A 54218-nucleotide genomic window follows, 5' to 3' on the forward strand; every position below is an offset into this window, starting at 1 on the left:
TCATTAGACAACTCTAATTTTGAAATTTTACTTTTAGGCTTTAAATTTCTTGCAATTGATTTATCAATAATATTAGAGTATTCATTTGATGTTAACAGTGTAGCGACAAGAAGGGGAACAGAAAAAATTTTATCACCATTCCCACAAAATACACCTTTATTTTTTAAGGTATTATTTATTTCACCTTCAGAAATATGTTTGCTATTGAGAAGAACTCGTAATTCATTTCCAGATGGAATCAAACCTTTTAGATCTAATTTATTTTCCATTGTTTACTCCTGAAGCAAATCTAAAATTGAACTATTGTAAGAAAAAGGAATGATCTCTTCTCTTCTATCTTTAAATAAAGAACGAATCATTTTAGCCATATCTTTATTGATGACCGAATTGTAATCAGGAAATCCAATATAAATTTTTGCAACTAAGCCAGCAGAAAAATTTAAAGCATAGGCCATAAGATTTTTATACGCTATATCGCTGAAACTTTCCCTACTATATAAGTAAAATTGATTTTGACTATCTGCTGAAACAATAACTGGTATAATATCTGAAACAATTAACTCTATAGGTAAAAAATGACCTTTTCTATCTGATTCAACTGAAATAGAAGTTCCGATCTTAGGATAATAAAATTGATACTCTCCTTTATTAGATCGTTTTTCTAAATCATTTATTACTTTTAAAAGAAAGCTTGCTCTAGCGCTATCTATAATATAATAGGGGGTATCGCCCTTTAAATCTGGTCTAGACTTTGCAATAATAGGCAAAATGCTTCGATCAATTTCATTTTTATTACTATGTAACCAAATCAGTATCCCAATATCTTTTCGATTCTTTTTGATGGTAGTCAGCCCAATCAATGAATTGAATTCTTCATCATACTTTGCACATGCAATAATTTCCTCAAGCCCTTTAATATGACTCCTGAATTCGCTAGTAACAGCAGACTCACTAGTTCCATATCCTTCCATTTTATGTTTAACAGAAATATGAGCTATAACCGTCGTATCATCATGAAATGGAGTATCATATAAATATATTATATCCTCTCCATGACTTTTCTTTTGATTTCCTGAACTATTTACATGATTATCATCAGAGCATGCAATCGAAATATTATGAATTTGTTCTTTCCACCCTATTTTCTCTAACAATTTTTCAGCAATCTTCTCACCAATATCACCAGATTTTTTTGAAATTTCACCTGCCATATTATTTTCCTTCTTTAATATCAACGATTGCTTTATAACCAAAATCAGTCTTTTGAACTTCAAATGACATAATTTTTGTATTAGGATTTGAAATCACAATTTCTATGCCATCTAATAACGGAATTTTCTTTGATATTACTTTGATATATTTTGATAGTCTTGATTTATCAACTGAAAAATCCACATCTAAATCAACCCCATGTTTAATACCAAATCCATCTACAATAGAATTAATATCTTCTTCACGAAGAAAATTACTAGATATTTTTTTTAACTGATTAATTGAGAATGAATCTTCATTTGCTAAAGATTCTGAAAATTTCAAAATATTTTCTGGATTCGTAATTTTCTTGGAAATTGCAGCACTAATGCCACCGATTATTTGTGTATATTTTTTAGGAGTATTTTTAGGAGTTGCTTTTATAAATGACTCTAACCAATATTTGGTTTTCTTTCCTAAGCTATCAATAATAAAAGTAATATCTTCAATAGATAAAATTACAGCGCCTTTTTGAATAGAATCGATAGCAATACCATCTCGTTTAATAATCTCAATGATTCCATTGTGATTTTCAATATCTAAATAACTGTTTTTGGTCTCAATTCTAAATAAGCCAATAGCCTGAATATATTGTTCAGCATATTTTATTCCAGTAAATAATATTTCAATAAATTCTCCTCCGCCAATATTTGGGTGAGATGAGCAAATATATAAATGTTTTGCTATAGCCAAAGAAGCATTAAAGAAATTTTCATTATCTTCAAATATCAGCGATGTATAATGCTTAACTAAATTAAGATTGATATTAGATTCATGAGTTAGAGTATATTCATTTTCACTCCTTAAAACAGGAAGAAGAAAATGTTTTAATAAAAGTTCATCTAACGCTGAGTGGCTTTCTAGTTCAGCATCTGATAACTGCATACCTTCATCTCTGAACTGATTCCCTATTTTATGAACAATTACTTTTTCAACTTTTGCTTCACTTAAATCAAATTTCTCAGTCATTATCTTATCTCCACCAATCACTCGTAATTTTCATTACGAGTCAATTATCTTCCTACTTTTAGGAGAATGCAATATTTTTTTTCTAAAGCTGTTAAGTTAATCAAAACACCAAACTCTCTCCCTTCAAAAACGCTGTATCCTCCCAAGAAAGCCCCGCCACATCATCATACAAATCAAGTCCAATCAGCGTATAAAACTGTTTGCCGAAGTTTTTCTCGTTAATCGGTTCGATACGTCCCGCTTTATACAAAGCGGCGAGGGCTTTTTCGGGGATTTGGACGGTGTAGGGTTGCAATTTGCGTAGCAGTCCGCCAATGTGGTCGGCGTGGTGCAGGCTGCTAATGAGGTTTTCGGCATCAACATCGAACGGAATAATCAGCGGCTGCATATGGCTTTCGATCATGCGGAACTTGTCGGCGATGGTTTGGAATGGGAAATCGAGGCTTTGCCCTGCATCGTTGTGCATTTTCAGGATTTTTTTATTGTCCAGTTCGCTGCCTTTTAATTGATAAAGCTCGGCGAAGTAGGCGGCGACGGCTTGGGTAGATAAGAGATCGTCTGAAAAGCTGTCGGCGGTCAGACGCATGACGGCTGCTTGGGCTGCAAGTTCTGGAGGGGCTTTCCATTGTTCTTCGGGCGCGAATATCCAGACAAAACTGTTTTCAGACGGCCTTTTGCCTTCGCGGTTGCAGCGTCCGGCGGCTTGGGCGACGCTGTCCAAGCCTGCCTCAGCGCGCATCACCAGCGGAAAATCCACATCAACGCCGGCTTCGATTAAGGAGGTGGCGATAACGCGGCAGGGTTTGCCGTTTTTCAGACGGCCTCGGATTTCATCGAGCTTTTGGCTACGGTGTTTGGCGCACATTAAGGTAGTCAGGTGGAATGTGCCCTCAAGGTATTTGGCTTGGTCGTAGAGGCTGCGGGCGTGGCGGCGGTTATTGACGATGACGAGCATTTGCGGGTGTTCGCCAAGTTTGGCGAGCAGGTCGGCGTCGGTTTGTGTGCCAATGTGTTGCACGCTGGTGCGGCGCAGTTTGTCGAAAAGTGCGGTCGGTTTTGGGGCTATTTCGCGCACGTTTTCAAAGCCGCGATAGAAGCCGTTTTCGGCTTGCACGGCTGGCTGGGTGGCGGTGCACATGACGACGCTGCAGCGGTAGTTTTGCGCCAATTCTTTGATGGCTTGCATGATAGGCAGCAACAGATTGAGCGGCAGCATTTGCGCTTCGTCGAGGATGATGACGGAGCCTGCGATGTTGTGCAGCTTGCGGCAGCGCGAGGAGCGGTCGGCAAAGAGGGATTCAAAGAATTGCACGGCAGTGGTCACGACAATCGGCGCGTCCCAGTTTTCCGAGGCAAGTCGCAATTTGTCTTTGGTGGCCTCATTTTGCAGTTTGCCATCGTCGAAGGTGCTGTGGTGTTCCAACACGGCTTGTTCGCCCAATTCGCCAAAGGCTTTGCGGAATTCAGCGGCATTTTGTTCGATGATGCTGGTGAACGGGATGACGTAAATCACGCGCCGCATACCGTGCCGTTTGGCGTATTCCAGCGCAAATGCCATGGAAGTGAAAGTTTTGCCGCCGCCGGTCGGCACGGTGAGCGTGAACAGCCCTTGCGGTTGTGCCGCTTGTTCTACGGCATGATCGAGAATTTCGCTGCGCAGGCGGTTTAAGGCGGCATTGCGTTTTTCAGCTTCGGTTTGCTCTGAAGCTTGGGCGACACGTCGTCGGAAAGCGTTGATAAATTGATTGAAATTGTGTTGTAAGGCGTTTAAATCGGGATAACCGCCGCGCTCGACGGCGTTGTTTTCTAGGTTTAAATAAAAGGCTTCGGTATCGAGATAATCGGCATCCACTAAACAGGAATAGAGCATTCGGGTAAAGAAGGCGTAGGAGAAAAAAGGATGATGCGCATCGGCTTTGAGTGGTGGGGCGGACAGGTTTTGAGGGAGCTTGATTTCTTGTTGCCATAGGTTATCGAGGGTGGGAATATCTGCGCCGAACTGCAACGCCAAACGCTGTTTTAACGTGCGGCGGTTATCGCCTTCGCCATTTCCATTTGCCAGCCCGGCATGATGCCCCGCAATGCAAAACGCCATCAGCTTGCCGATAACATTTCCCCAACGCTCGATGGCAACTTTGGCTCCGGCAGTAGCATGATCGACTGATGGGCCACCATGCAATCGGTGATTAAAGGGTTCCGAATATTTCCCTAAGTCATGAAGCTGTCCCGTCTGGTAGGCAATTTCCTGCGCCCCGAATACCCGAGCAAACTCCGCCGCTATTTCCCCAACATTGACCAAATGGCTTTGCAAGGTTTGCCAACGTTCATAAGGTAAGAGATTACCGAGTTTATCTTGCGCGGAATGGGCGTAGTAAATTAAGGGTTTCATATTGAAATTCTAAAAAATTCAAACTGATATCATGCAATGATAATATGATATTAAATTTAATATGTAAATAGAAAAAATGCCGTCTGAAACTTTTTCAGACGGCATTGTCATTTATTACCTTTATAACTTACTTCTAATATCCTCCACTGCTTTCACTAAAGCCTCGGAAAGCGAAGGATCAAAAGAAGAGTGGCCTGCTTGGACGATTCTCAATTCCGCTTCTGGGAAGGCTTGCGAGAGTTCCCACGCGCTTTGCATCGGGGTGCATAGGTCGTAGCGGCCTTGGACGATGATGGTTGGGATATGGCGGATTTTGTCGATGTTTGCCAAGATAGCTTTATCGCCCTGCAACCAACCTTCGTTCACGAAGTAATGGTTTTCCATTCTTGCGATGGCAAGGGAGGCTTGCGGGTCTTCATCTACGTCTTTAGGTTCAAACCGAATAAGGTAGCTTTCCCAATCTGCCCATGATTTAGCTGCTTTGAGGCGCGTAGCTTCATCTTCGCTGAACAGCATTTCATGGTAGGCTTTAATTAGGGCTTGGCGTTTGTTTTCGGCTACGGGGGCAATGAATTTTTGCCATTGAGCCGGATAAATTTGGCTTACGCCACCTGCTTCGTTCAACCATGCCATTTCAGACGGCCTGCACAGGAAAATACCGCGCAAAACTAAGCCGCTGACGCGATCGGGATGGGTTTCGGCATAAGTCAGCGACAAGGTGCTGCCCCATGAGCCGCCGAAAACCAGCCATTTTTGAATGCCGAGCATTTCGCGTACTTTTTCAATATCGGCAACCAAATCCCATGTGGTGTTGTCTTCAATACAGGCATACGGTTTAGAGCGTCCGCAACCGCGTTGATCAATGATGACGATGCGGAAATGCTCTGGGTTGAAAAAGCCGCGACAGGCCGGTGATGCGCCTGCTCCGGGGCCGCCATGCAGGAAAATCACGGGGTGGCCATCAGGATTGCCTGACTCTTCCCAGTAGATTTCGTGAATGTCGGATACGCGCAAAAGGCCGCTATTTCGTGGTTCTTGAATCGGATGCATGAGCTTTCTCCTTTGTCTGATGAATAGGTTGATTGTAACACTTTACCTGCTGATTTTTCAGACGGCCTACATAGGTTTATCGCCACAAATGGCGTAAAATAGCACTTTTTTGACAGGATTATTTATGACTGACAACAAACAAACACATGCGGCACCCGAAGGACAACTTTTATTGCGTACGGTAGCCATGCCGCGCGATACCAACCCTAATCAGGATATCTTCGGCGGCTGGATTATGTCGCAAATGGATCTAGGCGGCGGTATTTTGGCGGCAGAAATCGCACAGGGACGAATTGTAACCGTAGCCGTTCAAGAAATGAATTTCATCAGACCGGTAAAGGTCGGCAACGTCGTGTGCTGCTACGGTCATTGTGTCCGCGTAGGCAATACTTCTTTGCAACTGAAAATCGAGGTATGGGTTAAGACTTTGATGAACGATATGGTAACGGAAGACCGCCAACTGGTCACCGAAGCCGTGTTCACTTACGTCGCTATCGATGCACAAGGCAATCCGCGCCCTATTCCTCGCGAAGGCAATGCAAAGCTGGCACATTTGTAAGTTTAAAAATCAAAACAAGGCCGTCTGAAACCTCAATGTTCAGACGGCCTTTTTTCATACAGAAGCAAAATGTAACCAGCAATATGATGATCATGTCTTTAGGCAGATTGGCCGGACGGATTTCCTCCAAAATGCTGCTGCGCAACTGGGTTATCGTCTGCATGGGCAATTTGGTGGGCACACTGGCAATGGCTTTTTTCCTTGGGTACTATGTCGGTATGATTGAAGGCAGCATGGCAGAAAAAACCATTGCTGTGGCGGAGGCAAAAGTCCATATGGATTTCGGCCGCGCTTTTGTATCGGCAGTAGCATGTAACTGGATGGTCTGCATGGGCGCGTGGCTGCATTTTGCCGCTAAAAACACAACCGGACGAATGCTGGCCATTTGGTTCCCCGTCATGATTTTCGTATTAAACGGCTTCCAACACCTTGTCGCCAATATGTTCGTTATCCCAGCGGGTATTCTGGCAGGCGCAAACATCACATGGGGGCAATTTTTCTTTAACATGATTCCCGTATTCTTGGGCAATGTCGTCGGTGGTGCATCCTTTGTCGGCGCGTCTTATCTTTATACTTATAAAGACACGCTGAAAGATAGTGCCGAATAGCCCTGCTTTAGAAACAACAAAACCTGCTTTGAGAAAGCAGGTTTTGTTTCAGACGGCATTGGTATTAAGTTTTAAAATCCATTCGGACACATTATTCAGATAAATCATCCAAACGAAAAAAGAGCCGTTTTTAAAACGACTCTTTCCAATTTTTTGGTCGGAGTGAAAGGATTCGAACCTTCGACCCCTTGCACCCCATGCAAGTGCGCTACCAGACTGCGCCACACTCCGACTCGATAAGCTCTGAATTCTAGTTTCAAACGCTGATTTTGACAAGTGCTTTTTAGAAAGGGAAATTTACTCGTTTGAAAACATTTAAATTATTTGTAAACAAAAAAAGGCCGTCTAAAATCATTCAGACGGCCTTTGATTATCCAGGCAAATATCAAGCTTCAACCGGAATAATACCGATTTTGGCCTGCCATTGTTTTGGCGCAATGGCGTGAACCGATTCACCGTTGCTATCCACCGCAACGGTCACAGGCATGTCTTTGACTTCAAATTCGTAAATCGCTTCCATACCCAATTCTGGGAACGCCAAGACTTTAGATGCTTTAATGGCTTTGGCAACCAGATATGCCGCGCCGCCGACAGCCATCAGGTAAACGGCTTTATTATCGGCAATGGCTTGGCAAGTTGCTGCACCGCGTTCGGATTTACCGATCATACCCAGGAGGCCGGTTTGTTCCAGCATTTGGCGGGTAAACTTATCCATACGGGTGGAAGTAGTCGGACCGGCCGGGCCAACAACTTCGTCACGGACTGGATCAACCGGGCCAACGTAGTAAATCAGTTTGTTGGTGAAATCTACCGGCAATTCTTCGCCTTTGTTGAGCATATCAACCAAACGTTTGTGCGCGGCATCGCGTCCGGTCAGGATTTTACCGTTCAGCAACAACACGTCGCCGGTTTTCCATGTTGCCACTTCTTCTTTGGTCAGATTGTTGACATCGACACGTTTGCCGTTGTCCGGGCTGTAAGTCAAATCCGGCCAGTCTTCCAAAGATGGGGCTTCCAGTTTGGCCGGGCCTGAGCCGTCCAATTCAAATTCGATGTGGCGGGTAGCCGCGCAGTTTGGAATCATGGCAATCGGTTTGGAAGCCGCGTGGGTTGGGTAGTCAAGGATTTTGACATCCAGCACGGTGCTCAAACCGCCCAAACCTTGTGCGCCGATGCCCAAGGCATTTACTTTTTTGTAGAGTTCCAAGCGTAGGGCTTCGGTTGTAGACAATTCTGCACCGGAATCGGCTTTTTCTTTGAGTTCCTGAATATCGATATGGCTCATCAGGCTTTCTTTGGCCATCAACACTGCTTTTTCAGGCGTACCGCCGATGCCGATACCCAAAATGCCCGGAGGACACCAGCCGGCACCCATTTGAGGAACGGTTTTCAATACCCAATCAACGATATTGTCTGAAGGGTTGAGCATGGCAACTTTGGTTTTGTTTTCAGAACCGCCGCCTTTGGCTGCGCAAGTGACTTCGACTTTGTCGCCCTTTACGATTTCCATATGTACAACGGCAGGGGTGTTGTCTTTGGTATTTTGACGTTTACCAGCCGGATCGGCCAATACAGAGGCGCGCAGTTTGTTGTCAGGATAGGTGTATGCACGGCGTACGCCTTCGTTAACCATTTCCTGTACGCTCATCTCGGCATCCCACTGTACATCCATGCCCACTTTCAAGAATACGGTCGCAATACCGGTATCCTGACAAATCGGACGATGGCCTTCAGCACACATACGGCTATTGACCAAAATCTGCGCCATCGCATCTTTGGCGGCAGGGTTTTCTTCTTTTTGATAAGCCTTATACAAAGCCTGAATGTAGTCTTTAGGATGGTAGTAGCTGATGAATTGGAAAGCATCGAAAATACTTTGGATAAAGTCTTCTTGCTTGATGACGGTCATGATTGTGTTCCTTTTCGGGAGTCATGGTAGGAAGGGTTTGTTTATTTTTTAAGAGACCGATTTTTTCAGACGGCCTTCAATAGTGTAATAGTGCTTTCAAATGAATAATTCAGACAATATCATTTTCATACCTTATTGATTTAAATAGAATTTAATATCGTATTAAATCACTTGGTTATTGATAATATATATCCACTGACCATTCACTTACACAGAAATAAAATTACATTATTTTTAAATGATATTCTAATTACAAGTCCGTCTGAAAATGTTTGCTTTAAGTATCTGAGAAAGAAATTTAGTAGCTTGTATTTAAAAGGAAACTACCTAAATTTCAGACGGCCTTTCTTATTTTCCAATACGATACACAATTGTAAAATCTGTGTCATTTTCTCCCTCAATCTTCTTGACTGATATCAAACTCATTTAATTTTCTGAAATTTTATAACAATCTTTTCACTTACTTACCTATAAGAATATTATTCAATATATACAACAATCTATGTAAAATTGTCTAACATATAATAATGATTTTTACTAGTAAATATACGAATATTTTAAAATTTATAATAAAAAAGTAATTTTATTTTACTTTTAAAATCAAGTTGTTGTAATAAATTTGTCTAAATAATAGGCATATTTTGTTTGCAATCCTCCTTCTATAAAACCTTAGGTTACCCCTATCATCAAAACCACTAAATTCTGATACACTTCGACTCATAAAGATAAACATTGATTTTAAAAGAATTTCCGAGTAAATCACTTGGATATTTTCCTCATACGCAATAAATGTAATAAAAATACAATTAATCAAATTACCCACTATTCCAACTTCCAATTTCACAGGAACAAACCATGAGTGAAAATTTGTTAACCCTGACCATAGACGGCCATGAAGTCAAAGCTTCCGCCGACTCGTCAATCATCCAAGCCTATGCCCGTTCAGGCAATGCGATTACTGCCAATGTCGGCTGTATGGGTCAAGGCGTATGCGGTTCCTGCCGCTGCATGATTCGTAAAGAAGGCGAGCGCGAAGTAACCACCGCACTGGCATGCGAGACTAAAGTTGAAGAAGGCATGCATATCAGCTTCTTGGACTACTTTATTCCCGAGCATATCCAATATTACGACGTCGGGGAAATTGGTGACGGCTGGAACTGGTTGGACGATACCGCCAAAGCCTTCCCAGAAGCGCAAAACTGCCGTCATTGCGGCGGCTGCAATCGCGCCTGTCCTAAAGGTTTGCAAGTAGAAAACGGCGTAGCGCAGGTAGTTTCCGGCGATTTCGGCGCAGCTGCGCTGACCTTTGACCAATGCGTGATGTGCAACCTCTGCACCCTCTCCTGCCCAGAACACATCCGTCCGAACCACTTGGGCCTGTTCGCCCGCCGTATGAAAGCGGCGCGTACGTTGCGCCCTGTGGATTTGATGCGCCGCCTACGCGAAATCGACAGCGGCAAAATGAAAGTCGAATTTGAAGAGGAGTCAGTGTAATGGTTAACAAAATCCAAGGCATAGACTACGAAACCGCCCTTGCCAACCTGCGTGCGTCCTCATTGGAGCTGCGTGGCGATTTACCTGAAAAGAACGAATTACTGAGCCAATTTCACCCTGACTATCAGGCAAATGCGCGTGTGAAACTACCTATCGGTCCAAACCAAGGCGATTACTGCCATCCTGATTTGGCGAAACTGCTGATCAGTCATCCACTGATTGACGACTATGATTTGTCGGGCGCGGAACATTTGAACACTGACGTGCTGGTTATTGGCGGCGGCGGTGCGGGCGCGGCAGCGGCATTGTCTGCGACTGAAGCCGGCGCACGCGTCATCATGGCGAACAAACTGCGTATCGGCGACAGCAATACCGTGATGGCCGAAGGCGGCATTCAAGCAGCGGTCGGCGCAGAAGACAGCCTGCAACAACACTTTGACGACACCATCAAAGGCGGCCACAACGTCGGCAAAAAAGAATTGGTGGCACAAATGGTTACCGATGCGCCGTCCGCCATCCGCTGGCTGATTGGCTTGGGCATGACCTTCGACCTTGCCAAAGGCGCGGACAGCAACGGCATGTTGAGCCGCAAACGCGCAGGCGGTACGACCGTACCGCGCATCCTGAGCTACCGCGACTTTACCGGCCTCGAAATGATGCGCGTACTGCGCGAGGCTGTCGAACTCGACGAAAACATCACCCAGCTCAACCGCCACCCCGCCATCGAATTATTGTCGGACGAACACGGCCGCTGCGTCGGCGCGATTTTGTACGATTTGGAAAAACGCTCTTTGGTGTTGGTTCACGCCAAAGCCGTGGTATTGGCAACCGGCGGCAGCGGACGCCTGCATTTGCAGGGTTTTGCCACTTCCAACCACTATGGCGCGACTGCAGACGGCCTGGTAATGGCTTACCGTATCGGTGCCAAACTGCGCGATGTCGATTCTTTCCAATACCACCCGACCGGTGTTGCCCACCCTCCGCACTTGGCAGGCGCGCTGATTTCCGAAGCCGTGCGCTCCGCAGGCACCAAGCTGGTCAACGGTTTGGGCGAACGTTTCGTTGACGAATTGCAACCGCGCGACGTTGTTGCCGCTGCGATTCTGCGCGAATGCCGCGAAGGCCGCGGCGTGGTACGCGATGGTCAAGTCGGCGTGTTCCTCGACACCCCGCGCCTGATTGCTAACGACCCTGACGTATTGAACCGTCTAGTAACACTCGGCCATGTTGCCCACAAATGCGGCATCGACCCTGCTGTTGAGCCGGTCATGATTCATCCGACCCTGCACTATCAAAACGGCGGTATCGAAATCAACGGCAACGGCGCGACCTGCGTCGAAGGCCTCTATTGCGCCGGCGAAGTAACCGGCGGCATTCACGGCCGCAACCGTCTGATGGGCAATGCACTTTTGGACATCATCAGCTTCGGTCGCCGTGCCGGTAAAGCCGCGGCAAATTGCGGCCTGCCGCTGAAAAAAGTACGCGGCGGTGTCGGACACGTCCACGACCTGCAACGCGAAATGACCCGGGCCGGCCTGACCAGCGACATCAAAGCCCCCGTTTTATATCCCGACTACGGCAAATTCGATTTGCGCGAACACGCCGGTTTGCAGGAGCAACAATCATGAATCAAGCCAATCAAAACTTACTGCATCCTTCCCGCCAAGTCGGCGCAGATTTAGCCGCGTGGCGCAAAGTCGGCGGCGGCGAAGGCCTGCTGGCTGCGCTTGCCGATCCTCAAAGCATTGTTTCCAAACTGCAAGATGCCAATCTTTGCGGTATGGGCGGTGCAGGTTTCCCGACTTGGCGCAAATGGGAGGCCGCCGTTGCCGCCCAAAGCAAAAATGGCGACAAATACGTCGTCTGTAATGCCAACGAAGACGAACCGGGTACATTTAAAGACCGCGTACTGCTGGCAAATACGCCGCACCAAGTCATCGAAGGCGTCCTGATTGCCGCCGTTGCCTGCCGTGCCAATAAAGCAATTTTGTACGTCAACCCTCATCAAACCGAATCCATCGCTTCCATCACACCGGCCATCGAGCAATGGAAAAACAGCGATTTGTTTATCCGCATCGAAAACTACTTGGGTAAACCTTTGGACTTGCAACTGGTTGAAACTTCAGGCCGTTATATCGGCGGCGAAGAAACTGCCGTAATTTCATGGCTGGAGGGCGGTTTCCCCTTCCCCCGCCGCAAGCCGCCTTTCCCCGCCGAAAGCGGTGTCAACGGTGAGCCGACCCTTATCAACAATACCGAAACCTTCGCCAATATTCCGCAAATCCTTGCCAAAGGCGCGGAATGGTACAAATCTTTGGGTTTGGGCGATGCGGCCGGTACAAAACTCTACTCTCTCTCCGGCGACGTATTGAATCCGGGCCTGTACGAACTGCCAATGGGCACGACCTTGCAATCGCTGATTTACGATCACGGCGGCGGTATGCTCGAAGGCCGTACGTTTAAAGCCGTATTTACCGGCGGCCCGTCAAACACGCTTTTGACCGTAAAAGATTTGGATGTGCCTTTGGACTTCGTGTCCGTACGCGAACGCAAATCCAGCCTCGGTACCGGCGCGATGATTGTGATTTCCGAAGGCACCAGCGTGGTGCGCAAAGTGGCCGAGTATGTGGAATTTTTCGCTTCCAACTCATGCGGTCAATGCCCGCCTTGCAAAGGCGGCACATTCCAGCTTTCCCGCCTGCTCAACCGCGTGGACACCGGTATCGGCACTTCCGACGACCTGCGCGCCCTGCAAAGCCTGTGCCAACTGTTGCCACGAAGCGGCCGTTGCGGTTTGATTGACGGCGCAGTTACCGTGTTGCAAAGCTCGCTGCGTACCTTCCCCGAAGAGTACGGCCTGCCGCAAGAACAGGAGTAAAACGGCGTTGTTTTCAGACGGCCTGTTACTATAAAGGCCGTCTGAAAAACGATACCCGACTCCCATTCTCTTCTTTCCAAGATGGAAGAGAAACCCAATAAGAAAAATACCTTCCGAACCTACCAAAATACGTTCAGACAGGCTTAAGCGACACTCAGGCCGTCTGAAAACAGATTTCCCAATACTTTAATCCTCAAATTAGGAGATTCAAAATGGGCTTCAAGCCAATTCCTGCTGCGGTCGCACTTGTGCTGACGCTGCTTATCTGGTTCGTTATCCCCGTTCCTCAAGGCGTATCGCCTGACGCATGGCATCTTTTGGCATTGTTTGTCGGCATCATTGCCGGCATCATCGGCAAAGCCATGCCTATTGGCGCCATGGCGATTTTGGGCATTACCTTGGTTGCACTGACCGGCGTGACCAATGAAAAAGCCGCCGACGCAACCAAAGACGCTTTGAGCAGCCTCAACAACTCACTCATCTGGATGATCGGTATCGCCATCATCATCTCGCGTGGCCTGTTGAAAACCGGCTTGGGTATGCGTATCGGCTACCTCTTGATTTCCCTCTTCGGCAAACGCACGCTGGGCGTAGGTTACAGCTTAGCGCTTGCCGACTTGGTCATCGGTCCGGTAACGCCGAGTAATACCGCGCGCGGCGGTGCCATCGTACATCCGATTATGAAATCCATTGCCTTGAGCTTCGACTCCGACCCTGAAAAGGGTACGGAAGGCAAAATCGGTAAATACCTTTCACTGGTCAACTTCCACTCCAATGTAATTACCTGACTGATTTTTATCACCGCCACCGCACCTAATCCACTGGTGGTCGAATTGGTTGCCAAAGCCACCAATTCACAAATCCAACTCTCTTGGGGTACTTGGTTCTTGGCAATGATCGTACCCGGCCTGCTTGCTATGCTACTGATGCCGCTGGTGCTGTATTTCCTGTATCCGCCTGAAATCAAACAAACCCCTAACGCCACTGCATTGGCAAAAGAGCATTTGACCCAAATGGGACCGATGAAGCGTGAAGAAAAAATCATGCTCGGTATTTTCCTGGTTCTGCTGCTGTTGTGGGCGGGTATTCCTGAGATGCTGTTTGGCGTGAAAGTGGACGCTACTGCCACCACCTTCCTCGGCTTGAGCCTGTGCCTGTTGACCGGCGTACTGACTTGGGACGACGCGCTGAAAGAAAAAAGCGCGTGGGATACCATTGTTTGGTTTGCTGCCTTGGTGATGATGGCAAACTTCCTCAACAAACTGGGCCTCATCAGTTGGTTGTCCGACTCCATGCAAGGCGGTATCGCCCACATGGGTTTGGGTTGGGAAGCCGGTTGTGCCCTGTTGATGCTGGCCTACCTCTACGCCCACTACGTTTTCGCCAGCGGTACGGCACACGTTACCGCCATGTTCGGCGCATTCTACGGCGCAGGCTTGGCCTTGGGCGCACCACCGATGCTGTTTGCCCTGATTATGGCAGCCGCTACCGGCATCATGATGTCGCTGACCCACTACGCTACCGGTTCTGCACCTGTCATTTACTGCTCCAACTATGTAACCATGACCGAATGGTGGAAAGCCGGCTTCATCATGAGCGTGCTCGAAATCCTGATTTTCGGCACTGTCGGTATCTTGTGGTGGAAAGTTTTGGGCTACTGGTAACCTTCTGGCTTATTTAAAACTCAGGCCGTCTGAAAACTCCAATTTCAGACGGCCTTTTGTTACAATTTCATTTTTACCGAACACACTCAATTACCGTGAAAATACTCATCCTCGGCAGCGGCCAAGTCGGCTCGACCGTCGCCCAAAACCTTGCCTCCGTTCCCAGCAACGACGTTACCATCATCGACATCGACGAAAAAGCGCTCAACCGCATCAGCAGCCGCCTCGATGTCCAAACCATCGTCGGCAACGGCGCATCGCCCTTTACCCTCGAACAGGCAGGTGCGGCGGACTCCGACCTCCTGCTTGCCCTGACCCGCAGCGACGAAACCAACATCGTTGCCTCCAAAATCGCCGCCGACCTGTTCAACATCCCCGGCCGTATTGCACGCGTACGCTCAAGCGAATACCTCGAATATCCGGTTGCCGGCAGCGACAAACCCGAAGAAGGCAGCCTCAACATCTTCGGCATTACCGAAACCATCAGCCCAGAACAACTGGTTACAGAACAACTTGTCGGCCTGCTCAGCTACACCAGCGCATTACAGGTACTCAGCTTTGCCAACGACCAAGTCCGCATGGTGATTGTTCAAGCTCGCAAAGGCGGTTTGCTGATCAGCCGTGAAATTGCCGACATCAACCAACATCTCCCCGAAGGCGCGGACTGCCAAATCTGCGCCATCTACCGCAACAACCGCCTTATCGTCCCCACGCCGCAAACCGTCATCATCGAAGGTGACGAGGTACTTTTTACCGCCGACATCAGCAGCGTCAACATCATCATGCGCGAACTGCGCCCCAAAGAAGCGCGTACCCGCCGCATCATGATTGCCGGCGGCGGTAACATCGGCTACCGCCTCGCCAAACAGCTCGAATCCAAATACGACATCAAAATCATCGAATACAAACCCCACCGCGCCGAATGGCTAGCCGAGAATCTGGACAACACCCTCGTCCTGCAAGGTTCCGCCACCGATGAAACCCTGCTGGACGAAGAATACATCGACGAAATCGACGTCTTCTGCGCGCTGACCAACGACGACGAAAACAACATCATGTCCAGCCTGCTGGCGAAAAACCTTGGTGCCAAACGCGTAATCACCATCGTCAACCGCTCAAGTTACGTCGATTTGCTCGAAGGCAACAAAATCGATATCGTCGTTTCCCCCCACCTGATTACCATCGGCTCCATCCTCGCCCACATCCGCCGTGGCGACGTCGTTGCCGTCCATCCTTTGCGCCGCGGTACAGCCGAAGCCATTGAAGTGGTGGTACACGGCGACAAAAACACTTCCGCCATCGTCGGCCGCCGTATCAGCGGCATCAAATGGCCAAGCGACTGCTACATCTCCGCCATCGTCCGCGGCGCAACCGGCGAGGTCATCATGGGACACCACACCGAAACCATCCTCCAAGACGGCGACCACATTATCTTCTTCGTCTCACGCCGCCGCGTTCTGCCGGAACTGGAGAAACTCATTCAAGTTAAAATGGGCTTTTTCGGTTAAACCCAAAATCCGTTTGCTTGAAGCCATAAAAAGGCCGTCTGAAAACCTTTTCAGACGGCCTTTATTTCTTGTTTTATTTATGCTTTGGCAACGCTGTTTTTACGGCCAAACCAAACAAAACCAATCGCACCCAATACAATCATCGGCACGCTCAACCATTGACCCATAGACAAACCCAAGGTCAGCAGGCCGAGATAATCGTCAGGCTGACGGGCAAATTCGGCAATAAAGCGGAACAAACCGTAACCGCCCAAGAACAATGCTGCCGTTTGTCCGGCCGGACGTGGTTTTTTCGAGAAAATCCAAACAATGACAAACAGGCAAATGCCTTCAAGGGCAAACTGGTAAAGCTGAGACGGATGGCGCGGCAGCATGCCGTATTGTTGCAGCCATTCGGCCCACAAAGGATTGTGCGCCGCAGCTTCCGCATCTTCGTAACGCGCTTGGGGGAAACCCATCGCCCAGAAAGCATTGAGTTCGGTAACTCGTCCCCAAAGTTCGCCGTTGATAAAGTTGCCGATACGGCCGGAAGCCAAGCCCAGCGGCACGAGCGGCGCAACGGTATCCATCAGCTTCAAGATACTGATGTTGTGCTTACGGCCAAACAGCCACATGGCAACGACCACGCCCAAAAAGCCGCCGTGAAACGACATGCCGCCTTCCCACACTTTGAAAATATCCAACGGGTTGGCCAAATAGTCGGAAAATTTATAAAACAAAACGTAGCCGATACGGCCGCCCAAGATGACGCCCAAGATACCCCAAGTCAGGAAATCGTCGAGTGTTTCTTTGGTAAACACAGAATTGCCCTGCGCGATACGGCGGCGGCCCAAAATCGTAAACAGGATAAAGCCGACAATATAGCTCAAGGCATACCAGCGGATGGCAAGCGGGCCGATGCTGATCAGCACCGGATCAAACTGGGGATGTATCATCATAATGTGTGTTCCTTATCTCAAAGGCCGTCTGAAAGCCTGAACTTTCAGACGGCCTGTATGCAGTGTCGGACGGTTTAACGCAAATCGCCAACCACATTCAAAATAGCAGACAACATAGCCTCACCCAAGCGCAGCGAGCGTTGGCCGTTCCAGCCGAAATCGTCGTCCGGCAGGTTGGCATTGTCTTTAAACGGCATTTCCAAAGTATAGGCAAGGCAGTTGAAATGATTGCCGACCCAGTTGGTCGCCAAAGTCATGTTTGCCTGACCCGGCGCATCTTTGTCATAGCCGTAATCGTCTTGGAAATCGGGGCTGGCATTGAGCAGCGCGAGTTTGAATTGGTCTTCCAAGGCTTCGATGCGCTCGTTGTAGTTCGGCACGCCTTCGGTACCGGCCACAAAGACAAACGGCAGACCTTCATCGCCGTGAATATCCAAGAACAAATCCACGCCGGTTTCCATCATTTTTTCGCGGACGGTAAAGACTTCGGGGCTTCGCTCCAAAGTCGGGTTTTCCCATTCGCGGTTGAGGTTGGCGCCGGCGGCATTGGTGCGCAGGTTGCCCAATACCGAACCGTCCGGATTCATATTCGGCACAATGTAGAAAGTCGCACGGTCAAGCAACATGCGCGCGGTCGGATCTTGCGGATCAAGCAGACGGCCCAGCAAACCTTCGACAAACCATTCCGCCATGGTTTCACCCGGATGCTGACGGGCGATAATCCAGACTTTCATGTCGCTTTCGACTTGGTTGCCGATGGTCAAAAGATTGATGTCACGGCCTTGAACGGTACTGCCCAAGTCGTCGATACGGCACAAACCGCTACCCTGCGCATCGCCCAAAAGGTTCAAATGCTGCTCGTTGGAATAAGGCTCGAAATAGGCGTAGTAAACGCTGTTGGACAAAGGCGTATGGTTGATGGTCAACACGCCGTTTTCATAGCTGGTCGGCACGCGGAACCAATTTTGGCGGTCGTAAGAAGCGCAAGCCTGATAGTCCTCCCAGCCCAAAGGATACGCAGCGTCCGCCGCATTTTCAAAATGCATCACACAGTTTTGATAGGCCGCACCCTGCAAACGGAAGTAAAACCATTGGGCAAACTCCGAAGCATTGTCGGGACGCAGGGCGAGACGGATATCGGCAGGGTTGCTCAAATCTTTGACAACGACCGAACCGGCATCGAATTGGGTGCTGATTTTCATCATGGGTATCCTTAGTAATCGGCAAAGAGGCCGAAGCAAACCGTCATTTTACCGTTTGCATGAGGCTGGTTTCAACCATTTAACTGATTTAACAGGATTTCAAGCGCTTGGAAATATTGTTTCAGACGGCCTTTGGGATTAAGATAAAGGCCGAAATCATGAAACAAGGTTGAAACCATGACTCAGCAACAATCTGTCTCCTCTGCGATCAAAGCGCGCGTCCTTGCCGAATCTTTACCTTATATCCGCCGTTTTTCCGGCTCCATCATCGTCATCAAATACGGCGGCAACGCCATGACCGAGTCGGCCTTAAAAGAGGGCTTCGCACGCGATGTCGTCCTGCTCAAACTGATCGGCCTGCATCCCGTCATCGTTCACGGCGGCGGCCCGCAAATCAATGAAATGCTGGAAAAAGTCGGCAAAAAAGGGGAATTTGTTCAAGGCATGCGCGTCACCGACAGCGAAACCATGGACATCGTAGAAATGGTTTTGGGCGGACACGTCAATAAAGAAATCGTTTCCATGATTACCTCCTTCGGCGGTCGCGCCGTCGGCATTACCGGCCGGGACAACCACTTCATCAAAGCGGAAAAACTCCTGATCGACACGCCCGAACAAAAAGGCGTGGACATCGGCCAAGTCGGTACCGTGGCCGACATCGATACCCGTTTGGTAGAAGGCTTGGTCGAACGCGGCTGCATTCCGGTCATCGCACCCATCGGCGTAGGCCAAAACGGCGAAGCGTTCAACATCAATGCCGACTTGGTTGCCGGCAAACTGGCGGAAAAACTTCAAGCCGAAAAACTGCTGATGATGACCAACATCCCCGGCGTACTGGATAAAGAAGGCAAATTATTGACCACCCTGACGCCAAGCCGCATTGACGAACTGATTGAAGACGGCACGCTGTACGGCGGCATGCTGCCTAAAATTGCCTCCGCCGTCGAAGCCGCCAAAAGCGGCGTCAAAGCCACGCACATCATAGACGGCCGCGTTCCCAACGCCCTGCTCTTGGAAGTGCTGACCGATGACGGCGTAGGCTCGATGATTTTAGGCGAAGGCTAATCTGATTTTCAGACGGCCTTATGCCTGATTTAATCAGCTTTTCACCCTAAAAAGGGTAAAAAATGTTACACTATACAGCTTATGTTTGTTTGACCGATATTGACGTGAAACAAACTTACAGTCGGTTTCATACCGACGCCGATGCCATGCCCGGCAAAGACGGTATAATGTCTGCATTCATCAGACTTTGGCAATCATCCTCAAGGCCGTCTGAAGCGTAACAAAGCTACTTTTCTTTTACCATCCTATTTGGAGATATTCATGAGCGCAATCGTTGATATTTTTGCACGCGAAATTTTGGACTCTCGCGGCAACCCTACTGTAGAGTGTGACGTATTGTTGGAATCCGGCGTCATGGGCCGTGCAGCCGTACCAAGCGGCGCATCAACCGGTCAAAAAGAAGCTTTGGAACTGCGTGACGGCGACAAATCCCGTTACTTGGGCAAAGGCGTATTGAAAGCCGTTGACCACGTTAACAACCAAATCGCGCAAGCCCTCATCGGCATCGATGCCAGCGAACAATCTTATATCGACCAAATCATGATCGAATTGGACGGTACTGAAAACAAAGGCAACTTGGGCGCCAACGCCACTTTGGCCGTTTCCATGGCCGTAGCACGCGCGGCCGCTGAAGATGCAGGCTTGCCGCTGTACCGTTACTTGGGCGGCGCAGGCCCAATGGCTCTGCCTGTTCCGATGATGAACGTAATCAACGGCGGCGAACATGCCAACAACAGCCTGAACATCCAAGAATTCATGATCATGCCTGTCGGCGCAAAATCTTTCCGCGAAGCTCTGCGTTGCGGCGCCGAAATTTTCCACGCACTGAAAAAACTGTGTGATGCCAAAGGCTTCCCAACTACCGTGGGCGACGAAGGCGGTTTCGCACCTAACCTGAACAGCCACAAAGAAGCCCTGCAACTGATCGTAGAAGCAACCGAAGCCGCAGGCTACAAAGCAGGCGAAGACGTATTGTTCGCCCTGGACTGCGCATCCAGCGAGTTCTACAAAGACGGCAAATACCACTTGGAAGCCGAAGGCCGCTCTTACACCAGCGCAGAATTTGCCGAATACTTGGAAGGCCTGGTTAACGAATTCCCAATTGTTTCCATCGAAGACGGTATGGACGAAAACGACTGGGAAGGCTGGAAACTGCTGACCGAAAAATTGGGCGGCAAAGTTCAATTGGTCGGCGACGACTTGTTCGTAACCAATCCAAAAATCTTGGCTGAAGGCATCGAAAAAGGCGTGGCAAACGCATTGCTGGTCAAAGTCAACCAAATCGGTACATTGAGCGAAACCCTGAAAGCCGTTGACTTGGCCAAACGCAACCGCTACACCAGCGTAATGAGCCACCGTTCCGGTGAAACCGAAGACAGCACCATTGCCGACTTGGCAGTTGCTACCAACTGTATGCAAATCAAAACCGGCTCCCTGTCCCGTTCTGACCGCATGGCGAAATATAACCAATTGTTGCGCATCGAAGAAGAATTGGCCGAAGCCGCTTACTACCCTGGCAAAGCCGCATTCTACCAATTGGGCAAATAAGCAGAATATAGGATATTGATTGTATGAAGTGGGTGACTTTTGTTTTAACCTTCGCACTTTTGTGCTGTCAGTACAGCCTTTGGTTTGGTAAAGGCAGCGTCGGGCATACGGAAGAATTGCAGGAGCAGCTCGTCCGTCAGGAGGAAAAAAACCAAACGCTCACTTTACGCAACAATTTCCTCAATGCGGAAGTTGAAGACTTAGCACACGGACAAGAGGCCATTGCCGAAATTGCCCGTGTCGAATTGGGCTATGTCCAAGAAGGCGAAGTGTATTACCGAATCATCGACCGCCGCTAAACCCTGCAAAACAAAGGCCGTCTGAGATTCAATTTTCAGACGGCCTTTTTTATCGCAATCGCTATATAATCACATATCCCAAAATCAAATCACACCCATCATGTATGACGTAAACACCCACGATGTCCGCCGATTCTTTGCCCACGTCTGGCAACACAGGCTCGCGCCGCTCCAATTAGACGGCCTGCAACAAAAAGCTTTGCGCATCATCGAAGCCCATCCCGAATACGGACACTATCTCGAAGACATCGAACAATATTTAGATAAAGAATGGCTGCCTGAAGACGGTGAAAGCAACCCATTCCTGCATATGTCGCTACACCTTTCCCTGCAAGAGCAAAGCGCCATCGACCAGCCCCCGGGCATCCGTGCCATCCACCAACAACTTTGCGCCCGTTACAACGGCGACTGGGTCAAAGCCGAACACGATATGATGGAAGCCTTAGCAGAAACCATCTGGGAAGCACAACGCTACGGACGGGGCCTTGACGTCAATGCCTACATGACCCGCTTGCGGAAATTGGTCGGCTTAGGCCAAGAAGAAAAAGCCCGCCTCAATCCCCATGAAGTCGGCTTGATGGATACAAAGTAACTTCTTTTCAGACGGCCTCAACCCATACAAATCCTTACGCTTGCCAAAGCCAACATTTCCATCTTTCATGCTAAATTACTTTTTTGAAATCCGCATTACAAGGAAAACAAAATGCTCCGCCCAACCCTTACCACCCTACTGCTAGCCGCCTCCCTGCCCGTTGCAGCAGAAAGCCTCAACTACAACATCGTTGAATTTTCCGAATCCGCCAACATGGAAGTGCCACGGGATACCATGACCGCGCATTTCAGCATCAACGCAGAAGGCAAAGACCGTCAAGCCGTCAACCAAGCCTTCATGAAGAAATTCAACCAGTTCAACAAAATCTCCCAAAACAACAAATTTAAAGCCGAGCTGATGGAGCGCAACGCGTCCCCACGCTATCAATACACCAACGGCAAACGCACCCAAACCGGCTGGGAAGAACACGCCTACTTCAAAGTAGAAAGCAAAGACTTTGAAGCACTCAACCGCCTGATTGCCGACAGCATCAATATCGCCGTTTTGGAAAGCTCCTCGTTTTCCGTATCCAAAGAAAAACGCGAAGAAACCGTCGACCAACTGAGCAAAGCAGTCATCCTGCGCTTCAAAGACCGCGCCCAAAACCTCGCCCAAACACTCGGCTTCTCCAGCTACAAAATCGTTAAACTCAACTTGGGCCATATCGGCAACCGCCAAGTCGGCGGCGATTTCGCCCGCGCCAAAATGTTACGGGCAGCCCCCGTCGCAGAGATGGCTGCAGGAATAGAAGATGGCATACCTGCCTCCCCTGGTTCGGAAGAAATCAGCCTGACCGTCAGCGGCTCAGTGCAAATGTAGGATTTTCTTTTCAATCATTTTAAATTAAAGGCCGTCTGAAAGTATATTTTTCAGACGGCCTTTTGTATTGCTCAATGATTAAAATGGAATATCGTCGTCGATATCATCAACCGGAGCGGTCGGTTGTGCCGGAGCAGGACGACGGGCTGGGGCGGCTGGGGGTTCTTGAGCTGGGGCAGATTGGTATTGCTGTTGTGGCGCTTGTTGGTGACTGCCTTGGCTTGAATGGCCGCCTTGGTTGTAGCCGTCATCGTATGGTGCGCCGCCGCTGTTGTCGTTGCGGCCGCCAAGCATTTTCATTTCGTTGGCGATAATATCGTAAGCGGTGCGCTCGATGCCGTCTTTGCCTTGGTATTTACGACTTTGGATACGGCCTTCCAGGTACACTTGGCTGCCTTTACGCAGGTATTGACCGGCGATTTCGGCGAGTTTGCGGTACATGGTGATGTTGTGCCATTCGGTACGTTCTACGCGTTGGCCGTTGCGGTCGTTCCACGTTTCGCTGGTGGCAACGCTGAAGTTACAGACGGCCTCGCCGTTGGGCATATAGCGGACTTCCGGGTCGCGGCCAAGGCGGCCGATGAGGATAACTTTATTCAATGACATTTTACACTCCTGTGATAATTTTTTCGGCGGCCTCTTGGTCGAATCCTTTTTGCAAGGCCTTGATATAAATGGTTTGTTTGTCTGCGCTAAAGCTAATGCTTTCAACGCCTTCAATTTCGGTCAATTTTTGGTAGAGCAAATCCGGATTTTGTTGCCATTCAGCGTTAAGCGGATAGCTGAGGTTTTTGACAGGTTTCGGTGCCGGCGAAATGACTGCCAATACCAGCCACAGCAACATCAATACGCTACAAAAGGCAAATACGCCTACAAAACCGTATTTTTGGAACAATAAACCACCGGTTGCGCCGCCGACAAACAAGCCGACCGACTGCATGGTGTTATACACGCCCATCGCCGTGCCTTTCAAATCAGACGGAGCAATTTTTGACACCATAGACGGCAAGCTGGCTTCCAATACATTGAAACCAATAAAGTAAACAATCAGATAAGCGGTAATCAACCAGACCGAGTGCATTCCAAACAGCAAACCGATTTGCGCTGCGGCAATGCAGATGATACCAAGGATAAACACTTGTTTCAGTTTGTTGCGCGTTTCGCCGACGATAATCAGCGGTACCATAATAATCAGGCCGGTAATGGTTGACGGCAGATAGACTTGCCAGTGATGGATTTTTTCCAAACCCAACTGCGTCATGGCAAACGGCAATGCGGTAAATAAAGCCATTTGCGCCGCATGCAAAGCAAAAATACCGAAGTCGAGATTGAGCAGTTGGCGGTTTTTCAATACCTCGCCCATACGCGAAGGCTGCGCCTGCGTGTCTTCGTGCATTTTTGACACTTCCGGATCAGGAGTCATCCACGCAACCACACCGATACTGATTACAGTCAGAATACCGGTCAGCGCAAACAGGCCGGATACGCCGATAAAGCTGGCAATCATCGGTGCCAGCACTAGGCTGACGGAGAAGGTCAAGCCGATACTCAGGCCGATCATCGCCATCGCACGCGTCCGCACTTCATTACGGGTCAAATCCGCCAGCAAAGCCGTTACCGCCGCACTGACGGCACCCGCGCCTTGAATGGCACGCGCGGCAACCAACATCTGCAGGCTGTCGGCAACTGCAGCCAAAAAACTACCCGCCGCAAACACAATCAGGCCGGCATAAATCACTTTTTTACGGCCGAACTTATCGGAAGCCATGCCCAAAGGCAGCTGCAGCAAAGCCTGTGTCAGACCGTAAATGCCCATCGCCATACCGACCAGCGCTTTATTGTTTTCTGCGCCGGGCAACGAAGCGGCATACATCGCCAAAACAGGCAATACCAAAAACATCCCCAACATACGCAGTGCGTAAACGCCGGAAAGTGTGGTACTGGCACGCCACTCGTGCGGAAACATTTGAATGCGGTTATCTCTTGCCATAAATAATGTTTCAGACGGCCTTAAGTTTGCGAAAGGCCGTCTGAAAGTGTGAATTAACAGATTTTCTGATTATACAGGATTCAAAGGAATTGCATGGGGTCAAATCGCAAGCCGTTTATCGCAAACCTGCTTCACCGGTATAAAACGGTTTCAACAGAAACCAACATCACGCAACATCTGCCCTATCCCATTTATCCCGAATCAACCCCACTGCCATCTATTCCGCCACGCGCCCAATACAGCATTCGGATATTTGTTGCTGCCCAAGCTGCCGTTAAACCTTGCCAACGCGCGGACAATATTGCCTTTTTCGATATTGTTGTAATGGCGCAGAATGGTGCAGCCGTAGCGCAGATTGGTGCGGATGTCGAAAAGGTTGTGTGACGGATTGCCGATATAGTTTTTCCAAAACGGCATCACCTGCATCAAACCGCGCGCACCCACGCCGCTGATGGCATATTGGCGAAACGCGCTTTCCACTTCAATCAAACCCAAAATCACTTGAGTATTGAGTCCGGCGCGGCTGCTTTCGTATTGGATATTGATCAGCAGGCGGCGGCGCTCGCCTTCATCGGGAATAAAGCGTGCCAATCGGGAAGACATCGCCGCCAACCAACGCTCCCCTTCCCTTGCATCGGTAAACACCAGCCGCGCAGGACTGGCGCTATTGATCGAACTGCGCATCACGGACGCCACATCATCGGCCAGCGTTTCTTCACGTTGCGCCCCCGCCCAAGCGGCCGCAGGCGTCAAAAGCATGGCTCCGCCGACTTGCAACAGGCGGCGGCGCGATAAAAATAAGGAATCTTGGTTTTCCGATTTCATGTGTTTCTCTTTTTAGGCCGTCTGAAAAGTTCAGACGGCCTTTGATATATTTGCTTAAAATCAGCATTATAAAATACATCTATGAGCAGAATCAAAGAGCTGTATTCCTTTTATTGTCAAGTGATACCGCCTCAAGTAACATTTAGGTTTTTCTAATCAAGCGGTATTTTTTATGACCACCACTCCCGCCAACGTTTTAGCCTCCGTCGATTTGGGTTCCAACAGTTTCCGCCTGCAAATTTGTGAAAACAACAACGGCCAGCTGAAAGTCATCGACTCCTTCAAACAAATGGTACGCTTTGCCGCCGGCTTGAACGAACAAAAAAACCTGAGCGAAGCCTCTCAAGAACAAGCCTTGGAATGTTTGGCAAAATTCGGCGAACGCCTGCGCGGATTCCAACCTGAAAACGTGCGCGTGGTGGCCACCAATACTTTCCGCGTCGCCAAAAACATCGCCCAATTCCTGCCTCGTGCCGAAGCGGCGCTGGGTTTCCCCATCGAAGTCATTGCCGGCCGCGAAGAAGCGCGTCTGATTTACACCGGCGTAGTGCATACCCTGCCGCCCAAAGGCGACAAAATGCTGGTTATCGACATCGGCGGCGGTTCGACCGAATTTGTCATCGGCTCGGATTTGCAACCGCTGACCACAGAAAGCCTGCCTTTAGGCTGCGTAACGTACAGCATGCGCTTTTTCCAAAACAAAATTACCGCCAAAGATTTCCAAGCCGCCGTTTCCGCCGCGCGTATCGAAATCCAACGCATCAGCAAACTGATGAAACGCACCGGTTGGGATTTCTCCATCGGCACGTCTGGTTCGGCCAAATCCATACGCGACGTTTTGGTGGCCGAATTGCCGCAGGAAGCCGACATTACCGCCCAAGGCATGCGTTATCTTGCCGATAGGATTATCGAAGCCGGTTCGGTTAAAAAAGCCAAATTTGAAAACCTCAAACCCGAACGCGTCGAAGTTTTTGCGGGCGGATTGGCCGTGATGATGGCCGCTTTCGACGAACTCTCGCTGACTAAAATGACCGTTACCGAAGCCGCCCTCCGCGACGGCGTGTTCTACGACTTAATCGGCCGCAGCCTCAATGTTGATATGCGCGAGCAAACAACGGCAGAGTTCCAAAAACGCTACCACGTCAGTCTCAACCAAGCCAAACGTGTTGCCGATACCGCGCAAGCCTTCATGAACAGCCTGTGCCACGCCAAAAACGTAACCGTTCAAGAGCTTGCCCTGTGGAACCAATACCTCAGCCGCGCAGGCCGTCTGCATGAAATCGGTTTGGATATCGCCCATACCGGCTATCACAAACACTCTGCCTACATTCTCGAAAACGCCGATATGCCGGGCTTCTCACGCAAAGAGCAAACCATTTTGGCGCAACTGGTTATCGGCCATCGCGGCGACCTCAAGAAAATGGCGGATATTATCGGCGACAACGAAATCATGTGGTGTGCCGTATTGTCCCTGCGTTTGGCCGCCCTCTTCTGCCGCTCGCGCCTGCCGCTCGATTTGCCGCCGCAAACCCAGCTTCGCATAGATGAAAGCAACCACAGCTTCATCTTGCGCATCAACGCCCAATGGCTGGAGCAACACCCCCTCATCGCCGATGCGCTGGACTACGAAAGCGCGCAATGGCAAAAAATCGATATGCCTTTCTCGGTTCAAGCACAATAAACCGCGCTCCGTTATAATAGGCAGCTATTCAAAATCCAAACCGCAGGCCGTCTGAAAACGACAGCCTGCCATACATCAAGGAAAACCATGAGAAAACCCCAACGCGGCTACGCCCGCCAAGACCGTGTCAAAGAACAAATCATGCGCGAACTGGCCGAACTCGTCCGCACCGGCCTGAAAGACCCGCGCGCAGGCTTCATCACCATCAACGAAGTCGAAGTTACCCGCGATTACAGCCACGCAACCGTGTTCTACACCGTCCTCGACGACAGCACACGCGACATCACCGAAGAAGCTTTGGAACACGCCAAAGGCCATTTGCGCAGCGAATTGGCCAAACGCATCAAACTCTTCAAAACGCCCGAGCTGCACTTCAAATACGACGAATCACTCGAACGCGGCATGAGCATTTCCAGCTTGATCGACCAAGTGGCGGCGGAAAAACCGGTTGAAGACTGATTGATTAAAACACACAGGCCGTCTGAATGCTTTCAGACGGCCTGAACATTACCCCCTACCCGATATGACAACCAAACCCACCAAACGCCCGGTCAACGGCGTTCTTCTCCTCGACAAACCTGAAGGCCTTTCCAGCAACACCGCGCTGCAAAAAGCGCGGCGTTTGTTCCGTGCCGAAAAAGCCGGGCATACCGGCGTACTCGATCCTTTGGCCACAGGGCTTTTGCCTGTTTGTTTCGGCGAGGCGACCAAGTTCGCCCAATACCTGATTGATGCCGACAAAGCCTATACCGCCACGCTGAAACTGGGCGAAGCCAGCAGCACGGGCGATGCAGAAGGCGAAATCATCGCCACCGCACGCGCCGATATTTCATTGTCCGAATTTCAGACGGCCTGCCAAGCCTTAACGGGCGATATCCGCCAAGTTCCGCCCATGTTTTCCGCCCTCAAGCACGAAGGCAAACCGCTATACGAATACGCACGCAAAGGCATCGTTATCGAACGCAAAGCGCGCGATATCACCATCTACTCCATTGATATCACTGAATTTGATGCACCCAAAGCCGTGATAGACGTACGCTGCAGCAAGGGCACTTATATCCGCACCCTCAGCGAAGACATCGCCAAACACATCGGCACATTCGCCCACCTGACCGCCCTACGCCGTACCGAAACCGCCGGCTTTACCATTAACCAAAGCCACACGCTCGAAGCCTTGGCAGAATTGGACGAAGCCGAACGCGATACCCTGCTGCTGCCTTGCGATGTCTTGGTGCAACATTTCCCCAAACTTGAGCTAAACGACTACGCCGTTACCATGCTCAAACACGGCCAGCGCCCCCAGTTCAGCGAAGACATTTCCGCCGAGCAGCCCATCCGTGTGTACAACCGAGACGGCACATTTATCGGGCTGGTGGAATATCAAAAAGAAATAGGCCGTCTGAAAGCCTTGCGCCTGATGAATACCGCCGACCAATAACTTCCTGCAAAGAGAGCCGATCATGAAAGTCTATACCGCCACCCAAATGCGCGAACGCGAACAAGCAGCCGTCGATAAAGGCACGAGCTTCGACCAACTAATGGAAAACGCCGGTAGCTCTGCCGCCCAAGACCTCATGCAGCGTCATCCTCAAGCCGGACGCGCCCTGATTGTTTGCGGCAAAGGCAACAACGGCGGCGACGGCTTAGTCATGGCAAGATATATGCAGGCGCAAGGTTGGCACATCGATATTCTGTTTTCACTCGGAGAAAACCTCTCCCCTTTAGCTCAAACCAATCGCGAACGCCTCAACGGTTTGCCCCATATTGAATTGATATCCGTACAAGAACTGGAAGGCCGTCTAAAAAACGGTTACGACATCATTATCGAAGGCATATTCGGCACAGGCTTCAGCGGCGCACTTCCAACCGAAATCGCCGCCCTCTGCCGCCAACTCAATCATTCAGACGGCCTGAAAGTCGCCCTCGATATTCCCACCGGCCTCAACTGCGACACCGCCGAAGCCGATCCCGACACATTCCGCGCAGACCTGACCTACACCTTTGCCGCCTACAAACCGGCGCATTTAAGCGAATTCGGCAAAACCTATTGTCAAGAAACCGTCTGTTTGCCTATTGGCATTGATTAAAAAAGCAAATAAGACGTCATATTTAAATCGCTTTATTTTTAGAAACAACACATTCTAAAAGAAACACGCCAATTAATTTACGACTAAATTATCAACGACACGGAAACAGACAATGAACGAACAAGAATACCGCCAAACTTTTAAAGAAGATCAGGCTGTCGGCTGGGAAGCTATCGATACTGCGCTTAAAGCACTTTATGGTGATATCAAACCTCGTCATTACGGCTCTATTATCAAATACATTCTAGGTGGTGATGACCCATTAGACGGCAGTAGTATTTATGATTGCGAAGAGCAAACCTTCCATCGCCACATTGTTTCCTACGGCATGAGCGAACTTTACTTTAATCCAGAACTTGCCGGTGCAGATTACAGTAAATGGGGATTTGAATTTACCTTCCGTACTCCCCCTTACGATCAGGATCCGGATTCTGGCTACAACACCAAACACGAGCCTTACTGGGCAATTAATCTAATGAATAATCTTGGCCGTTACGTTTTTGAAAGTGGTAACTGGTTTGAAGCCTATCACTTTACTTCAACTAACGACCCTATCCGAATGGATACAGAAACCGCCATCGTCGGCGTAGCCTTCGCACCAGACCCCAAGCTGCCCGCTATCAAAACACCAAACGGTGAAGTTCAATTTCTGCAGATAGTCGGCCTTACCCAGCCCGAGCTTGACTGGCTCTGGCAAGATCCAACAACAAAACGTTGCCAAGAGCTGATCGATATGATGCGCAAAGACAATCCACTGTTGATTACCGATTTAGCGCGTACAAAAAGCTATGTACAACCCTAATTGATAAAGCCAAAGGCCGTCTGAAAACAGATTTTCAGACGGCCTTCGGTTTATATTTCAAATAAAAAATAGCAACTTACTTCCAAATCTGCGCCAATTTAATCCCCAGCACCGTCAAACCAAACGAACCGAAAACATGCAGACAGGTCGCCATCAAAGCCATGCCCCAACGTTGCACCTGCATTAAACCAACCATTTCCACAGAAAAACCTGAAAATGTGGTTAAGCTGCCGAGAAAGCCGGTAATCCAAAGCAAACGCCATTGCGGATCGGTTAAGAGTTCTGCCAATACGCCGATCAGCAACGCGCCCAGCCAGTTTACCGCCAATGTACCGATAGAAAAAGGCGCCGAAGACACCAGCACCAAGCCAAACAGCCACCGCAATACAGCTCCGACAGCGGCACCGCAAACAATGGGAAAAATATAAGCAAACATAACAAGTTAAAAATTCAATTCAAAAAACAGGCCATCCGGTCATTAGGCCGTCTGAAAACCAGGCAAGGATGCCCTCATATCTCATTGCCAAATCTTAGGCGCGGATTTCAAATACCTGTCGTCATCGAAAGTACAAATCCATTGCGGCTTGAGCGCGATAAAAATAGCTGTTGAAATACCGCTCAAAAATGCCTCCGCCCAAGCGATTAAGAAGAAAACAGGAAAAGCAGTTTTCCATAATACCGTCGTATCAAATACATCCGCCCAGTCCAACAAACCGACCAAAATTACGCCGGTAAACACCATTCCGACCGCCGCAGCCCAAAAACCATTCAGAAAAATAAAGATAAAGATATTGGCAGGCAAACGCGACACCCAATGGAGGAAACCTAAGTTCACTAACAAAGGCGGAAGCAATACGGACAAGGCGTTGATGGGGAACATATGCCAATCGCCCCAAAGCCACAAATACGGAAAAAACAGCAATACGCCAAGGCAGAATGCGGCAGAGGTGCCCAGCATTAAAGCCATCAAGTTTAAGGCAAGCAAATGATAGCTCATTCCGGCCAGTTGTCCGCTTTCAGGAGAGGCATTCAAACTCCAAGCCAGCGGCAACATCACGGCAGCCACCAAAAAAGCGGAACGATGCTGCGATACCGACACCCATGCCTGCTTTGCACACAAAGCAAAAATCACCAGCAACACAGGCCATGCCGCCATCACAACACCAACGGGAAACCATCCGTTTTGAAAAATCATCATTTCATCCGCAAAATGTTCAGACGGCCTATTATACGCGTCTCAAGCCATAGCTTTGACAATCCTGTCTGCCTTTGCCGTTAAAGCTTGTTTCGGCTGGTTTTGTTTACCCGAAAAAAGCGTTAGAATAACGGACTTTGCCGTTTAATTAAGGGGATGGACGCATGCTTTGGACAATATTGGCTTTAATTCTGCTGGCTGTCATAGCCGGCTTGTTCTGGTGGCGCCAGAAACAAGAGCAAAAATGGCGCCAAGAATTGGCCCGACTCAGTGGCGATGAAGAAATAAACGAAGAAGACAGCCCGGTCGGTTTTTCCGACCAACTGGACAGCCTGAAACGTTTATTCAGCATGAACAAACGCACTGCCGACAACCATAAAATCGCCCGCATCCGCCTGCTTTCCGCGCTCGAACACAATAAAACGCAACGCGCCGAAACAGAAGAACACGCAGCAGATCCAGTTGCCGAAGAGCCAGAACACATCGCAGCTACCGAAGAAGAAATCAAAGCTGCGCCTAAAACCCGTAAATCTGCCAAACCGGAACGTATTCCTAAAATCACGCCGTTTGCACAAATGGAAACGCCCGAATACAGCCCGTCTTTGGTGCAAAACAGCAATTTTGAAGAAATCACATTAGAAGAAGCCACACGTTCCCTGCATGAAGCAGCGGTTGAGGAATGGAACGAGCATTTGGCCGAAAAAAATACGCCGATTTACAAAGACGAAGTTGAAACTCCATTGTTGCGCGCTTCATCCCTGCCGATGACCGGCATGGAAATCATCGACTATAACGACCCTATCTTGCGCCGCACACGCGAGCGTGCCTTGGCGCGTGCCAATAATGTCCGCGTGGCAGAAGCCAATGCGCCGCATATCGAAACCGTTCAGACGGCCTTAAGAACTGCCGAAAAAGAAGCCATCCTCCCCTATACTTCCATGCAGGCATTCCCTTCTGAAATCCAAGCGGAAGATATTCACGACAACCTTGCCCGCCGCACCGCCGCCCGCCACAAACTAGCTGCGGCCGTCGCCCCATTGCGCGACTACTCTCCGCGCACCATCGAAAATGACGAAATTCTGGCCAATTTGGGACAAATCAGCCGTCCTGCCAGCCTGCGCCGTCAAGTTCGCCATACCGAAGCGGCCGCCGAAAGATGGGCGCGCAAACAAGCTGCCACGGAAGCTGTTGCACCACAACCTGCCGTATCGGCAACGCCGTCCCGTCCAAAACCGGCTGCGCCTGTTAAAAAATCCCCTTATATCTCCCGACCTGCCGCGCCAAACGCAACCGTAGTCGAGCCGCCTGCCGTACCGGTTGTCCCGATGGCGAAAACCGATATTCCCGAGCCGCCCGTTTTCCAAACCTCGATTGCACCGATTGATATCCCCGAGCCGCCTGCTTTCGAACATAAAATCCAAGTGCCGATTTTTGATTCGCAAGTCAATGCGCATGTTAGCAATCAGCCTGAACGCAGTATCCGCGATTATTTAATCAGCGAATCTGCGGAAGAAGAAACAGAATTCGATGGTGAGCCGGAAGCGCCTGTACAAGCGGAAACAGAAGCGATTCAAGCGGTTGAAACGATTGAACCTGTTGAACCTGTTGAAACAATCGCAAGGCCGTCTGAATATACACAGACAGTCATTGAAACGCCTGTTCGAAGCGTAGAACCAAGCGTTCAAGAAGATACACCAAGCATAGCTATTCCAACTTCGGCAACCCTGACCGAGGCACACCTGCCGACCACTGCCCTGCTCCTGCCGCCGCAGTTTGACCCAAGCGCCTCGCAAACTGAAGAACAGTTGCTGGAAAACAGCATTACCATCGAAGAAAAACTGGCCGAGTTCAAAGTTAAAGTCAAAGTGATGGACTCCTATTCCGGCCCGGTCATTACGCGTTATGAGATTGAGCCTGATGTCGGTGTACGCGGCAGTGCCGTTTTGAACCTTGAAAAAGACTTGGCGCGCTCGCTTGGCGTGGCTTCCATCCGCGTGGTGGAAACTATCCCAGGCAAAACCTGCATGGGCTTGGAATTGCCTAATCCGAAACGCCAAATGATCCGCCTGAGCGAAATCTTCAATTCGCCTGCATTTACCGAGTCCAAATCCAAACTGACCCTCGCACTCGGCCAAGACATCACCGGCCAGCCTGTCGTCACCGACTTGGCCAAAGCGCCGCATCTGCTGGTTGCCGGTACGACCGGTTCGGGTAAATCCGTGGGTGTGAATGCCATGATTCTGTCCATGCTCTTCAAAGCAACGCCTGAAGACGTGCGCATGATTATGATTGACCCGAAAATGCTGGAATTAAGCATTTACGAAGGCATTCCTCACCTGCTCGCCCCTGTCGTAACCGATATGAAGCTGGCCGCAAACGCGCTGAACTGGTGCGTCAACGAAATGGAAAAACGCTACCGCCTGATGAGCTTTATGGGCGTGCGCAACCTTGCCGGCTTCAACCAAAAAATTGCCGAAGCCGCCGCTCGTGGCGAAAAAATCGGCAGCCCGTTCAGCCTCACGCCTGAAAATCCTGAACCATTGGAGAAACTGCCGTTTATCGTGGTCGTGGTAGATGAGTTTGCCGATCTGATGATGACTGCAGGCAAGAAAATCGAAGAGCTGATTGCCCGTCTTGCCCAAAAAGCACGCGCAGCCGGCATCCATTTGATTCTTGCCACCCAACGCCCAAGCGTGGATGTCATTACCGGACTTATTAAAGCCAATATTCCGACACGCATTGCCTTCCAAGTGTCCAGCAAAATCGACAGCCGCACGATTCTTGACCAAATGGGTGCGGAAAACTTGCTCGGTCAAGGCGATATGCTGTTCCTGCCACCCGGTACCGGCTATCCGCAACGTGTACACGGCGCATTCGCATCAGACAACGAAGTACACCGCGTAGTGGAATACTTGAAACAATTCAGCACGCCTGACTATATCGACGATATTTTAAGCAGCGGTTCGACCGAGGACTTTACCAGCACCAGCCGCAGCAACGACAGCGACCTCGACCCCATGTATGACGAAGCCGTTTCCGTTGTCTTGAAATCGCGTAAGGCCAGCATTTCCAATATCCAACGCCAACTGCGCATCGGCTACAACCGCGCTGCCCGCCTGATTGATCAAATGGAAGCCGACGGTATTGTTTCCCCGGCGGAAAACAATGGCAACCGCACCATCTTGGCGCAAAGCAGTGAGCATTTAGATTAACTTATCTCCATCAATAAAAGGCCGTCTGAAAAGTTTTCAGACGGCCTTTTTTAATCAGATAATGGGTTCAGAGATTCCAATTAAATAAACAAGCAAATAAGTAATCTGTAAACGGCATTTCTTACAAAAACAAATGCTTTTGCATTAACGGCATTTGCTTCGCTATCAAATAAATCCAGTCCCAATAATCAAAATTCGACCTGCCAAATATATGTCCCTATCCATTTGTCGCCATTTTCAGACTGCCTTTTGTCAAGACCGGAAAAAACAGGTAAATCCGTTTTTCGATTAGAAGCAATATTATTATGATTCATGCCTTCGGCAACACCCCCACCCTTTACGAGGAAAAACAAATGAAAAAATATTTTGCAGAATTTTTCGGCACTTTCTGGCTGGTATTCGGCGGCTGCGGCAGCGCAGTTTTGGCAGCAGCCTACCCTGAACTTGGCATTGGTTTTGCCGGTGTCGCCTTGGCATTCGGCTTGACCGTACTGACCATGGCTTACGCCGTCGGCCACATTTCCGGCGGCCACTTCAATCCTGCCGTTTCCGTCGGCCTTTTCATCGGCGGCCGTTTCAACGGTAAAGACCTGTTGCCTTACATCGTATCCCAAGTTATCGGTGCGATTGCCGCCGCGGGCGTTCTGTATCTGATTGCTTCCGGTAAAACCGGTTTTGATGCTGTTGCTTCCGGCTTTGCCAGCAACGGTTTCGGCGAGCACTCTCCTAACGGTTACGACATGATGGCTGCTTTGCTGATCGAATTCGTACTGACCGCATTCTTCCTGATTATCATCATGGGTTCTACCGACAAATTGGCTCCGGCCGGCTTTGCCCCTATCGCCATCGGCCTGGGTCTGACCCTGATTCACTTGATCAGCATTCCTGTGACCAATACTTCCGTTAACCCTGCACGTTCTACCGGCGTTGCCTTGTTCCAAGGTGGCTGGGCTGTTGAACAACTGTGGTTGTTCTGGTTGGCTCCTATTGCCGGCGCAGCAGTTGGCGCGGCTATTTACCGCTTCGTTTTGGCTAACAACGACAAATAATCTTGACGGAATGACATTCCCGGTGCGGCTGACACTTCTAAACTGACCGCACCCAAGTTGCCGAGACACAAACGCACCGCCTGCCTCAGACGGTGCGTTTGTTTTTGCCGTGTTACAATATTTTCTTTTCCCACATTCTCAAACCATCATGCAAACCTTACCTTTTCAAACCGATATCGCTGCCAGAATGCTTGTCAATACCGAAAAGGAAACCATTCATCCCGATGCCGTATTCGTACAAACGCAAAACGGCTATTGGATTGCCTGGCACGACCAGCAAGCCGCCCTGCTTGCCCCCGACACACCACCCGATATTCCCTGCTTTTGGGTAGAAGGCGCAGAAAGCCTGGAAGAGCTGGTAAGCATGGTAGAAAACGGCGAATTTGACGAAGTTGAAGAATTTGACGGCGATGATGATGCTTGGCAAGAAGCACTCGGATGCGGCCATCATCATGAAGGACACTGCGGATGCAGTCATTGAGATGCACAAAACGCCTGCTTCCGGCACTTGCCCTTTGTCTGACGCTTAACGGCTGCGTTATAGGCGCGGCTGTCGATTTGGCTGCCACAACCGTCCTGACTGCCGGAAAATTGGTCGTCAAAGGAACGGGGGCAGTGATTGATGCCGCCATTCCCGACAGTAAAAAAGACAAGGATAAAGAAAAAGAGAAGGAAAAGAGCAAAGAAAAGCCAAAATCGGAAGAAATCGTCTATAAGGAAGATTCATCCGACGAAGTAGCGCAATAATCCTTTAGACGGCCTCAGTAAGGTAACCAATCCTACTGAGGCCGTCTGAACATTCATCCTTACATATAGCCCTGTTCGCGCAAAGAGCAGGTTTCTTTTGCCGTCACGATAAAATGGTCCAACAGCGTAATATCGACCAAACTTAAAGCCTGTTTCAAACGCTCTGTAAACTGCACATCAGATTCAGACGGCCTTCCCGAACCACCCGGATGATTGTGTGCCAAAATCAAACTGTCGGCGTATTCATCCAATGCCAATTTGACGATTTCACGGATATAAACCGTGTTTTCCGCCACCGTACCACGCGACAATTCCCGTACCGCAATCAATTGATTTTGACGGTTGAGAAGCAAAGCAACGCTGACCTCGATTTTTTCATGCCCAAGATGCAGGCGCAGATAATCCGCAACCGATTTCGGGTTTGACAGAACCATCTGCTCCTGCAAATCCTCACCCAAAATCCGCCGCCCGATTTCTTTGACCACTGCAAATTGAGTATAGCTCGCCAAGCCCATGCCCTTATAAGCAGCGAGTGTTTTGGCATCCGCACTCATCAGCTTCCCCAAACTGCCAAACTCGCTCAACAAATAACGAGCCAAATCGACCGCGCTCATACCGCGCGTTCCGACACGCAACAAAATCGCCAGCAACTCCGCATCACTCAACGCCGCCGCACCATGCGCCAAGAGCTTCTCGCGCGGCCGTTCCCCTTCAGGCCATTCTTTGATACTCATGTTTTCCCTTTTATTTATATAGCGGATTTAGTTTCAATTTTGAGCAAACCCGCCTCTCCCGATATAAAACGTGATCCATTATGGTTTTAGCAAATAAATGCAATTTGCGTATTTTATTCTATTTTGAATAATTATTTAAGACATATAAATAACAATTAAGCCACTTTGTGCAGAAAAACAACGTTACCCATTTTCGCTATCCTGTTCCCCTGCCTGCCTTTCCTTTCATATTTGTTTCAAATCAGCCGATACAAGCAATTTCATATTGCCCCTATGAGGCTTAGGCTAATATAATATCGAGTTTGCCGAGAGCAAAAGCTTAGGCTTAAACTGCTTTCTATCCACGCTGCCCGTGCGCTTTACAAGAGTTTCAGACGGCCTCCGTCCGGCTCCCGCCAGCAATCAAACAGCTTTTTATCACCCATTCGAAAATCCGTTTTGCCGGTACTCGTCTTTCTTTTTGGAGTATTGCCATTATGACCGCAACCACTGCGTCTTCAGCCAAACCTTATCTGCAAATCCAAGGCTTGGTGAAAAAGTTTGGTGACAATTACGCTGTCGATAACATCGACTTGGACATTTACCAACATGAAATCTTTGCCCTTTTGGGCAGCTCAGGCAGTGGCAAATCTACGCTGCTGCGCATGTTGGCAGGCATGGAAAGCCCAAATCAGGGCAAAATCATTCTCGACGGCCAAGACATTACCAAGCTTGCTCCGTACGAGCGCCCAATCAACATGATGTTCCAAAGCTATGCCCTGTTCCCGCACATGAGCGTTGAGCAAAATATCGCTTTCGGTCTGAAACAAGACAAAATGCCTAAAGGCGAAATCGATGCCCGCGTGGAAGAAATGCTGCGCCTGGTGCAAATGACCAAATACGCCAAACGCAAGCCGCACCAACTTTCCGGCGGCCAACAACAACGTATCGCTTTGGCACGCAGCCTGGCGAAACGTCCTAAAATCCTGCTGCTTGACGAACCTTTGGGCGCACTCGATAAAAAACTGCGCCAACAAACCCAACTGGAATTGGTCAACACGCTGGAACAAGTCGGCGTAACCTGTATCATGGTTACCCACGACCAAGAAGAAGCGATGACGATGGCTACCCGTATCGCCATTATGTCCGACGGCCAACTGCGCCAAGTCGGTACGCCTAGCGACGTGTACGATTACCCTAACAGTCGCTTTACCGCTGAATTTATCGGCGAAACCAATATTTTTGACGGCGTCGTTATTGACGACCGCGCCGATTTCTCTATCGTCAAATGTGACGGCTTGGAAAACCACGTCCGCATCGACCACGGTCTGGGCGTTCCGAACGAGCATGAAATCTGGATCAGCATCCGCCCTGAAGACATTGATTTGCATAAAGAAAAACCGGAACACTTGGGCGCGCACAACTGGGCCCAAGGTACGGTTAAAGAAATTGCCTACTTGGGCAGCTTCGCAATTTACCACATCAAACTCGCCAACGGCCGTGTCGTCAAAAGCCAAGTTCCCGCACCTTATTGGTATGTGCGCAACATTACGCCGCCGACTTGGGACGAGACCGTCTATATCAGCTGGCCTGAAAACCAACCGACACCTCTGTACAGTTAATTTGAGGGAAATGCAATGGACCTTAAAAAACTGAAAAAGAAACTGTTTCGCCGCCCCGGCCAGCGTGCAGTTATTGCCGTACCGTATATTTGGCTCTTGGTGCTGTTTCTGATTCCGTTCGCCATCGTCTTGAAAATCAGCTTTGCCGAACAAGAAATCGCCATTCCGCCATTTACGCCTTTGACGACGATTGATGAAGACTTAGGCCGTCTGAACATTGCCATCAGCTATCAGAACTACGCCGACATCTTCCAAAACTTTTGGAATACGCTCAATCCGTTTGGCGACAGTGAAAACAGCAATATCTATCTGATGACCTACTGGTCTTCGATTAAGACCGCGCTGACGACGACCATCATCTGCCTGTTGATTGGTTATCCGACCGCTTATGCCATTTCACGCGCCAATCCGGCTGCGCGCAACGGCCTGCTGTTGGCAATCATGCTACCTTTCTGGACCTCTTTCCTGTTGCGTGTTTACGCATGGATGGGCTTATTGGGTCACAACGGCATCATCAATAATTTCTTAATCAAATATGGAATCATCAGCGAGCCTTTAGACTTGTTCTACAATGCGTTCTCGCTGAATTTGGTGATGGTTTACGCCTATCTGCCGTTTATGATTTTGCCGCTGTACACACAATTGGTAAAACTGGACAACCGCCTGCTCGAAGCCGCTTCCGACTTGGGCGCAGGTCCGATCAAATCGTTCTTTACCATTACCCTGCCTTTATCCAAAACAGGCATCATCGCAGGCTCTATGCTGGTCTTCGTTCCGGCCGTCGGTGAATTTGTGATTCCTGAATTGGTGGGCGGTTCTGAAAACCTGATGATTGGTAAAGTATTGTGGCAGGCATTCTTCGACCAAAACAACTGGCCGCTGGCTTCTGCTGTCGCCGTCGTCATGGTTGCCCTGCTGGTTGTACCGATTGCCCTGTTCCAGCACTATGAAAACCGCGAATTGGAAGAAGGAGGCAAATAATGCAGAAAACCAAATTATCCTGGTTCTTGAAACTGATGCTCCTGCTCTCGCTGGCATTCCTCTATATTCCGCTGGTAGTTTTAGTCATCTATTCTTTCAATGAATCCAAACTGGTTACCGTTTGGGGCGGTTTCTCAACCAAATGGTACGGCGCATTGATGGAAAACGACACCATCTTGGAAGCAGCTTGGCTGTCATTGCGTATCGCCATTGTTTCCTCACTTGCCGCCGTAGCACTCGGCACATTAGCTGGTTACGCTATGGCGCGTATCAAGCGCTTCCGCGGCAGCACCCTGTTTGCCGGTATGATTTCCGCGCCTATGGTGATGCCTGATGTGATTACCGGTTTGTCCATGCTGCTGTTGATTATTCAGGTGCAAATGTTCCTGCAAGGCAGCGAATTGCTGCAATCGCTATACTTCGATCGCGGTTTCTTCACCATCTTCCTCGGTCACACCACACTTTGCATGGCGTACATTACCGTCGTTATCCGCTCGCGCCTGGTGGAATTGGATCAATCCTTGGAAGAGGCTGCAATGGACTTGGGTGCCCGTCCGCTGAAGATTTTCTTCGTGATTACCCTGCCGCTGATTGCCCCTGCGATTGCTTCAGGCTTCCTCTTGGGCATTACCCTGTCTTTGGACGACTTGGTGATTACCTCCTTCCTATCAGGCCCGGGTTCATCGACATTGCCGCAAGTGATTTTCTCCAAAATCAAACTCGGCCTTGACCCTCAGATGAACGTTTTGGCAACCATCCTGATCGGTATCATCGGTACGCTGGTTATTGTTGTTAACTACTGGATGATGCGTCAGGCAACCAAACGGGAACGCGAGGCTGCCGAAGCCTACCGCCAAGAAAAATTGGCAGCCGAGAAAGCCGCCTAATATGCAGACAGGCTGTCCGATAAAGTGTCGGAACAGCCTGTTTTATTAACTGCATCTTATCCTTTCAGACGGCCTGAACCTAAACCCACATTTAAGGCCGTCTGAAAACCAATTTCAATGAAGTAAAAACCAACCTAAAGCTCAAATCATGATCAATCCCAGCTTCAAGGAATACCTTCCTTCCTACTATGTCAGCACGGCCAATCCCCATCCATCTTATCCGACGCTTGAAGGCCGTCTGAAAACTGAAACCTGCGTTATCGGCGGTGGCCTATCCGGCTTATGCACCGCCCTACCGCTTGCCGAAAACGGCCATGAAGTCATCGTACTTGAAGCCGCTCGTATCGGTTTCGGCGCATCAGGTCGCAGCGGCGGACAAGTCATCAGTGACTTTGCCTGCGGCATGGAAGAAATCGAAAAACAAGTCGGCTTGGAACAGGCACAATGGTTCTGGCAGCAATCCCTGCAAGCCGTCGAACTGGTTGACTCGCGCATTCAAAAACACAATATCCAATGCGATTGGCAACGCGGCTACGCTACCGTCGCCGTCCGTCCTCAGCATTGGGAAGAATTGCAGCAATGGCACGAACACGCTCAAAAACATTATGGTGCAAGCCATTACCAGCTTTGGGATAAAGCCACGCTGAAGCAACAACTTGCCAGCGATATGTATCAAGGCGCGCAATTTGATCCTTTATCCGGTCACTTGCACCCGCTTAATTACACCCTAGGCATTGCCAAAGCGGCAGCCGATGCAGGCGCACAACTTTTTGAGCAATCCCCGATGACGCGTATCGAGCCATGCAATAACGGCTGGCTGGTTCATACACCTAATGGCAGCGTCGAGTGCAAAAACCTCGTTTATGCCGTCAATACTTATGCCGGTTTACACCCGAAATTCAAAGTATTGGAACAAAAAGCCATTGCAGTCAGCACCTTTATCATTGCCACCGAGCCTCTGGGTGAGCGTGCCAAAGACCTGATCCGTAACAATATGGCCATCTGCGACAACCGCCACGTCCTCGATTACTACCGCCTCAGCGCCGACGGCCGCCTGCTCTTCGGCGGCAAAGACAACGAGTTTATCGACGATCCAGACCGCATGACCGAACTCGTCCGCCAAGACATGTTGAAAGTTTTCCCGCAACTTGCCGATGTCAGAATCGAGCATTCTTGGGGAGGCGAATGCGACATTACGCGCAACCTCGTCCCACATTTCGGCCGCCTCGCCCCTACCGTTTTCTACGCCCAAGGCTATTCCGGACACGGCATGGCGATTACCGGCATTGCCGGCTTGGCAATTGCCGAGGCCATCATGGGAGATGAGGGCCGTCTGAAACCTTTTGAGCAACTGCGCCACAGCAACATCATTACCCAGCCTTTCCTGCGCAAACTCGGCTCTTTCCTCGGCTCAAAATACTATCAATGGAAAGACAGCCACTAAATCCAAGCAACAAACATATTTCAGACGGCGGCAGATTCAAGTAAAATTCAGGCCATCTGAAAGCTTAGATACGACAAAATTCAATCATTTATCAGCAAGGAAACCATCATGAGCAACCATCATAAACTCATCATCCTCGGCTCCGGCCCTGCCGGCTATACTGCCGCCGTGTATGCTGCCCGTGCCAACCTCAACCCTGTAATCATTACCGGCGTTGAGCAAGGCGGACAACTGATGACCACCACCGAAGTGGACAACTGGCCTGCCGATGCCGAAGGCGTACAAGGTCCGGAACTGATGGCTCGTTTCCAAGCTCATGCCGAACGCTTCGGTACTGAAATGATTTTTGACCAAATCCACACCGTTGATTTGCAAAACCGTCCGTTTACCCTCAAAGGCGATATGGGCGAATACACTTGCGATGCACTCATCGTTGCCACCGGCGCATCCGCCAAATATTTAGGTTTGCCAAGCGAAGAAACCTTTGCCGGAAAAGGCGTTTCCGCCTGTGCGACTTGCGATGGTTTCTTCTACAAAAAACAAGATGTTGCCGTAGTCGGCGGTGGCAATACCGCTGTGGGAGAAGCACTCTACCTTGCCAATATCGCCAACACCGTTACCCTGATTCACCGCCGCGATAGCTTCCGTGCCGAAAAAATCATGGTGGACAAACTGATGCAACGCGTCGAAGAAGGCAAAATCATCCTCAAGCTCAACAGCTCGGTTGATGAAATCTTGGGCGACGAAAGCGGCGTTACCGGTGCACGCCTGAAACACAATGACGGCAGTACTGAAGAAATCGCTGTAAAAGGCGTTTTCATCGCCATCGGCCACAAACCCAACACCGATATCTTCAAAGGTCAACTCGATATGGATGAAACCGGCTACCTGAAAACCAAAGGCGGTACCGGTGACAATGTCGGCGCAACCAATATCGAAGGCGTATGGGCGGCAGGCGACGTCAAAGACCATACCTACCGTCAAGCCATCACCAGCGCCGCTTCCGGCTGCCAAGCCGCGCTTGATGCCGAACGTTGGCTCGACCGCCACGGTGTATAAACCTCTAAGCTACGCCCTATTCTTTAAAACATAATCAAAAGGCCGTCTGAAATTTCAGACGGCCTATAATCTATCTGCCACACTAAATATTCATTTTAAAAGCAAATTTATATCAAATAAGTACTTTTGCTTTATAATAACGACAAATACCCAACAAACAGGGAACGAACATGAAAAAAACACTAATGACACTTATCCTTTGCGCACTGACTCCTGCCGCCCTGGCTGCCGATACTTACGGCTACCTGGCCATGTGGCAAAACCCAGCCAACAGCGATGAAGCGCTGCAAATCAAAACCACCAAAGAAAATGCCACCCAACTGGATGCGACAGCCGAACTCGAAACATTCTGCAAAGGCCAAGATGCCTTAGCCGGCATCGGTGCAGGCCAAGCAACAGGCTGCAAAACGGTTGTCCCTCTGCACAACACCTGTATCGCTGTTGCCTATCCTAAAGCCATGGGCAAATTGACTGCTCAAAACGTGGTAGCCATTACCTCCCCACGTTTCAAAACCGTGCATCAAATTGCCTTGAACCAATGTATCAAAAAATACGGCTCACAAGGACAATGTGCTTTAGAAACAGTCTATTGCACTTCCGAAACCTACTATCAAGGTACAGTCAAAACCCTTTGGGAAAAAATCAAATCCATTTAAGGCCGTCTGAAAATAAAACCGGCTTGCCCGATATTCTCCATATCACGGCAAGCCGGTTTTTTATTCTGGCTTTTATTTGCTGTTTTTTTCCAACAATTTGGCCACAACGCCTTCAGCCTGTTTCACCAAATCAGGGTTGGTTCGGAAGTGGTTTTCATCATTTAAAGAGTAGCTGACAGTAGAAACCGCATACTTCGTGCTTCGCAACACAAATACGCCTTTACGCAAGATTTCGTCATTGCCTTTGGTTTTGTAACGCAGATTATACGGGCAAGAAGAATCATACAGTTTGCCACGGTTGTCTGCGGTTACAATCGTGCTGCCAATGCCGCGTTTTGCCAAAGCTTTGGACAAAGCCTTGTCCAAATCATGCGGACGCACTTTTGCATTCTGAATGATGCAGACATGTTTGATGCTGGTCAGCTCTTCAGGTTTCAATACTCTTTGTTCCGTAGTAGAACACGCGCCCAGCAACAATACGGCTGAAGCCGCTGCTAAAATCATGGTTTTCATCTGTTTTCCTTTTTAAAATTTTCAAACAATAAATATTCAGACGGCCTTTACAAAAAGGCCGTCTGAAAAAATCAACGTACGTTTTTCATCAAACGTTGTTTCTCACGCTTCCAATCCGCTTCTTTCAGGCTTTGGCGTTTGTCATGCTGTTTCTTACCCTTGGCCAAACCGATTTCCACTTTGATTCTACCACGTGTGTAATGCAGGTTTAAGGGCACAATCGTATAACCGGCACGTTCGGTTTTACCGATTAACTTGTTGATTTCCGATTGTTTCAACAACAACTTACGCGGACGGACAGGGTCGGGTTTGACGTGTGTCGAGGCAGTGGGCAATGCGGTAATGTGGCAGCCCACCAAATAGAATGCGTCTTTTTTCCAGTAGATATAGCTTTCTTTTAATTGCACGCGTGCAGCGCGGATGGCTTTGACTTCCCATCCCTCCAATACTATACCGGCTTCGATTTGGTCTTCGATAAAGAAATCGTGAAAGGCTTTTTTATTATTGGCAATACTCATTGTGCTGATTCTTTACAAACTTTTCAGACGGCCTATTTTATCAGGCATGCTTAAAAAATAAAACGGCAAACGGTTTTGAAACGTTTATTCGCTTAAAACATGGCGGCGGTAAAAACGGTCGATATCAGCAATCGCTTTTTCATCTTCAGGGCGCAAATCCAGTTTCAAATCGGCAAGGCGGATTAAGATTTGGTCTTCACGCTCGGCAACGGCGCAGCTGACCTCGCCTTCGCTACGAAAATGACGGATAAGCTCGTCTAACTGGTTTAAAGCATTTTGATAAGATGAATTTTGATTCATAATTTTTAACTCGAACGCCCATAAAAAATGGCGGGAAACCCCGCCATGATTTTACGGCTTACGCCGCGCATTTGATTAAGCAGCTTGAATGTTAGCAGCTTGTTTGCCTTTAGGGCCGGTGGTTACGTCGAAAGATACGCGTTGACCTTCTTTCAGGGTTTTGAAACCATCCATGTTGATCGCTGAGAAGTGAGCGAACAAATCTTCGCCACCTTCATCAGGAGTGATGAAACCAAAACCTTTAGCGTCGTTAAACCATTTTACGATACCGGTTGCCATTAGAAACTTCCTATACTTAAAAATTAACAAAATCAGCAAAACAAGGCATACAGCAAACTAAAACGTTCAGCGTTTCTCCCACGTATCACATACGCGGTCGAGTGCCAACTTCTGCTTAACCGTCTTTTTACATTTGTTAAGACAAAACGTCAAGCTATGTTTTCAAAAAAGTGGGAAAATAGAAAAAAATTGCCGAAATACAACAGAAAACTGTTTACACTCTAAAACAGGCCGTCTGAAAACTGAAACCTAAGCTTATGAACCATCCGAATACCGACCACCAATCCGATACCCTGCTCAGCGATATCAACACACAGCCGCCGAAACGTTACGGCGTATTTTTATTGAACGACGATTACACCACCATGGAATTTGTCGTCGAAATCCTGACCGAAGTCTTTATGCTTACACAGGAACAGGCAGTGGCCGTCATGTTGCTGGTGCACCACGAAGGCAAAGGCCTGTGCGGCACCTACACGCGCGATATTGCGCAGACCAAGCAACATCAGGTCATGGAACGTGCCAAAGCTGAAGGGCATCCGCTCAAATGTATAGTCGAAGAGGTTTAAATCATGCTTTCACCCGAATTGGAACACATCCTGCAACTGCTCTACCGTGAAGCACGCAACGCCCGTTATGAGTTTATCAGCTTGGAACACCTGCTTTTGGTGTTGATAGAAGAAGATGCGGCTGTGCCGAACGTCTTGAAACTGTGTGGTGCGGATTTGAAAGTCCTGTCCGAGCAGCTTGCGGCCAGCGTTGCAGAAAATACACCGCAAATTCCCGATCATCTTCTGGATACGGTCGAAACCCAGCCGACATTGGGCTTCCAACGCGTCATCCAACGGGCAATGGTGCATACCCAGTCTGCCGGCAAAGCCGCAGTAGAGCCTTTGGATATTTTGGTTGCCATGATGAGCGAATCTGAAAGCCATGCCGTTTATTTCCTCAAATTGCAATCCATTACACGCTTTGAAGTCTTGCGTTGCATTGCCCATGGCTCGCCTGATGACGAAGACTGCAATGATTCAGACGGCCTGGGACGCGAGGGCGAAGAAGCGGAACAGAAAACCGGCTCTCTTTCCGACTACACCGTCAACCTCAACGCCGAAGTCAAAGCCGGCCGTATCGACCCTTTGATTGGTCGCAAACACGAAATGGAAAGGCTGGTACAAATCCTGTGCCGCCGCCGCAAAAACAATCCGCTTTTGGTCGGCGAGGCTGGTGTGGGCAAAACCGCGCTGGCGGAAGGCTTAGCACACCAAATCGTCAACGGCGATATTCCCGACGTGCTGAAAGAAGCCGAAGTATACGCACTGGATATGGGTTCGCTTTTGGCGGGCACGAAATACCGCGGCGACTTTGAAGCACGGGTCAAATCCGTCTTGAAACAGCTCGAAAAAATCCCGCACGCCATTTTATTCATCGACGAAATCCACACCATCATCGGCGCGGGCAGCACCAGCGGTGGCACAATGGATGCGTCTAACCTGCTCAAACCTGCGCTGGCAAAAGGCTCGCTGCGCTGCATCGGTGCGACCACTTATGACGAATACCGTACCATTTTCGACAAAGACCACGCCTTAAGCCGCCGTTTCCAAAAAATTGACGTGGTCGAGCCTACCATTTCCGAAACCGTACAAATCCTGCGCGGCTTGAAACCGATGTTTGAAGATTTCCACCAAGTCCGCTATACGCAAGGCGCACTTGAAGCCGCAGCCGAACTTTCCGCCCGCTACATCAACGAACGTTTCCTGCCCGACAAAGCCATCGACGTAATGGATGAAGCAGGCGCGGCGCAACGGATTTTGCCCAAATCCAAACAGAAAAAAGTCATCGGCAAAGCGCAAATCGAAACCGTCATCGCCAAAGTTGCGCGGATTCCCGAAAAAACCGTGTCGCACGACGACAAACAAGTGTTGCAATTCCTCGGCCGTGATTTGAAAAACATGGTTTACGGTCAGGAAAACGCCATTGACGCGCTGGTTGCCGCCGTCAAAATGTCGCGCTCTGGCCTCGCCCTGCCCGACAAACCGATAGGCAGTTTCCTCTTCTCCGGCCCAACCGGCGTCGGCAAAACCGAAGTCGCCAAACAGCTTGCCTACTCGATGGGCGTACCGCTGCAACGCTTTGATATGTCCGAATACATGGAACGCCACGCCGTATCGCGCCTCATCGGCGCACCACCAGGCTACGTCGGCTTTGAACAAGGCGGCCTTTTGACCGAAGCCGTCAACAAGCAGCCGCATTGCGTGTTGCTCTTGGACGAAATCGAAAAAGCCCACCCCGACATTTTCAACGTCCTCCTGCAAGTCATGGACGCAGGCAAACTGACCGACAACAACGGCAAGAGTGCCGACTTCCGCAACGTCATCCTGATTATGACCACCAACGCAGGCGCGGAAAGCCTCAGCCGACCCAACCTCGGCTTTACCGCCAAACGCGAGCGCGGCGACGAAATGCAGGCAATCAACAAACTCTTCACGCCCGAGTTCCGCAACCGCTTGGACGCGATTATCCCATTTGCGCCCTTGTCCGAACCCATTATCGTCAAAGTCGTGGACAAATTCCTGCTCCAGCTCGAACACCAGCTCCTCGACAAAAAAGTCGAAGCCGAATTCACACCGGCATTGCGCAAATATCTGGCGGAAAAAGGTTTCGACCCGCAAATGGGCGCACGCCCGATGAACCGCCTGATCCAGGAAAAAATCCGCAAACCGCTCGCCGACGAACTTCTGTTCGGCAAACTCACCGAAGGTGGCTTTGTGCTGATAGACTGGGATGCAGCAAAAGAAAAAGCCGTGTTGAAGTTTAAGAAAAGCAAGGTCAAACCTGAAACAGAAACTGTTTAACCGACTGAAAAATAAAAGGCCGTCTGAAATTTCAGACGGCCTTTTTATCCCAATCAAAAATCTGATTTACAAAACAGATTTAACAGTGGCAACCACATTGTCTACGGTAAAGCCGAATTCTTTGAACAGCAAATCAGCAGGTGCAGACTCGCCGAAGCGGTTGATACCGACCACGGCGCCGTTCAAACCGACGTATTTATACCAACCGTCGGCATGTCCGGCTTCTATGGCTACGCGTGGCAAACCTTCCGGCAGAACAGCGGCTTTATAGGCGGCATCTTGACGGTCGAATACATTGGTAGAAGGCATGGAAACAACGCGTACGGCAATACCTTGTTCTGCCAATACTTTTTGCGCTTCCAGAGCCAATTCAACTTCAGAACCGGTAGCAATTACAACAGCTTGTGCATTGCCTTGAGCTTCACTGATGACGTAGCCACCGCGTTTGATGTCGTTCAGCTGTTGTTCATCACGCGCTTGGAATTTCAGGTTTTGACGGCTGAAAATCAAGCTGGACGGATGATCGGCAGCTTTAACGGCTTCAGCCCACGCCACCAAAGATTCAACGGTATCGCATGGACGCCATACATCCATATTTGGAATTAGGCGCAGAGTGGCAGTTTGCTCGATAGGTTGGTGGGTAGGACCATCTTCGCCCAAACCAATGGAATCGTGAGTGAACACAAATACAGGGTTGATTTTCATCAGCGACGCCATACGCAAAGCATTACGCTCGTATTCGCTGAACATCAGGAAAGTCGCGCCGAATGGTTTAACACCGCCATGCAGGGTAAGGCCGTTCATGATTGCGCCCATGCCGAACTCGCGAACGCCGTAGTGAATATAGTTGCCGCCGTGTTCGCGGGTAACGGAAACGCTGTTTGACCAGTCAGTCAGGTTGGACGGGGTCAAGTCTGCAGAACCGCCCACCAATTCAGGCAGCTCTTTTGCCAAGATTTCGATGCTGTTTTGGCTGGCTTTACGGGTGGCGATGGTTTCTGCTTTGGCGCACACTTCTTTCAATGCGGCTTGAACGTAAGCATCGAAGTTTTCAGGCAGTTTTTTATCCATGCGACGCACAAATTCTGCGGCTTCGGCAGGATATTTGGCTTGATATTGAGCGAAGAGTTCGTTCCATTCGGCCTCAAGTTTCGCGCCTTTTTCTTTTGCATCCCATGCAGCATAGATCTCTTGAGGGATTTCAAACGCAGGATAAGCCCAACCCAAATGTTTGCGCGTGGCTTCGATCTCGTCCGCACCCAAAGGCGCACCGTGGGTTTTGTGGCTGCCTTCTTTGTTAGCACTGCCTTTACCGATTAAGGTTTTGCAGCAAATCAGGGAAGGTTTGCCGGTTTCGGCGCGGGCGGCTTCAATGGCCGTCTGAATGGCATCGGTATCATGACCGTTTACATTTGGAATCACCTGCCAGCCGTAGCTTTCAAAACGTTGCGGGATGTTTTCGGTAAACCAACCGTCCACTTTACCGTCAATGGAAATATTGTTGTCATCATATAAAACAATCAGTTTGCCCAAACCTAAAGTGCCGGCAAGCGAGCAGGCTTCGTGCGATACGCCTTCCATCATACAACCGTCGCCCATGAAGACGTAGGTGTGGTGGTCAACGATGTTCAAACCGTCTTTATTAAATTCGGCAGCCAAGATTTTTTCGGCTAAAGCCATGCCCACTGCGTTGGCAATACCTTGTCCCAATGGACCGGTCGTGGTTTCCACGCCGTCGGTGTAGCCATATTCAGGATGGCCGGGGGTTTTACTGTGCAGTTGGCGGAAATTTTTCAGATCATCAATAGAAACGTTGTAGCCGGTCAGGTGCAACAGGCTGTAAAGAATCATGGAAGCATGACCATTGGAGAGGACAAAACGGTCGCGGTTGTAGAATTTCGGGTTGGCCGGATTATGATTGAGGAACTTCGTCCACAACACTTCTGCCATTTCCGCCATACCCATAGGCGCACCCGGGTGGCCTGAGTTGGCTTTTTGTACGGCATCGACTGAGAGGAAACGGATTGCGTTTGCCAGTTGAGACATGGTTTGACCTTCCTTGGACAAGATTGGAAATATGAAAAAAGGTGTACCGATTATCGCCTGAATCAGCCGTGCTTTCAAGGATAGCTTTTGATATTCGCTTTGTCAGACGGCCTGTTTCCACTCGGTTACCCGAAACGGACGGGACAGATGATATTAACTGTTATTTCGTTTTGAAACAGTGCTTTATATATTTTTATCGTGTAAATAGCAAATCACTATAAGTTTGCACACATGCCGAACCATAAACCTTTGAATACTGCCCTTTTCAGACGGCCCTACATCAAACGGCCGCAAGGAATCCATCGTTAATACGAAGTCCCTCTTTTGCTTTGAATAGAGTCAAATGTTATGATTTGTATGCACGCGAAAGGCCGTCTGAAAATATCCACATCAAACTACTACCATGACAACAGGCTTGTGTGCACTTCATCAAGGAACACTGAAATGTCACCAGAAAACCAAGCTGAAAATACCACACCCTCAACAGAAAAAACAGCAAAAGCCACTCCGCCCAAACCTTCCAAACCTAAATCCAGCGTGATTCAAATCCATCCTGAAGGCGAACGCATCCATCCTAAAAAGGCGGAAGGACGCTTTGCCAAACTGCGTATCGCCGCAGTATTGGCGACCCAGTTTGTATTTTACGTTATTCCATGGTTCAACTGGAGCGGCCGTCAGGCGGTTTTATTCAATATCCCTGACCGTCATTTCTTCATTTTCGGACTGTCGCTGGGTATGGGCGATTTGATTTACCTTGCCTTACTGCTGATGATTTGCGCATTCGGATTGTTTTGGTGGACAACCATTGCCGGTCGTTTGTGGTGCGGCTATTCATGCCCGCAAACGGTTTACACCGAAATTATGCTGTGGATTGACAACTTGGTCGAAGGCGATAGAAACAAACGCCTAAAACTGGAAAAATCGCCTTGGAACTTTACTAAAATTCGCATTAAGGCCACCAAATACCTGCTGATTTTCCTTGTCTGCGCATGGACAGGTATCACTTTTGCAGGCTGGTTTATCCCGATCCGCCAATTTGTTCCCGATTTATTCACCGGAGCAGCAGGCGGCGGCGCAATGTTTGCCGCAGCATTTTACGGATTCATGACTTTCTTCTTCGCCCACATCATGCGCGAAAAAGTGTGTCTGCATATGTGTCCGTATGCACGTTTCCAAAGTGCAATGTTTGACAAAGACACGCTGATTATTTCTTACGATACCGAACGCGGCGAACCGCGCGGCGCACGCAAGAAAACCGCCAACAAAGAAGACAGCGGCTTGGGCGACTGCATCAACTGCACCATGTGCGTGCAAGTCTGCCCCGTCGGTATCGACATCCGCGACGGTTTGCAATACCAATGTATCGGCTGCGCGGCGTGTATCGATGCCTGCGACGAAATCATGGACAAAATGGGCTACGAGCGCGGCTTGATCCGTTATACAACCGAAGGCGCGTTGGAACACGAATACCCTGAAAGCGACATCAAAAAACGCTTGAAACGTCCGCGCGTAGCTGGTTATGGCGCAGTACTCCTGGTGGTCATCATCGCCTTCCTGGTCGGCATTTCCACCCGAAAAATGGTCGAAGTCGATATCCTGAAAGACCGTGGTGTCATGGTTCGCGAAAACAGCCAAGGCTGGTTGGAAAATGCCTATAACCTGCGTATTATCAACAATAGTGAAAACGAACAACTGATGACCGCAACCGTCAAAGGCTTTGACGAAATCGCGCTGACCGGCCTGCCTGAAAACGGTATTAAAATTGCGCCGCGGGAAACCGTTACCATCCCAGTACAGGTATCTACCATTCCCGAATACGCCGACAAAGGCAGCCATCCGATTGAATTTACCTTTATCTATCGCGAGACCGGCTCTGCCGACTCCAAACCGACTACTTTAGAAGAAAAAGCAACCTTTATCGGAGAATAAACGGTGTCCCCACAACCCAAAATCAAACCTTGGTACAAACATATTTGGCCCTGGGTGCTGATGGCAGGCCCCATCTTCGTCGTTATCGCCAGCGTTTCCATGTTCTTCGTCGCAAAAGAACACACGACAGACTTGGTGTCTGACGATTACTACAAAGACGGCAAACACATCGAAATCCAACTTCACCGTGATGAAGAAGCCGTTAAACGGCAAATTCAAGTGCAGGTCTTAATCAGTCCGGATATGAATGCCGCCAAAGTATTCGTCAGCGGACAATTCGATACCAAACAGCCATTAAACCTATTGTTGATGCACCCGACGCGCAAAGCCGATGACCAAACCGTCAAGCTGCGCGCCGTAACAGCCGAACCACAAAACGGCCGCATGGAATACGAAGCCGTCTTTAAACCTTTACGCCCAACCAATCATTGGTACTTACGCGTTGAAGATGCCTCAGGCGTATGGCGTGTTGAAAACAAATGGATAGTCAGCCAAGGCAATGCAGTCAATCTGACGCCTATGGACAAATTGTTCGACAACGGCAAACAAGCCGCTTCAACAGAACAATAAATCCCGACCCAGGCCGTCTGAAACCTTTCAGACGGCCTGAAATCTTCATACCCTCTTATATTCCCTTCCAAATATGATTTTTTCCGATTGGCGCAGACTGACCGAAAATGAAGTCCGTATGGCAAAACAAGTTTTTGCGGACAGCATAGACTTCCACCACATCAAAATATATCGCGGCATTCCACTTATACCCAACGCCAATACCGCCATTGCGCCCAATGGAAACATATACTTTCCTCGTAAACACTGCCCTGATGATTTCACTCAAGCCGGCATCGCCTACAAAATCTGGCTGATTCATGAGCTGACACATGTCTGGCAACACCAGCGCGGTCACAAAGTTTGGCTTTCCGGCCTATTCATCATGCTCAAAGGCGGATACAGAAAACGCAAAGCTTACGCCTACCCTATCCCCTTACCCCACATCAACCAATTAAATATCGAACAGCAGGCAGACCTTATTGCTCACTATTTCGCAGCTACTTTTCTACCCAAAAACATTTACACCCCGCAACAGCCTATTTTTCAGACGGCCTTAGCAGATTTTCTTCACAACCCACACGACAAAAATCTATGCCCAAGATACTTGTCGGCAAAAAAACAACACTTCAAAAAGCAGAGTGAACAAATAAGCTATAATGAACAACCCGACACATCATCCAAAAGATCCCAAACCATGCCTTGGAACATACCTATTTTACTTACCTGGATGCGCGTCCTATTAATCCCCGTGTTCACCATCCTATTCTATTTACCGAACACATGGATTCAACCACAAACCGTCAACTGGACAGCCGCTATCATCTTTGCACTTGCAGCTATTACAGACTGGTTCGACGGCTTTTTAGCACGCCGCTGGAAACAAACCTCCGACTTCGGTGCATTCCTCGACCCCGTTGCCGACAAGCTCATGGTTGCCGTTGCCCTGCTCCTGCTCGTCAGCCTTGGCAGAACATATGCCATCTTCGCCATGATTATTATCGGCCGGGAAATCACCATTTCCGCCTTGCGCGAATGGATGGCACAAATGGGCAAACGCGGCAGCGTTGCAGTGGCCACTATCGGCAAATTCAAAACCACCGCCCAAATGATCGCCATCTTCCTTTTGCTTATCGGCACAGACAAATATAACGATCCTTTCTATCTCATTGGTAACATATTGATGTTTATAGCATCTGTATTGACCATCTGGTCCATGTGCTACTACCTGAAAATGGCATGGAAAGAATTCAAATAAATTTTTAAAAAAAATAAAAACAAAATACTTGACGCACGCGATTAAATCCATAATAATTGCGTCTTCTTCGATATACGAAGCAACAAACTATCAGAGCGGGAATAGCTCAGTTGGTAGAGCGCAACCTTGCCAAGGTTGAGGTCGCGAGTTCGAGACTCGTTTCCCGCTCCATTCTGATTACTTGTTGATTGTTCTTTTTCAATATGCGGGAATAGCTCAGTTGGTAGAGCGCAACCTTGCCAAGGTTGAGGTCGCGAGTTCGAGACTCGTTTCCCGCTCCAG

The 54218-nt window shown here is 49.2% G+C and carries 50 protein-coding genes, 3 tRNA genes and 2 pseudogenes; 35 read left to right on the forward strand and 20 right to left on the reverse strand.

Features of this window, described 5'->3' with window-relative positions:
- From ACTHSA_RS00005 to pip, 5 genes are all read right to left on the reverse strand, one after another.
- On the reverse strand, positions 1-269 hold a 269-nt coding region (locus ACTHSA_RS00005; RefSeq protein WP_440378775.1), incomplete at its 3' end, for a hypothetical protein.
- Positions 270-272: 3 nt separating this feature from the next.
- Complete coding sequence (gene gapS4a, locus ACTHSA_RS00010; RefSeq protein WP_070625750.1) at positions 273-1211, reverse strand: GapS4a family protein; 939 nt, start codon at positions 1209-1211, stop codon at positions 273-275.
- Between the two features lies 1 nt (position 1212).
- Positions 1213-2241 (reverse strand): nucleoid-associated protein, encoded by a 1029-nt coding sequence (locus ACTHSA_RS00015; RefSeq protein WP_070625752.1) that lies wholly within the window; start codon positions 2239-2241, stop codon positions 1213-1215.
- A 79-nt stretch (positions 2242-2320) separates the two neighbouring features.
- Entirely contained in the window at positions 2321-4609 is a 2289-nt protein-coding gene (locus ACTHSA_RS00020; RefSeq protein ID WP_070695383.1) for a CRISPR-associated helicase/endonuclease Cas3, read from the reverse strand.
- A gap of 120 nt (positions 4610-4729) precedes the next feature.
- The gene (gene pip, locus ACTHSA_RS00025) at positions 4730-5659 is read right to left on the reverse strand and encodes a prolyl aminopeptidase (RefSeq protein WP_004520759.1); all 930 of its coding nucleotides are present in this window, start codon (positions 5657-5659) and stop codon (positions 4730-4732) included.
- 124 nt (positions 5660-5783) lie between these two features.
- Here pip and yciA point away from each other — a divergent pair, with 124 nt between their 5' ends.
- Together yciA and ACTHSA_RS00035 are read left to right on the forward strand one after the other, a co-directional pair.
- A complete protein-coding gene (yciA, locus tag ACTHSA_RS00030) occupies positions 5784-6218 on the forward strand; it encodes an acyl-CoA thioester hydrolase YciA (RefSeq protein WP_004520760.1) in 435 nt (144 codons plus the stop codon).
- A 71-nt stretch (positions 6219-6289) separates the two neighbouring features.
- Positions 6290-6826 (forward strand): annotated as a pseudogene (locus ACTHSA_RS00035) (formate/nitrite transporter family protein); the annotation flags it as partial.
- Positions 6827-6980: 154 nt separating this feature from the next.
- On the opposite strand, the gene ACTHSA_RS00040 reads toward ACTHSA_RS00035, so the two are convergent.
- A tRNA-Pro gene (locus tag ACTHSA_RS00040) sits at positions 6981-7057 on the reverse strand.
- 154 nt (positions 7058-7211) lie between these two features.
- Positions 7212-8735, reverse strand: coding sequence for a fumarate hydratase (locus ACTHSA_RS00045; protein WP_003746217.1), 1524 nt, complete (start codon positions 8733-8735; stop codon positions 7212-7214).
- A gap of 855 nt (positions 8736-9590) precedes the next feature.
- Between ACTHSA_RS00045 and ACTHSA_RS00050 the strand changes: the two genes are divergently transcribed.
- The 5 genes and pseudogenes from ACTHSA_RS00050 to trkA all read left to right on the forward strand — a co-directional run bounded on the left by ACTHSA_RS00050 (position 9591) and on the right by trkA (position 16279).
- On the forward strand, positions 9591-10229 hold the full coding sequence (locus ACTHSA_RS00050) for a 2Fe-2S iron-sulfur cluster-binding protein (RefSeq protein WP_004520763.1): 639 nt from the start codon (positions 9591-9593) through the stop codon (positions 10227-10229).
- Positions 10229-11857, forward strand: coding sequence for an FAD-binding protein (locus ACTHSA_RS00055; protein ID WP_049335867.1), 1629 nt, complete (start codon positions 10229-10231; stop codon positions 11855-11857). Before ACTHSA_RS00050 ends, ACTHSA_RS00055 begins: the two co-directional genes overlap by 1 nt.
- Positions 11854-13107, forward strand: a complete 1254-nt coding sequence (locus ACTHSA_RS00060; RefSeq protein WP_049335869.1) for a complex I 51 kDa subunit family protein — start codon at positions 11854-11856, stop codon at positions 13105-13107. Before ACTHSA_RS00055 ends, ACTHSA_RS00060 begins: the two co-directional genes overlap by 4 nt.
- Before the next feature lie 212 nt (positions 13108-13319).
- Positions 13320-14771: pseudogene (locus tag ACTHSA_RS00065) on the forward strand (DASS family sodium-coupled anion symporter).
- A gap of 95 nt (positions 14772-14866) precedes the next feature.
- Complete coding sequence (gene trkA / locus ACTHSA_RS00070; protein WP_049335872.1) at positions 14867-16279, forward strand: Trk system potassium transporter TrkA; 1413 nt, start codon at positions 14867-14869, stop codon at positions 16277-16279.
- 77 nt (positions 16280-16356) lie between these two features.
- Here the strand turns inward: trkA and lgt are convergent, their stop codons facing one another.
- Positions 16357-17217 (reverse strand): prolipoprotein diacylglyceryl transferase, encoded by an 861-nt coding sequence (gene lgt / locus ACTHSA_RS00075; protein ID WP_004520768.1) that lies wholly within the window; start codon positions 17215-17217, stop codon positions 16357-16359.
- 74 nt (positions 17218-17291) lie between these two features.
- Positions 17292-18422: a M14 family metallopeptidase gene (locus ACTHSA_RS00080; RefSeq protein ID WP_003746205.1), complete on the reverse strand. Its 1131-nt coding sequence runs from the start codon at positions 18420-18422 to the stop codon at positions 17292-17294.
- A gap of 174 nt (positions 18423-18596) precedes the next feature.
- On the opposite strand from ACTHSA_RS00080, the gene argB reads away from it, so the two are divergent.
- From argB to ACTHSA_RS00110, 6 genes are all read left to right on the forward strand, one after another.
- A complete protein-coding gene (argB, locus tag ACTHSA_RS00085; RefSeq protein ID WP_049323441.1) occupies positions 18597-19484 on the forward strand; it encodes an acetylglutamate kinase in 888 nt (295 codons plus the stop codon).
- Between the two features lie 62 nt (positions 19485-19546).
- On the forward strand, positions 19547-19705 hold the full coding sequence (locus tag ACTHSA_RS00090; protein WP_440367560.1) for a hypothetical protein: 159 nt from the start codon (positions 19547-19549) through the stop codon (positions 19703-19705).
- Between the two features lie 40 nt (positions 19706-19745).
- The gene (gene eno / locus ACTHSA_RS00095; protein ID WP_440367558.1) at positions 19746-21032 is read left to right on the forward strand and encodes a phosphopyruvate hydratase; all 1287 of its coding nucleotides are present in this window, start codon (positions 19746-19748) and stop codon (positions 21030-21032) included.
- A gap of 23 nt (positions 21033-21055) precedes the next feature.
- On the forward strand, positions 21056-21331 hold the full coding sequence (gene ftsB / locus ACTHSA_RS00100) for a cell division protein FtsB (RefSeq protein WP_440378776.1): 276 nt from the start codon (positions 21056-21058) through the stop codon (positions 21329-21331).
- 100 nt (positions 21332-21431) lie between these two features.
- Positions 21432-21923 carry a DUF1841 family protein gene (locus ACTHSA_RS00105; RefSeq protein ID WP_063068729.1) on the forward strand — a complete coding sequence of 164 codons (492 nt, stop codon included), beginning with the start codon at positions 21432-21434 and terminating at the stop codon, positions 21921-21923.
- A gap of 111 nt (positions 21924-22034) precedes the next feature.
- Positions 22035-22742 (forward strand): SIMPL domain-containing protein, encoded by a 708-nt coding sequence (locus tag ACTHSA_RS00110; RefSeq protein WP_440367556.1) that lies wholly within the window; start codon positions 22035-22037, stop codon positions 22740-22742.
- Between the two features lie 78 nt (positions 22743-22820).
- On the opposite strand, the gene ACTHSA_RS00115 is transcribed toward ACTHSA_RS00110, so the two are convergent.
- The 3 genes from ACTHSA_RS00115 to ACTHSA_RS00125 form a co-directional block, all read right to left on the reverse strand.
- Positions 22821-23348: a single-stranded DNA-binding protein gene (locus tag ACTHSA_RS00115; RefSeq protein WP_440367554.1), complete on the reverse strand. Its 528-nt coding sequence runs from the start codon at positions 23346-23348 to the stop codon at positions 22821-22823.
- 1 nt (position 23349) lies between these two features.
- Positions 23350-24732, reverse strand: a complete 1383-nt coding sequence (locus tag ACTHSA_RS00120; RefSeq protein ID WP_070461587.1) for an MFS transporter — start codon at positions 24730-24732, stop codon at positions 23350-23352.
- A 201-nt stretch (positions 24733-24933) separates the two neighbouring features.
- Entirely contained in the window at positions 24934-25557 is a 624-nt protein-coding gene (locus tag ACTHSA_RS00125; RefSeq protein ID WP_003746174.1) for a lytic transglycosylase domain-containing protein, read from the reverse strand.
- Between the two features lie 172 nt (positions 25558-25729).
- On the opposite strand from ACTHSA_RS00125, the gene ppx reads away from it, so the two are divergent.
- The 5 genes from ppx (at position 25730) to ACTHSA_RS00150 (ending at position 30127) form a co-directional block, all read left to right on the forward strand.
- On the forward strand, positions 25730-27238 hold the full coding sequence (gene ppx, locus ACTHSA_RS00130) for an exopolyphosphatase (RefSeq protein WP_440367772.1): 1509 nt from the start codon (positions 25730-25732) through the stop codon (positions 27236-27238).
- A gap of 87 nt (positions 27239-27325) precedes the next feature.
- Positions 27326-27697, forward strand: coding sequence for a 30S ribosome-binding factor RbfA (gene rbfA / locus ACTHSA_RS00135; protein ID WP_003685554.1), 372 nt, complete (start codon positions 27326-27328; stop codon positions 27695-27697).
- 64 nt (positions 27698-27761) lie between these two features.
- Complete coding sequence (gene truB, locus ACTHSA_RS00140) at positions 27762-28676, forward strand: tRNA pseudouridine(55) synthase TruB (protein ID WP_440367770.1); 915 nt, start codon at positions 27762-27764, stop codon at positions 28674-28676.
- A gap of 22 nt (positions 28677-28698) precedes the next feature.
- Positions 28699-29325, forward strand: a complete 627-nt coding sequence (locus ACTHSA_RS00145; RefSeq protein ID WP_315117829.1) for an NAD(P)H-hydrate epimerase — start codon at positions 28699-28701, stop codon at positions 29323-29325.
- Positions 29326-29437: 112 nt separating this feature from the next.
- Positions 29438-30127, forward strand: a complete 690-nt coding sequence (locus tag ACTHSA_RS00150; RefSeq protein WP_101755607.1) for a suppressor of fused domain protein — start codon at positions 29438-29440, stop codon at positions 30125-30127.
- A gap of 76 nt (positions 30128-30203) precedes the next feature.
- Here ACTHSA_RS00150 and ACTHSA_RS00155 read toward each other — a convergent pair whose 3' ends face one another.
- Both ACTHSA_RS00155 and ACTHSA_RS00160 read right to left on the reverse strand, forming a co-directional pair.
- Positions 30204-30563 (reverse strand): CrcB family protein, encoded by a 360-nt coding sequence (locus ACTHSA_RS00155; RefSeq protein WP_440367767.1) that lies wholly within the window; start codon positions 30561-30563, stop codon positions 30204-30206.
- 81 nt (positions 30564-30644) lie between these two features.
- The gene (locus ACTHSA_RS00160) at positions 30645-31322 is read right to left on the reverse strand and encodes an energy-coupling factor ABC transporter permease (protein WP_440367765.1); all 678 of its coding nucleotides are present in this window, start codon (positions 31320-31322) and stop codon (positions 30645-30647) included.
- A 164-nt stretch (positions 31323-31486) separates the two neighbouring features.
- Between ACTHSA_RS00160 and ACTHSA_RS00165 the strand changes: the two genes are divergently transcribed.
- The 4 genes from ACTHSA_RS00165 to ACTHSA_RS00180 all read left to right on the forward strand — a co-directional run bounded on the left by ACTHSA_RS00165 (position 31487) and on the right by ACTHSA_RS00180 (position 36330).
- Entirely contained in the window at positions 31487-34534 is a 3048-nt protein-coding gene (locus ACTHSA_RS00165) for a DNA translocase FtsK (protein WP_440378777.1), read from the forward strand.
- 305 nt (positions 34535-34839) lie between these two features.
- Positions 34840-35583: an aquaporin Z gene (gene aqpZ, locus ACTHSA_RS00170; protein WP_004520785.1), complete on the forward strand. Its 744-nt coding sequence runs from the start codon at positions 34840-34842 to the stop codon at positions 35581-35583.
- A gap of 148 nt (positions 35584-35731) precedes the next feature.
- Positions 35732-36064, forward strand: coding sequence for a hypothetical protein (locus ACTHSA_RS00175; RefSeq protein WP_440378778.1), 333 nt, complete (start codon positions 35732-35734; stop codon positions 36062-36064).
- Positions 36052-36330 carry an NF038104 family lipoprotein gene (locus ACTHSA_RS00180; RefSeq protein ID WP_004520788.1) on the forward strand — a complete coding sequence of 93 codons (279 nt, stop codon included), beginning with the start codon at positions 36052-36054 and terminating at the stop codon, positions 36328-36330. Before ACTHSA_RS00175 ends, ACTHSA_RS00180 begins: the two co-directional genes overlap by 13 nt.
- A gap of 59 nt (positions 36331-36389) precedes the next feature.
- Here the strand turns inward: ACTHSA_RS00180 and radC are convergent, their stop codons facing one another.
- Complete coding sequence (gene radC, locus ACTHSA_RS00185; protein ID WP_039862480.1) at positions 36390-37064, reverse strand: RadC family protein; 675 nt, start codon at positions 37062-37064, stop codon at positions 36390-36392.
- A 476-nt stretch (positions 37065-37540) separates the two neighbouring features.
- Between radC and ACTHSA_RS00190 the strand changes: the two genes are divergently transcribed.
- From ACTHSA_RS00190 to ACTHSA_RS00215, 6 genes are all read left to right on the forward strand, one after another.
- Positions 37541-38665 carry an ABC transporter ATP-binding protein gene (locus tag ACTHSA_RS00190; RefSeq protein ID WP_049335895.1) on the forward strand — a complete coding sequence of 375 codons (1125 nt, stop codon included), beginning with the start codon at positions 37541-37543 and terminating at the stop codon, positions 38663-38665.
- A gap of 15 nt (positions 38666-38680) precedes the next feature.
- Entirely contained in the window at positions 38681-39646 is a 966-nt protein-coding gene (locus ACTHSA_RS00195; protein ID WP_049335897.1) for an ABC transporter permease subunit, read from the forward strand.
- The gene (locus ACTHSA_RS00200) at positions 39646-40533 is read left to right on the forward strand and encodes an ABC transporter permease subunit (RefSeq protein WP_003679574.1); all 888 of its coding nucleotides are present in this window, start codon (positions 39646-39648) and stop codon (positions 40531-40533) included. Before ACTHSA_RS00195 ends, ACTHSA_RS00200 begins: the two co-directional genes overlap by 1 nt.
- Positions 40534-40681: 148 nt before the next feature.
- Positions 40682-41977 carry an NAD(P)/FAD-dependent oxidoreductase gene (locus ACTHSA_RS00205; RefSeq protein ID WP_049335898.1) on the forward strand — a complete coding sequence of 432 codons (1296 nt, stop codon included), beginning with the start codon at positions 40682-40684 and terminating at the stop codon, positions 41975-41977.
- A gap of 108 nt (positions 41978-42085) precedes the next feature.
- Positions 42086-43036: a thioredoxin-disulfide reductase gene (gene trxB / locus ACTHSA_RS00210; protein WP_004520795.1), complete on the forward strand. Its 951-nt coding sequence runs from the start codon at positions 42086-42088 to the stop codon at positions 43034-43036.
- Positions 43037-43206: 170 nt separating this feature from the next.
- Positions 43207-43692 carry a DUF4189 domain-containing protein gene (locus tag ACTHSA_RS00215; protein WP_004520796.1) on the forward strand — a complete coding sequence of 162 codons (486 nt, stop codon included), beginning with the start codon at positions 43207-43209 and terminating at the stop codon, positions 43690-43692.
- Between the two features lie 72 nt (positions 43693-43764).
- On the opposite strand, the gene ACTHSA_RS00220 is transcribed toward ACTHSA_RS00215, so the two are convergent.
- The 4 genes from ACTHSA_RS00220 to ACTHSA_RS00235 form a co-directional block, all read right to left on the reverse strand.
- Positions 43765-44205: a hypothetical protein gene (locus tag ACTHSA_RS00220; RefSeq protein ID WP_004520797.1), complete on the reverse strand. Its 441-nt coding sequence runs from the start codon at positions 44203-44205 to the stop codon at positions 43765-43767.
- A gap of 71 nt (positions 44206-44276) precedes the next feature.
- The gene (smpB, locus tag ACTHSA_RS00225) at positions 44277-44723 is read right to left on the reverse strand and encodes an SsrA-binding protein SmpB (protein ID WP_003679566.1); all 447 of its coding nucleotides are present in this window, start codon (positions 44721-44723) and stop codon (positions 44277-44279) included.
- Between the two features lie 84 nt (positions 44724-44807).
- The gene (locus ACTHSA_RS00230) at positions 44808-45023 is read right to left on the reverse strand and encodes a hypothetical protein (RefSeq protein WP_003679564.1); all 216 of its coding nucleotides are present in this window, start codon (positions 45021-45023) and stop codon (positions 44808-44810) included.
- 75 nt (positions 45024-45098) lie between these two features.
- The gene (locus ACTHSA_RS00235) at positions 45099-45302 is read right to left on the reverse strand and encodes a cold-shock protein (RefSeq protein ID WP_003682902.1); all 204 of its coding nucleotides are present in this window, start codon (positions 45300-45302) and stop codon (positions 45099-45101) included.
- A 257-nt stretch (positions 45303-45559) separates the two neighbouring features.
- Here ACTHSA_RS00235 and clpS point away from each other — a divergent pair, with 257 nt between their 5' ends.
- Together clpS and clpA are read left to right on the forward strand one after the other, a co-directional pair.
- On the forward strand, positions 45560-45871 hold the full coding sequence (clpS, locus tag ACTHSA_RS00240; RefSeq protein WP_004520799.1) for an ATP-dependent Clp protease adapter ClpS: 312 nt from the start codon (positions 45560-45562) through the stop codon (positions 45869-45871).
- A gap of 3 nt (positions 45872-45874) precedes the next feature.
- On the forward strand, positions 45875-48154 hold the full coding sequence (gene clpA, locus ACTHSA_RS00245; protein ID WP_004520800.1) for an ATP-dependent Clp protease ATP-binding subunit ClpA: 2280 nt from the start codon (positions 45875-45877) through the stop codon (positions 48152-48154).
- Between the two features lie 66 nt (positions 48155-48220).
- On the opposite strand, the gene tkt is transcribed toward clpA, so the two are convergent.
- A complete protein-coding gene (gene tkt / locus ACTHSA_RS00250) occupies positions 48221-50200 on the reverse strand; it encodes a transketolase (RefSeq protein ID WP_039862482.1) in 1980 nt (659 codons plus the stop codon).
- A 444-nt stretch (positions 50201-50644) separates the two neighbouring features.
- Between tkt and ccoG the strand changes: the two genes are divergently transcribed.
- From ccoG to ACTHSA_RS00275, 5 genes are all read left to right on the forward strand, one after another.
- Positions 50645-52129 (forward strand): cytochrome c oxidase accessory protein CcoG, encoded by a 1485-nt coding sequence (gene ccoG / locus ACTHSA_RS00255; protein WP_004520803.1) that lies wholly within the window; start codon positions 50645-50647, stop codon positions 52127-52129.
- A gap of 3 nt (positions 52130-52132) precedes the next feature.
- Positions 52133-52699 (forward strand): FixH family protein, encoded by a 567-nt coding sequence (locus tag ACTHSA_RS00260; RefSeq protein ID WP_039862483.1) that lies wholly within the window; start codon positions 52133-52135, stop codon positions 52697-52699.
- Between the two features lie 676 nt (positions 52700-53375).
- On the forward strand, positions 53376-53936 hold the full coding sequence (gene pgsA, locus ACTHSA_RS00265) for a CDP-diacylglycerol--glycerol-3-phosphate 3-phosphatidyltransferase (RefSeq protein WP_003679552.1): 561 nt from the start codon (positions 53376-53378) through the stop codon (positions 53934-53936).
- A 95-nt stretch (positions 53937-54031) separates the two neighbouring features.
- A tRNA-Gly gene (locus ACTHSA_RS00270) sits at positions 54032-54107 on the forward strand.
- 34 nt (positions 54108-54141) lie between these two features.
- Positions 54142-54217: transfer RNA gene (locus ACTHSA_RS00275), tRNA-Gly, on the forward strand.
- The last annotated feature ends 1 nt before the right edge of the window (position 54218 follow it).

It is taken from the genome of Neisseria sp. P0008.S002 (assembly GCF_051962805.1).
Taxonomy (GTDB): domain Bacteria; phylum Pseudomonadota; class Gammaproteobacteria; order Burkholderiales; family Neisseriaceae; genus Neisseria; species Neisseria perflava.

Bases quoted from the DNA above. Each gene is read 5' to 3' on its own strand.
- gapS4a (WP_070625750.1), bottom strand. From the start codon at position 1,211: ATGGCAGGTGAAATTTCAAAAAAATCTGGTGATATTGGTGAGAAGATT.
- ACTHSA_RS00020 (WP_070695383.1), bottom strand. From the start codon at position 4,609: ATGAAACCCTTAATTTACTACGCCCATTCCGCGCAAGATAAACTCGGT.
- pip (WP_004520759.1), bottom strand. From the start codon at position 5,659: ATGCATCCGATTCAAGAACCACGAAATAGCGGCCTTTTGCGCGTATCC.
- yciA (WP_004520760.1), top strand. From the start codon at position 5,784: ATGACTGACAACAAACAAACACATGCGGCACCCGAAGGACAACTTTTA.
- ACTHSA_RS00045 (WP_003746217.1), bottom strand. From the start codon at position 8,735: ATGACCGTCATCAAGCAAGAAGACTTTATCCAAAGTATTTTCGATGCT.
- ACTHSA_RS00050 (WP_004520763.1), top strand. From the start codon at position 9,591: ATGAGTGAAAATTTGTTAACCCTGACCATAGACGGCCATGAAGTCAAA.
- ACTHSA_RS00055 (WP_049335867.1), top strand. From the start codon at position 10,229: ATGGTTAACAAAATCCAAGGCATAGACTACGAAACCGCCCTTGCCAAC.
- ACTHSA_RS00060 (WP_049335869.1), top strand. From the start codon at position 11,854: ATGAATCAAGCCAATCAAAACTTACTGCATCCTTCCCGCCAAGTCGGC.
- lgt (WP_004520768.1), bottom strand. From the start codon at position 17,217: ATGATGATACATCCCCAGTTTGATCCGGTGCTGATCAGCATCGGCCCG.
- ACTHSA_RS00080 (WP_003746205.1), bottom strand. From the start codon at position 18,422: ATGATGAAAATCAGCACCCAATTCGATGCCGGTTCGGTCGTTGTCAAA.
- argB (WP_049323441.1), top strand. From the start codon at position 18,597: ATGACTCAGCAACAATCTGTCTCCTCTGCGATCAAAGCGCGCGTCCTT.
- ACTHSA_RS00090 (WP_440367560.1), top strand. From the start codon at position 19,547: ATGTTACACTATACAGCTTATGTTTGTTTGACCGATATTGACGTGAAA.
- eno (WP_440367558.1), top strand. From the start codon at position 19,746: ATGAGCGCAATCGTTGATATTTTTGCACGCGAAATTTTGGACTCTCGC.
- ftsB (WP_440378776.1), top strand. From the start codon at position 21,056: ATGAAGTGGGTGACTTTTGTTTTAACCTTCGCACTTTTGTGCTGTCAG.
- ACTHSA_RS00105 (WP_063068729.1), top strand. From the start codon at position 21,432: ATGTATGACGTAAACACCCACGATGTCCGCCGATTCTTTGCCCACGTC.
- ACTHSA_RS00110 (WP_440367556.1), top strand. From the start codon at position 22,035: ATGCTCCGCCCAACCCTTACCACCCTACTGCTAGCCGCCTCCCTGCCC.
- ACTHSA_RS00115 (WP_440367554.1), bottom strand. From the start codon at position 23,348: ATGTCATTGAATAAAGTTATCCTCATCGGCCGCCTTGGCCGCGACCCG.
- ACTHSA_RS00120 (WP_070461587.1), bottom strand. From the start codon at position 24,732: ATGGCAAGAGATAACCGCATTCAAATGTTTCCGCACGAGTGGCGTGCC.
- ACTHSA_RS00125 (WP_003746174.1), bottom strand. From the start codon at position 25,557: ATGAAATCGGAAAACCAAGATTCCTTATTTTTATCGCGCCGCCGCCTG.
- ppx (WP_440367772.1), top strand. From the start codon at position 25,730: ATGACCACCACTCCCGCCAACGTTTTAGCCTCCGTCGATTTGGGTTCC.
- rbfA (WP_003685554.1), top strand. From the start codon at position 27,326: ATGAGAAAACCCCAACGCGGCTACGCCCGCCAAGACCGTGTCAAAGAA.
- truB (WP_440367770.1), top strand. From the start codon at position 27,762: ATGACAACCAAACCCACCAAACGCCCGGTCAACGGCGTTCTTCTCCTC.
- ACTHSA_RS00145 (WP_315117829.1), top strand. From the start codon at position 28,699: ATGAAAGTCTATACCGCCACCCAAATGCGCGAACGCGAACAAGCAGCC.
- ACTHSA_RS00150 (WP_101755607.1), top strand. From the start codon at position 29,438: ATGAACGAACAAGAATACCGCCAAACTTTTAAAGAAGATCAGGCTGTC.
- ACTHSA_RS00155 (WP_440367767.1), bottom strand. From the start codon at position 30,563: ATGTTTGCTTATATTTTTCCCATTGTTTGCGGTGCCGCTGTCGGAGCT.
- ACTHSA_RS00160 (WP_440367765.1), bottom strand. From the start codon at position 31,322: ATGATTTTTCAAAACGGATGGTTTCCCGTTGGTGTTGTGATGGCGGCA.
- ACTHSA_RS00165 (WP_440378777.1), top strand. From the start codon at position 31,487: ATGCTTTGGACAATATTGGCTTTAATTCTGCTGGCTGTCATAGCCGGC.
- aqpZ (WP_004520785.1), top strand. From the start codon at position 34,840: ATGATTCATGCCTTCGGCAACACCCCCACCCTTTACGAGGAAAAACAA.
- ACTHSA_RS00175 (WP_440378778.1), top strand. From the start codon at position 35,732: ATGCAAACCTTACCTTTTCAAACCGATATCGCTGCCAGAATGCTTGTC.
- ACTHSA_RS00180 (WP_004520788.1), top strand. From the start codon at position 36,052: ATGCAGTCATTGAGATGCACAAAACGCCTGCTTCCGGCACTTGCCCTT.
- radC (WP_039862480.1), bottom strand. From the start codon at position 37,064: ATGAGTATCAAAGAATGGCCTGAAGGGGAACGGCCGCGCGAGAAGCTC.
- ACTHSA_RS00190 (WP_049335895.1), top strand. From the start codon at position 37,541: ATGACCGCAACCACTGCGTCTTCAGCCAAACCTTATCTGCAAATCCAA.
- ACTHSA_RS00195 (WP_049335897.1), top strand. From the start codon at position 38,681: ATGGACCTTAAAAAACTGAAAAAGAAACTGTTTCGCCGCCCCGGCCAG.
- ACTHSA_RS00200 (WP_003679574.1), top strand. From the start codon at position 39,646: ATGCAGAAAACCAAATTATCCTGGTTCTTGAAACTGATGCTCCTGCTC.
- ACTHSA_RS00205 (WP_049335898.1), top strand. From the start codon at position 40,682: ATGATCAATCCCAGCTTCAAGGAATACCTTCCTTCCTACTATGTCAGC.
- trxB (WP_004520795.1), top strand. From the start codon at position 42,086: ATGAGCAACCATCATAAACTCATCATCCTCGGCTCCGGCCCTGCCGGC.
- ACTHSA_RS00215 (WP_004520796.1), top strand. From the start codon at position 43,207: ATGAAAAAAACACTAATGACACTTATCCTTTGCGCACTGACTCCTGCC.
- ACTHSA_RS00220 (WP_004520797.1), bottom strand. From the start codon at position 44,205: ATGAAAACCATGATTTTAGCAGCGGCTTCAGCCGTATTGTTGCTGGGC.
- smpB (WP_003679566.1), bottom strand. From the start codon at position 44,723: ATGAGTATTGCCAATAATAAAAAAGCCTTTCACGATTTCTTTATCGAA.
- ACTHSA_RS00230 (WP_003679564.1), bottom strand. From the start codon at position 45,023: ATGAATCAAAATTCATCTTATCAAAATGCTTTAAACCAGTTAGACGAG.
- ACTHSA_RS00235 (WP_003682902.1), bottom strand. From the start codon at position 45,302: ATGGCAACCGGTATCGTAAAATGGTTTAACGACGCTAAAGGTTTTGGT.
- clpS (WP_004520799.1), top strand. From the start codon at position 45,560: ATGAACCATCCGAATACCGACCACCAATCCGATACCCTGCTCAGCGAT.
- clpA (WP_004520800.1), top strand. From the start codon at position 45,875: ATGCTTTCACCCGAATTGGAACACATCCTGCAACTGCTCTACCGTGAA.
- tkt (WP_039862482.1), bottom strand. From the start codon at position 50,200: ATGTCTCAACTGGCAAACGCAATCCGTTTCCTCTCAGTCGATGCCGTA.
- ccoG (WP_004520803.1), top strand. From the start codon at position 50,645: ATGTCACCAGAAAACCAAGCTGAAAATACCACACCCTCAACAGAAAAA.
- pgsA (WP_003679552.1), top strand. From the start codon at position 53,376: ATGCCTTGGAACATACCTATTTTACTTACCTGGATGCGCGTCCTATTA.